Here is a 56,542-nt window from a genome sequence, read left to right as displayed (position 1 = left end):
GGATCGCGACGTCCCATCCGCGCGCGGCGAGCTCTCGGACGGTGGCCCGGCCGAGTCCCGCGGACCCTCCGGTGACGACGGCGGTTCTCGTGCTGGTCATGGTGCTCCCTCGGGCCTCTCGGCGGATCGTGGACGGACCCCCGACGCTAGTCCGCGACCGGAGGTCCGTCCCGGGGGTGATGCCCAGGTGTCAGATGTCGAAGCCTCCGCCGAAGTCCCCTCCGCCGAAGTCGCCTCCCCCGAAGTCCCCGAAGCCCCCGCCGGAGTCGCCGGCCCCGTCGGCACCGAAGTCGCCGCCGCCGTCGCTCGCCGTTTCGGTGCCGGCGTCGGCACCGCCGTCCGCGCCGCCCTCGCCCTCGGAGCCCTGGTCGCCGCCGGCGTCGTCACCCGCGCCTCCGTCCGCCGTCGCCCCGGCGTCGGGCAGGAACGCGCTCATCAGGGTCGACCCGATGACGTAACCGGCCACCGTGCCCAGGATCGACCCGCCGATGATCGAGCCCATGCCAGGACCCTGACGGAGGGGCTGGCCGTTCGGCCCGACCTGCTGCCGTCCGTCCGGGCCGCCGCCGAGGGTGCGCTCGAGGGTCCCGGGTCGTCGCAGCTCGGACCGGGTGGCGGCCTGGGCGAGCGAGCCGGCGTCGTCGCCGCGCGGTGCCTCGCCGGGGCTCGACTCGGCCGTCAGCTGGTCGAAGACGAGACGGCGTTGTTCGGGGCTGAGCTTCGCGAACGCCTCGGCGTGCACCTGCTCGATGGTCTCGGGCGGGGCGGTCTTCAGCAGGTAGCGGTACCGCTCGACGGCGATCTCGTCGTCGCTGCGGGCCGGGCCGGTGCCGGCCGACGAGGCCGGTACCGGCGGCTGCTGGCCGTAGCCCTGCTGGCCGTACCCCTGCTGCCCGTACCCCTGCTGCGGGGCGGCGGGCTGCTCGTAGCTCTGCTGCCCGTACCGGTAGCCCTGCGGAGCGGAGGGCTGCTGCGGCTGGCCCTGCTGCGGCTCGCGGCCGAGGAGGCGGTCGAGGAATCCCATGGTGGTGTCCTGTCGGATCGTGTGCTCGGTGCCGCGCGCGGGGCGCGACGTCGGTCTGCCCACCACGGTACGGATCGTCCCGGCCCGCCGCCTGGACGGCGACGGAACGTCAGCCGCGAACGTCCTGATCGACGGCGTCACGCGACGCGTCGTCGACGCCGGCTCGACGGCGACGCACCGACCGGACGACGAGGAACACCACGACGCCCGCGATGGCGGCGTACACGACGTAGTCCAGGTACTTCGCGTACCGGTCGATGAGCTCGTACTGGGTGCCGAGGGCGGCGCCCAACCCGATCAACAGCCCGTTCCAGAGGCCGCTGCCCACGATCGTGAAGACCGAGAAGACCAGCAGGGGCATGCGCTCGGCACCGGCCGGAAGCGAGATGAGGCTGCGCACGCCCGGGATGAACCGGCCGAAGAACACCGCGGACCGCCCGTGGCGCTCGAACCAGCCGGCCGCCTTCTCGAAGTCGTGGCGGTCGACCAGCGGCAGCTTGGCCAGCCACCGGATGCTGCGGTCGAGACCGAGACCGGCGCCGAGCCCGTAGAGGACCAGGGCGCCCAGGTAGGCGCCGAGGGTGCTCAGCGCGATCAACAGCACGATGTTCATCGACCCGGCGCCGGCCAGGAACCCGGCCAGCGGCAGGATGACCTCGCTGGGGATCGGCGGGAACACGGTCTCGACGAAGGTCAGCAGGGCGACGCCCCACTCGCCGAGGGCGTCGATGACGCGGGCGGCGAACCCGACGAGGCCGTCGAGGTCGGCGACGACGTCCTGGCTCGAGGACGAGGAGGCGCGGAGGACGAGGGCTGTCGAGGTCATGGGTCCCAGGTGGTCGGTCGGGCGCTCGGGGGCGCAACGGATCGGCAGCCCCGAGTATGGCGGGGCAGCCTGCGCGTCCGCCCACAACGCCCGGGTGGGCTGCGCCTGACGGGGAACACCGGATCGCTTGCTACATTGACCTGTGTCGGCTTGGTTTCCGACGCCGGACACATTCACGAAACAGGACCCCAATGGGATCGCTCATCTACGGAACCTCGGGCATCGAGGTCGAGTTCGAGGACCGCGTGCTCGAACACCTCCAGATCGTCATCGCCACCAAGCTGCGTCGCCGCGAGTCGTTCTTCTTCTCGTGGCGCGACACGCAGAAGGTCGGTGACGGTCGCAGCAGCATCTGGCTGGACGCCGGCATCCCGCTCTACTTCAAGTACTCCGGCGGCCGGGTGCCGTCGATCAACCGTGACTGGCTCACCGAGCTGACGGCCTCGTCGAACAGCTCGTCCGGCCTCGTCCTCACCGACGAGCCCAGTCTCGACAACAGCGCCAAACGACGCGGCTGACCCGCGCCTCCCCCCTTTCGAGGCGTTGACCCGGTTCGGGTCCGTTCCGTACCGTGGGCCCGACGGCGACGGAGGGGGCGGTCATGCAGGGTGCCAGGCGCGCGAGCGCGGGCCGTCTGGCGATCGCCACGATGATGACGGTCGCCCTGGTCGCGACCCTCGTGACGGCCCAGGCCCCCGTCGCGGCGCGGGCCTCGGACGCCGTCCTCTCGCAGGGACGCAGTGCGGGGGCCTCGTCGGTCGCTTCGCGGTCCACCCCGGCAGCGGCCGCGGTGGACGGCGACGGGCGGACGGGCTGGAGGAGCGCGCGGGCGGGCTCGCAGTGGTTGCAGGTCAGCATCGGGCCGCAGGTCGACGTGTCGCAGGTCTCGCTGCAGTGGGGTGATGCCCCGGCGACGGCCTACGAGGTCCAGATCTCGTCGAACGGCAAGATCTGGCGCACGCTGGCGTCGACGACCCGGGGTGACGGCGGCACGGACACGTACGACGTGGCGGGGACGGGGAGGCACGTCCGGGTGCTCGCGACGGTCTCGGCCACGGGCACGGGGTACTCGCTGTCCGAGCTGACGGTGCGTGGGTCCCGGACCGGGTCGTCGTCCGCCACATCGGGCGTCCGGCTCGCCGGTGGTGCCGGCTCGTGGCACCTCGAGGTCGACGGGCGGCCCTTCATGGTCGAGGGGGTCACCTACGGCGCCCCGGTCGCCGAGGCGGCCACCCACTTCCCCGACATCGCCTCGATGGGCGCCAACACGGTCCGCACCTGGGGCACCGACACGGGCTCGGGGCGCCTCTTCGACGCCGCGTCGGCGACCGGTCTCCACGTCGTAGCCGGCCTGTGGCTCGACCACGGCGTCGACTACGTCGGCGACACCGCCTACAAGACGGCCACCCTGGCGAGCATCCGCTCGACCGTGGCCGCCTACCGGGATCGGCCGAGCCTCCTGGCCTGGGACGTGGGCAACGAGGTGATGCTGGGGCAGGACGAGAGCCAACGGGTCGCCTACGCCCGGTTCGTCGACGAGGTCGCCCGGACGATCCACTCGATCGACCCGGGCCACCCCGTCACCTCGACCGACGCCTGGATCGGCGCCCTCTCGTACTACGAGGAGCACGCTCCGTCGCTGGACTTCTACTCGGTCAACTCGTACGGCGGTGTCGGGTACCTCGAGGACGGGTGGATCTCCGGCGGGTACACCAAGCCCTACCTGGTGGCCGAGACCGGTCCGGCCGGCTCGTGGGAGGTCCCCGACGACGCGAACGGCATCCCGCTCGAACCCGGCGACGAGGCCAAGGCCCGGGCCTACACCGCCGCGTGGCAGGCCGTCCTGTCCCATCCCGGCGTCGCCCTCGGGGCCACCGTGTTCAACTACGGCCTCGAGAACGACGAGCCCGGCGTCTGGTTGAACCTCCGGACCGACGGCCTCCGTCGGCTGTCGTACTTCGCGGTGCAACGCGCCTACGGCGGGGAGGCGCCCACCAACACGTCGCCCGTCGTGCGCTCCGTGACGCTGTCCCCGGCGTCGGGAGTGCGCCCGGGCACACCGGTCACGCTGACGACCTCGGTGACCGACCCCGACGGCGACCCCGTGACCTACCGGGTCTACGCCACGAGCCGGTACGTCGACGGGGACGAGTCCCTCCGGCCGATGCCGGCGACCACCACGGGGCCGGGGACCATGACGGTGCAGGCCCCGTCCCGCCCCGGGGTGTGGAAGATCTACGTCTACGCGCTCGACGGCCGGGGCAACGTGGGCATCGAGGCGCGCTCGGTCCGCGTCGTCTGACGTCCCCGCGTCGTCCGACGTCCCCGCGCCGTCTGACGTGCCCGCGTCGTCGAACGTCGCCGCGTCGTCTGACGTCTCCGCGTCAGCGGCGGACGAGGGCGGCGACCGCTCGCCACCCCACGACGAACACGCCGAGCACGACGACCGTCACGACGACGAAGCTGACCTGCACACCCTGACCGCTCACCACACGGAGCAGCACGCCGATCACGGCGGTGGAGACCCAGACCACCGCGCCCGAGCGAACGGCCGACAGCGACCAGCGGACGCCGGTCACGCTCGCCCAGCCGACGACCGAGCCGACCACGAACGGCCACAGCGTACCGAGCAGGCCGGGCAGGTCGAGGCCTTCGGCGTGGCTGCGACGGCCGATGACGACGAAGGCCAGGACCGCGACGAGGTCGACGACGATCGGCCACCAGGCCGGGCCGACCTCCCGCCGCCGGGTCGTCGGGGACGAGGTCGGGCTGGGGAGGGTCATCTCGGTGTCCTCTCGTGACGTCGGCACGCGCCGCGGACCGGGTCGCTCGGGTTCAGCGCGACCGCGGCTGCTCGAGTGCGCGCGACAACTCTGCCAGCAGTTCGTCGACCTGGGGGGCCACGAGGCGGTCGAGGGCCTCGGCGATGCGCGGACGGTGCTGCACCAGGGCCAGGCACAAGCTCGTGCCGACGGACTCGGCGTGGTCGCCCGCCAGGGTGATCTCGTGTCGCAGTGCGGCCTTGGCCTCGTCCGAGTACTCGGGCTGGGGCTCGGGCTCGGGTCGCGGGGCCGGACCCGGTCGGTGTTCCGATCCTGCGGCCGGACGAGGCTCGTCGAGCAGGGGCGCGTCGGTCGGCGTCGCCGAGTCGGGCGGCAGCAGCCAGCCGTCGAGGTCGTCGGGGTCGAACGACGCGGCAGCGACGTCGGGCTCGGTCGTGGAGGTGGCTCCGGTGGACCCGCCCACGACGGTCGGGTCGGGCGGGACGATGCCGGCGTCGGCCGGCATCCCCGCGAGCCCGGCGAGCGTGAAGAGGAACGGCTGGCCCGGTTCGGGTTCGGGGTCGAGATCGAGACCCTGGAACTCGGGGTCGAGACCCTGCTCGGGTCGGTAGCCCCGCGCCTCCTGGGCCTCGGCGAGTCGCAGCTCGCGCGTGACGAGCGGCAGGTTGCGGGCCGTGTACTCGTCGACGTCGTCGTCGACGATCTGCCGCATCCGGTTCAACAGCGCGTGCTGCACGGCGTGCGGCACGTCGTGGTCGAATCCGGCGGCGGTGGCGACGGGCGAGCCGAGGCACACCCGACACGGTCGCGTGCGACCGCGGGCGGTGCCGATGTGCCACCGGGGCAGCCAGCGCAGCCAGGCGTCGACGGCAGAGCTCACGCGTCCCTCGATCTGCTCGGCCATGCCTCGAATCTAGGGCGAAAAGCGGCCGGGACGCCGACACGCCCGGGCGATTCCCGGGGATCGAGGTGTCCGAGCAGCCCGCGGAGCGGACGGCGGTGCACGACTCGGACCGCGTCACCCGCGTCGACGCCGGGACTCAGCCCGACGTGACGAAGTCGATGAGTTCCTCGACCCGGCCGAGCACCGACGGCTCGAGGTCGGCATAGCTCCGCACGCGCGACAGGATGTGCTGCCAGGCCCGCGCGATGTCCGCCTGGTCCTCGTGCGGCCAGCCCATGGCCTCGCACACGCCGTGCTTCCACTCGACGGATCGGGGCACGACCGGCCAGGCCTCGACACCGAGCCGCCCGGGCTTGACGGCCTGCCAGACGTCGACGAACGGGTGCCCGACCACCAACACGTGGCGGCCGAGCGGACTGCGGGCGATGCCCTCGGCGACACGGCTCTCTTTCGAACCCGGCACCAGGTGGTCGACGAGCACGCCGACGCGTCGCTCGGGCCCCGGCCGGAAGTCGCGGAGCACGTCGGCCAGGTGGTCGACGCCCTCGAGGTACTCGACGACGACGCCCTCGACCCGCAGGTCGGAGCCCCAGACCTTCTCGACCAGCTCGGCGTCGTGCCGCCCCTCGACGAAGATGCGGCTCTGACGGGCGACCCGGGCCTTGGCCCCCTCGACGGCGAACGAGCCGGACGCCGTGCGCGCGCGCCCCTGGGGTGCCGCCCGCGGCACCCGCAGCGCGACGGGGGCGCCGTCGATCGAGAACGAGCCCGACATCGGGAAGGCCCGCACCCGGCCCTTCCAGTCCTCGAGCTCGACGGTGCCGGCCTCGACGCGGACGATCGCGCCCGTGAAGCCCGACCGGACCTCTTCCACCACGAGGTCGCGGACCGCGTCGGTCGGCGTCGGCGCCGGCTTCGTCGAGCGCTTCCAGTCGCCGGCGAGCACGTCGGCACCGTACCGGTCGTCATCCACGGGGGCCTCCGGAGCGTGGTCGGGGTTGGTAGGGGCGGGGTGGGCCCTTTCGCGGGCCGTCGGCGGGTGCGGTCTCGGGACGCCCGGACGTGCGGCCCGGCCGGGGGGACGGAGCAGGAGGCGCGGTGCCGCTCCGTGGCGTCGCCTCCGTCGGACGCGCGCTCACCTTCGGCGGACGCGCCGCCGACGCGTCGGGCTTCGGGAGCGCGACGCGGGTGGAGGACGGTGACGACGCGACCCGCGCCTCGCGGTCGGATGCGGCCGTGCGGACCGCGACGCCCGCCGGGGTCGGCGTGAAGCCGGCCGTGAACACCCAGATCAGACCACCCAGGACGAAGAGCACGAACGCGGCCGACACGGCCGCGGGCAGCCACCAGGCCGCGAGGGGCCCGCCCTGCGAGACGAGGGCCAGGACGAACAGCGCCGCGACGAACCACAGGGAGGCGCTGGTCGCCACCGCGAGGTAGCGCTGGTACCGGCGCCTCATCTCGGCCCGGTTGGCCGGGTTCTTCCAGAAGGCGGCGTGCGGGACGAGCACGTGGCGGGCGGGCGTGACCGCGAGGAACAGAGCCGACACCGACCAGGTCACGACGATGCCGACCACGAGCACGGCGCCCAGGAGGACGAGGTCGTCGCGGCTCGCCGCGAACGCCGACCCACCCGTCTCGCTGAGGTGGACCATCACGACCCGGCCGGGCAGGACGCGCGAGGCCACCGCGAGCGTCACGAGCACGCCGACGAGGGCGACCGCCACGGGCACGGCGGGGCGCAGACGCGCGACGAGGTTCATCGTGCGCCGCTCCCTGCCGCGGCCGTGGTCACGTCGATCAGGCCTGCGCCCGCTCGAGCACCAACTCGCGGACGCGCGCGGCGTCCGCCTGCCCCTTCATGGCCTTCATGACGGCGCCGATGACGGCACCGGCGGCCTGGACCTTGCCGTCGCGGATCTTCGCCAGCACGTCGGGCTGACCGGCCAGGGCCTCGTCGATGGCGGCGATGAGCGCGCCGTCGTCCGAGACGACCTTCAGCCCGCGGGCCTCGACGACCTCGGACGGGCTGCCCTCGCCGGCGACGACGCCCTCGAGCACCTGACGGGCCAGTCGGTCGGTCAGCTCGCCGCTCTCGACGAGCGCGATGAGTTCGCTGACGTGCAGGGGCGACACGAGGCTCGAGGCCTCGACGCCCTGCGCGTTGGCGAGGCGGGCGATCTCGCCCGTCCACCACTTGCGTGCGGCCTGGGGTGAGGCACCCGCGGCGACGGTCTCGACGAGCTCGGTGAGCAGGCCGGAGTTCACGACGTCCTGGAACTCGAGGTCGGCGAACCCCCACTCGGACTTGAGCCGGCGACGCTGGGCGACCGGCGCCTCGGGAAGGGCCAGACGCAGTTCTTCGACGAGCTCGCGAGGAGGGACGACGGGCAGCAGGTCGGGCTCGGGGAAGTACCGGTAGTCGTCGGCGTCGCTCTTGGGGCGGCCCGCCGAGGTGCGACCGGTGTCCTCGTGCCAGTGGCGCGTCTCTTGCGTGATGGTGCCGCCCGCGGCGAGGATCGCGGCCTGACGCTGGATCTCGTAGCGGACCGCGCGCTCGACCGAACGGAACGAGTTGACGTTCTTGGTCTCGGTGCGGGTGCCGAGCTTCTCCTGCCCGTGCGGACGCAGGGAGACGTTGGCGTCGCAGCGCAGGTTGCCGCGCTCCATGCGGGCCTCGCTGACGCCGAGGGCCCGCACGATGTCACGGATGGTCGACACGTAGGCCGCGCCCAGCTCGGGACCCTTGGCGCCCGCGCCGATGATCGGCTTGGTGACGATCTCGACGAGCGGGATGCCGGCGCGGTTGTAGTCGACGAGGGAGTACTCGGCGCCCTGGATGCGACCGGTCGACCCGCCGACGTGCGTCAGCTTGCCGGCGTCCTCTTCCATGTGGGCGCGCTCGATCGGGATCGCGAAGACGGTCCCGTCCGGCAGCTCGACCTCGACCTCGCCCTCGAACGCGATGGGTTCGTCGAACTGGCTGACCTGGTAGTTCTTGGGGTTGTCGGGGTAGAAGTAGTTCTTGCGGGCGAAGCGCGAGCTCTCGGCGATCGAGCAGCCCAGGGCCAAGCCGAGGCTGATCGAGTAGCGCACGGCCTGCTCGTTGACCACCGGCAGCGACCCGGGCAGACCCAGGTCGACCGGGGTGACGTTGGTGTTGGGCTCGCCACCGAAGAAGTTCGGGGCGTCCGAGAACATCTTGGTCTTGGTCGCGAGCTCGACGTGGACCTCGAAGCCGAGGACGACCTCGAACTGCTCGAGGGCCTTCTCGTAGTCCATCAGGTCTGCCTTGGCCATCAGATGACTCCCTCGGTGGCGGCGGTCTGCTCGGTCGCGCTCAGGTCGGGCGCGCGCGAGATGAGCGTGTGGCCCCAGCCCTGCTCGAGCAGCTGCTCGAGGGCGGCACCGTAGGTGTAGAGGCGGGCGTCGCCGCGCGCGGGGGCCATGAACTGCAACCCCGTCGGCAGCCCGTCCTCGGCGGCCAGGCCCATCGGCACCGTGATGCCGGGGATGCCGGCCAGGTTGGCCGGGATCGTCGTGATGTCGTTGAGGTACATGGCCAGCGGATCGTCGATCTTCTCGCCGAGCCGGAACGCCGTGGTGGGCGCGGACGGCGAGACGAGGACGTCGACCTGGTCGAACGCCGCCGCGAAGTCGCGCTGCACGAGGGTGCGCACCTTCTGCGCGCTGCCGTAGTAGGCGTCGTAGTAGCCCGCGCTCAGCGCGTAGGTGCCGAGGATGATGCGGCGCTTGACCTCGGGGCCGAAGCCGGCCTCGCGGGTGGCGGCCATGACGTCCTCGACGGTGCCGCCTCCCTCGGGGACGACCCGCAGGCCGAAGCGCACCGAGTCGAACTTGGCGAGGTTGCTCGACGCCTCGGCCGGCAGGATCAGGTAGTAGGCGCTGATCGCGTGCTCGAAGCTGGGGGCCGAGATCTCGACGATCTCGGCACCGGCCGCGCTCATGAGGTCGAGGGCCTCGGCGAAGCGGGCCTTGACGCCGGCCTGGAAGCCCTCGCCGTTCAGCTCGCGGACGACTCCGATGCGGACGCCCTGCAGGGCCCCGCCGGCGAGACCGGTGCGGGCCGCCTCGGTGAACGAGGGCCAGGCGTCGCGCAGCGAGGTGGAGTCGCGGGGGTCGTGCCCGGTGATGACGTCGTGCAGCATGGCGCTGTCGAGCACCGTGCGACTGACCGGACCGACCTGGTCGAGCGAGCTGGCCAGGGCGATCGCGCCGTAGCGGCTGACCGACCCGTAGGTCGGCTTGACCCCGACGGTGCCGGTGACGGCACCGGGCTGGCGGATGGACCCGCCGGTGTCGCTGCCCAGGGCGAGGGGCGCCTCGAAGGCGGCGACGGCGGCCGCGGATCCGCCACCCGAGCCACCGGGGATGCGGTCGAGCGACCAGGGGTTGTGCGTGGGTCCGTAGGCCGAGAACTCGGTCGACGAGCCCATCGCGAACTCGTCCATGTTGGTCTTGCCGAGGGGGACGAGGTCGGCCGCGCGCAGCTTGGCGACGACGGTGGCGTCGTACGGCGGCACCCAACCCTCGAGGATCTTGCTGCCGGAGGTCGACGGCATGTCGATCGTGCAGAGGACGTCCTTGATGGCGATCGGGACGCCGGCGAGCGGGCCGAGGGCCTCGCCCGCGGCGCGGCGGCGGTCGACGTCGGCCGCCGTGTCGAGTGCGGCCGTGCTGACGTGCAGGAAGGCGCGGACGTCCCCGTCGACCGCCTCGATGCGGTCGAGGTGGGCGCGCGTGACGTCGACCGACGACACGTCGCCGGCGGCGAGGCGGGTCGACAGCTCGGCGGCGGACAGGTGGACGAGTGAGGTGGTGTCGGTCATGGCTACTGCTCTTCTCCCAGGATCGCGCTCACCCGGAAGCGCGAGCCGTCGTGGTCGGGGGCGCCGGACAGGGCCTGCTCGGCCGTGAGCGTCTCGCCCACGACGTCGGGCCGGAACACGTTCTCGAGCGGGATCGGGTGGCTGGTCGCCGGGACGTCGTCGGTCGCGACCTCTCGGACCTTGGCGACGCTGTCGACGATGTGGCCGAGTTCGGCGGTCATCGTGTCGATCTCGGCCTCGGTGAGGGCGATGCGGGCGAGACCGGCGAGGTGCTGCACCTGCTCGCGCGTGATTTCGGACATGCTTCTCTCTCACGTGGTCGTGCGGGGGTACCGCGGCGGCGGTACCGCACGATTCTACGGGGCGGCACCGACGCGCGGGGTCGTGGTGGGTCGCGGCGTCGGACCCTCAGTCGCGGAAGTAGACGTCCTGCGGCCGCACGAGCGTGAGGGCGGGCGCCTCCGGACCGCCCTCGCCCGGTTGGCCGGTGCGACCGTCGACGAGTGCGCCGTGCCCAAGCCCGATGAGGGCCAGACTGCGCATCGATTCGGTGCCGGCCCGGAAGTAGTCGTTGTGGCCGAGGGCGGAGGCCAGGGCGTGTCCCGTCACCGCGTCGGCTCCACCGCTCAGGTGCAGCACGACGGCGCCGAAGGCGCCCGTCGCCGGGTCGGCCCCGAAGAAGCCGCTCCCGGCCACGGGATCGAAGCTGCCGGCGGCGGCGTACACGTCGTGACCGCGGACCGCGAGCTCCCCGGCGTCGGAGACGACGCTGCCGGGAGATCCGAGCAGCACCAGCGAGTCGACCGACACGCGTCCGGACGACAGGGCGATCGTCGCCGTCGTCGAGCCGTACGAGTGCGCCATGACCGACACCCGCGGCTCGTCGTCCGCCCGGGCCGCGTCGAGCCCGTCGAGCGCGTCCACGAGGTGGGAGGCACCCTGCCGAGCGAGGCCGAGGTCGTAGAAGTTGGTCAGGTCGGGCGTCTGGTAGCCCATCCAGGCCACGACGGCGACGGTCGGCACGGGGCCGGGGCCGCCGCGGCCCAGCAACGTCGCCCACGTGGCCTGCTCGTCGTGGAGGGCGCCGGCGGTGTTGGTCCAGTCCACGAGCTGGTCCGACACCGTGAACAGCATGCCGGGGACGAGCACGCTGACGTCGTCGGCGGTGTCGAGGTCGCCGACGGTGACGGCCGCGCGTCCGGGCAGGACCGTGTCGAGCGCCACGAGGTGTCGGTCGGCCGCTCCGGCGAAGGGGACGTCGTTCGTCGCTCCGTCGAGCGTCGCCCGCACCTGCTGGAGCATGGCCAGGCGACGGGCGTCACCCCGCTCCTCGTCGTCCGAACCGATCCGCTGCGAGACGGCGCCCGTCGCGTACCGCAGGAGCTGCCGGTTGGCGGTGTCGCGCACCGAGTACGGGACGCCCTCGAGGTTGCCGACGACGCCCGGCACGCTGCGCGCGAGGATCGCCTGCCGACCGTCGCCCAGCCCGGACCACCAGGCGGCCGTGACCTCGGGTGCGACCTGCTCACCGAGCGCCGCCGTCAGCGCCGTCGCGTCGTCACCGTCGGCGTCGAGGGTGTCGGCGAAGCGCTCGACCCCGGCCGAGGAGGCGCGGGCCAGCTGGTCGAGGCAGGCCTCGGCCGAGACGGCGGTCGCCTCGACCCCCCGGCAGCCGTCGAGCTCGGGCACGGCACGACCGTCCCGTACCGGTGCGATCCCCGGGACGCTGTCCGGCGACGCCCCGACGAGTGATCCGGTCGCCGGGCGGTCGAGCGTCACGGCGGTCGCCGAGGACACGCTCGGAGCCTCGGCCACCCCGGCGAGGTGCACCGAGGCAGAGAGCATTGCTGCAGCGAGGAACAGCACGTCGGGTCTTCCCCCTAGTCACGTGCCTGTACCCCGGCTCCCTACTGCTGGAGAACGACACGTCCTCACATCCTAGGAAACGAAAGTGCCCCTGACCAGGGAAATCATGATTCCGGCGTCTCCTCGTCCCCCACCTGGGGGACAACGAGAGCTGCCGGGCCCTCCTTAAGGAGGACAGCGAATTGCTCCGCGTCGATGATCCGTACCCCGAGTTGCTCGGCCTTCGTCAACTTCGATCCGGCGCCGGGTCCGGCCGCGACGAAGTCCGTCTTCTTGCTGACGCTGCTCGCCGCCTTGCCGCCGGCCTCGACGATGGCCTCGAGTGCGCCCTCGCGCGTGAATCCCTCGAGGCTCCCGGTCGCCACGACCGTCACGCCCGAGAGCACGCCACCCGCCGCCTCGGCGGCACCCGGTCCGGGATGACCGGGTGTGGCGAACTGCACTCCCGCCGCCGTCCACCGATCGATGATCTCGACGTGCCAGTCGACGTCGAACCAGGCGAGCAGCGCATCGGCGATGATGCCGCCCACGCCGTCGACGGCCGCGAGCTCGTCCCGCGAGGCGGCTCGGATGGCGTCGAGCGAGCCGAAGTGGTTGGCCAGCGCCCGGGCCGCGACCGGCCCGACGTGTCGGATGCTCAGACCGACCAGGAACCGCCACAGCGGGCTGGTCTTCGCCTTCTCGAGGTTCGCGAGCATCTCGATCGCCGTCTTGGACGGCACCGAGGTCTCGTCACCCGAGAACTCGGTGGCCGAGGGGTCGAAGGCGCCGTCGCGCTTGGCGCGCTTCCGGCGGAACGGGGTGACGAGTTTCGGCTGCCCGTCGGCCTCGAGCTTCTGCATGCCTGTCTCGGTGTCGCGGACGACGACCCGTACGGGGAAGATGTCGGCCATCGTCAGGCTGAAGAGGCCGGCCTCGGTGCGCAGGGGCGGCGTGGCCGGCTCGACGGGCTGAGTCAGCGCGGCCGCCGCGACCTCGCCGAGACCTTCGACGTCGAGCGAGCCGCGGGACGCGATGTGCTCGACGCGTCCGCGGACCTGGGCAGGGCAGCTCTCGGCGTTGGGACAGCGCAGGTCGATGTCGCCCTCTTTGGCGGGCTTGAGCGGGGTGCCACACTCGGGGCAGTCGACGGGCATGACGAACTCGCGTTCGGTGCCGTCGCGCAGCTCGATGACCGGGCCGAGCACCTCGGGGATGACGTCGCCCGCCTTGCGCAGCACGACGGTGTCGCCGATCAGCACGCCCTTCGCCTTGACGACCTGCTGGTTGTGCAGGGTCGCCTGGCGCACCTCGCTGCCGGCGACCTCGACCTTCTCCATGACGGCGAACGGCGTCGCTCGGCCCGTGCGTCCGACGCTGACGACGATGTCGAGCAGCGTCGTGTTGACCTCTTCGGGCGGGTACTTGAACGCCGTCGCCCACCGGGGAGCCCGGCTCGTGGCCCCGAGCTCTTCGTGCAGGGCGAGGTCGTCGACCTTGACCACGATGCCGTCGATCTGGTGCTCGACCGACGAGCGCCGCACCCCGTAGTCGTGGATGAAGGCCTCGACCTCGTCGACGGTGTCGAAGACGCGGTAGTGGGTCGAGATGGGCAGGCCCCACCCACCCAGCAGGTCGTAGACCTCGGATTGCGACCGGACCTCGGTCGCACGCTCGAGTTCGCGGACCGGCCACGCGCCGATGCCGTGCACGAGCATCCGCAGGCGGCGCAGGCGTGCGTGCATCAACTCGCGCTTCTCGGGGCTCTTGCCCTCTTCTTTCTGACGCAGCGAGCCGGCGGCGGCGTTGCGGGGGTTCGCGAAGACGCGTTCTCCCGCCTCGCGCTGCTGGGCGTTCAGTTCGTCGAACTCGCTGACCGGGAAGAAGATCTCGCCTCGCACCTCGACCAGCGGCGGGTGGCCGGTGCCCTCGAGCCGTTCGGGGATCGTGCCCATGGCGAGCACGTTGCCGGTCACGTCCTCGCCGACGACGCCGTCGCCGCGGGTGGCGGCGGTGACGAGCACGCCGTCCTCGTACCGCAGGTTGATCGCCAGGCCGTCGATCTTCAGTTCGGTGAGGAACCGCACGCGTTCGGCCCCGGCGTCGCGCTGGACCTTGCCCGCCCACTCGGCGAGCTCGTCGTCACTGAACACGTTGTCGAGGCTGAGCATGCGCTCGGCGTGCTCGACCGGGGCGAACTGCGTGGTCTCGGCCCGGCCACCGACCGTCTGCGTGGGGCTGTCGGGCTTCTGCAGCTCGGGGTGAGCCCGCTCCAGGGAGTCGAGGCGTCGCACGAGGCCGTCGTAGTCGGCGTCGGAGACGGTCGAGCCGTTGCCCTCGTAGTACTGGTCACGCAGCTCGAGGATGCGGGTCGTCAGACGTTCGGCCTCGTCTCGCGCCTGGGACAGGTCGTCGGGGACGCCGTCGGTCTCGACCGCGGGCCCGGAGGCAGAGGCGTCGTCGCCGGTCTCGCTCATCCTGGTCGCCTCAGACGGTGACGACTGCGGGCACGGGCACGGCGCTGACCGTGCGGTCGATCGTGCACTGACCGAGGACGCGGGTGCCGACGTAGACGACGGCGGTCTGCCCGGGGGCGACGCCGTTGAGGGGTTCGCGAGGTGTGATCACGAGTTCTTTCTTACCCTCGACCTCCGACACCCGCGCGACCGCGGGTACGGGGTCGGCGTGGGCACGGATCTGCACGTCGCAGTCGAACGCGACCGTCGGGTCGACCGGGGCGAGCCCGGCCCAGGTGTACGAGCCGCCGGCGATCTCGGCGATGTCGAGGGCCTCCTTCGGTCCGACGACGACCGTGTTGTCGACCGGTCGCACCTCGAGCACGAAGCGCGGCTTCCCGTCGTCGGACGGGAAGCCGATGTTGAGGCCCTTCCGCTGGCCGACCGTGAAGGCGTGCGCCCCCTCGTGCGACCCGACCACGGCACCGCTGCGATCGAGGATCTCACCCGTCTCGGCACCGACCCGCTCGGCGAGCCACCCGCGGGTGTCGCCGTCGGGGATGAAGCAGATGTCGTGGCTGTCGGGCTTGGACGCCACGCTGAAGCCGCGCTCGGCGGCCTCGGCCCGCACCTCGGCCTTGGAGGGCGTCGCCCCTAGCGGGAACATCGAGTGCGCGAGCTGCTCGGCGGTGAGCACGCCCAGCACGTACGACTGGTCCTTCGCCCAGGCGGAGGCGCGGTGCAGCTCTCGGTTGCCCCGGTCGTCGGTGACGATGGTCGCGTAGTGACCCGTGCAGACCGCGTCGAAGCCGAGCGCGAGCGCCTTCTCGAGCAGGGCGGCGAACTTGATGCGCTCGTTGCAGCGCATGCAGGGGTTGGGTGTTCGGCCCGCGGTGTACTCGGCGACGAAGTCGTCGACGACGTCGAGCTTGAAGCGCTCGGAGAAGTCCCACACGTAATACGGGATGCCGATCTTGTTGGCGGCGCGCTGGGCGTCCATCGAGTCCTCGATGGTGCAGCAGCCACGGCTGCCCGTGCGGAGCGTTCCCGGCATCCGGCTGAGCGCCAGGTGCACGCCCACCACGTCGTGGCCCGCCTCGACCGCCCTCGCCGCGGCCACCGCCGAGTCGACTCCACCACTCATCGCTGCCAAGACCTTCATCCGACAAGTGTACGCAGCGGGCCTAGGGTGGCGAGCGACATGTCTTCCTCCTCCCCCGCCTTCAGCATGCGGTCGGTGGCCCTCGCGGCGTTCCTGCCCGCGGCGCTCTTCGCCATCGGCGAGGGGGCCATCATCCCGATCATCCCCGTCGTGGCGAGCGAGCTCGGTGCCTCGCTCCCCTTCGCCGGCTTCGTCGCCGCGCTCATCCTCGTCGGCGAGCTGATCGGCGACATCCCGAGCGGATGGCTCGTCAGCCGCATCGGCGAGCGCACCGCGATGATCGGTGCCTCGCTCGTGAGCATCGGCGGACTCGTCACCTGTCTGCTGGCGCCGAACGAGATCGTCCTCGCCGTCGGCGTGCTGGTGATCGGCCTCGCGACCGCGGTCTTCGCCCTCGCACGGCACGCCTTCATGACCAGCTTCGTGCCCGTCGAGATCCGCGCCAGGGCGCTGTCGAGCCTCGGCGGAGTCTTCCGACTCGGCTACTTCGTCGGCCCGTTCCTCTCGGCCGGGGTCATCGAGCTGACCGGGTCCGTGCAATCGGCGTTCGTCGTCCACATCGTCGGCTGCCTCGGCGCGGCGATCGCGCTGCTCGTCCTGCGCGACCCGTCGGCTGCCTTCGGCGTCCGGCCGGGCAGCGGCACGGAGGACGGCGCCGACCTGGTCGCCCGGGAGGCACACGGCCTCTTCGCGACCCTCTGGCGTCATCGAGGCGTGCTGCTGAAGCTCGGCAGCGGGGCGGCCCTGATCGGCGCCATGCGTTCCGGTCGCCAGGTCATGCTGCCCCTCTGGGCCGTCAGCATCGGCCTCGGGGCGTCCGAGACCGCGATCATCATCGGCATCGCCGGCGCCGTGGACTTCGCGCTCTTCTACACGAGCGGACAGATCATGGACCGCTTCGGACGCCTCTGGAGCGCCGTCCCCTGCATGGTGGGCCTCGGACTCTCGTACCTCGCCTTGTCGGTCACGCACGACCTCGACGCGAGGGTCGGATGGTTCGTCGCCGTCGCGATCCTGATGTCCCTGGCCAACGGCGTCGGCAGCGGCATCCTCATGACGCTCGGTGCCGACCTGGCCGACAAGGACGATCCCGCCCCCTTCCTCGGCGCCTGGCGCTTCACCGGCGACGCGGGCAGCGCTGCGGCGCCCCTGCTCATCTCCGGGGTGACCGCGGTCGTGTCGATCTCGCTCGCCAGCGGGGTGATGGGCGTCCTCGGCCTCGTGGGCGCGGCGATCCTCGTGCGCTACGTGCCCCGCTACTCACCGCACGTGCCCCGCTCTCAGCGCTAGCGCCTCCTCGTCCCCGTTCCCGCCGAGGGTCGCCGTCGGTACACTCGGTGCTGCCGCGGGAGTGGTGGAATTGGCAGACACGCAGGATTTAGGTTCCTGTGCTTTCGAGCGTGAGGGTTCAAGTCCCTTCTCCCGCACACAGAGCGCCGGTCACGTGCCCCCTCCCGCCAGGGTTCACGTCCCTCCACCCGCACGGGTACCCTGAGCGAGACCGGCAGGCCGGCCACCACGACCGGAGAACACCCGATGCTGCCCCTCGTCTCCATCCCCTGGTTGAACCCCGAGTACCTGCTCACGTCCTTCGGACCGTGGGCCGTGCTCGGCGTCTGCCTGCTCGTCTTCGCAGAGACGGGCCTGCTGATCGGCTTCCTGTTCCCGGGTGACACGCTGTTGATCATCACGGGCATCCTCGCCGCGACGAACCCCGGCGCCCTCGGCCTGCCGATCTGGCTGATCGCGATCTTCATCAGCATCGCCGCGTTCGCCGGCGGCGAGCTCGGCTACCTCATCGGCCACAAGGTCGGCCCCCGCATCTTCGAGCGGAAGGAGAGCGGGCTGTTCAGCGTCGCGAACGTCAACCGCACGAACGCCTTCTTCGAGCGGTTCGGCCCGATGGCCGTCATCATCGCCCGGTTCGTCCCGGTGATCCGCACCTTCGCGCCGATCATGGCCGGAGTCGGCCACATGAGATACCGGCGGTACTCGCTGTTCAACGCCGTCGGCGCCGTCGTCTGGGGCATGGGCATCACGTTGGCGGGCTTCGGCATCGGACACATCCCGCCCGTCGCGGACTTCGTCAGCTCGTACATCGACCTCATCCTGCTCGGGGCCGTGCTGGCGACGGTGATCCCCATCGCGATCCACTACTTCCACGGGGTGCACCAGGCCAAGAAGGCCGAGGCCTCGGGCGAGGTCGAGACGCCGCAGGTGTCGTCCGCGCCGCACGACGCCTGACCACCGCGGGCACCAGGCGCCCGTCGGCCGATGGCCGAGGGCCCCGAGGAGGCGCGCGCGGCTCAGTCCGCGAGCGCGGCCACCCGGGGCGCGATCGCCCGGAACGCCCGGGAGCGATGGCTGACGGCGTTCTTCTCGTCCGCGGTGAGCTCGGCCGCGCTGCGGCTCTCGCCCTCGGGGCGGAACACGGGGTCGTAACCGTGCCCGTTCGAGCCGACCCGCGCCTCCAGCACCTCGCCGTGCCATTCGCCGTACTCGACGTGCTCGACCCACGCGCTCGCCTCGGGCGGCCCGTCGGGGCCTTCGGCACCGACGGGCGGCGGCACGACGAGGGCGGCGGCGCACGAGAACCACGCCGAGCGGTCGTCGGCACCGTCGAGCTCGGCCAGCAGCTTGTCGATGTTGTCGTCCGCGTCGCGGGTGCCGGCGTAGCGCGCCGAGTGGATGCCGGGAGCCCCGCCCAGGGCCGCCGCCGAGATCCCGCTGTCGTCGGCGAGGGCGGGCAGCCCGGTGTGACGGGCTGCCGCGCGCGCCTTGATCAAGGCGTTGGCCGCGAACGAGTCACCGTCCTCGACCGGCTCGGGGCCGTCGTAGGCGACCAGCTCGACGCCCGGCGCCGTCTCGGCGAGCAGCAGCCGGAGCTCGGCCACCTTGCCCTGGTTGTGCGTGGCGATGACGACGCGGGTCATCGGCCGAGGGCCTCGCGCTGGAAGCGGCTCAGGTCGACGGCGCCGGCGACGGCGAGGTCGAGCAACGAGTCGAGCTCGCGACGGTTGAACGGCGCGCCCTCGGCCGTGCCCTGCACCTCGACGAACGATCCGCTGCCCGTGACGACGACGTTCATGTCGGTCTCGGCCCGGACGTCCTCGACGTAGGCGAGGTCGAGCATCGGCTCGCCGTCGATGATGCCCACCGAGACGGCGGAGACGCTGTCGGTCAGGGGCGTGGCCTTCTGCCCGACGAACTTCTTCTCGCGCCCCCACTCGATCGCCTGGGCGAGGGCGACGTAGGCACCCGTGATCGCGGCGGTGCGGGTGCCGCCGTCCGCCTGCAGGACGTCGCAGTCGAGGACGATCGTGTTCTCTCCGAGGGCCTTGGTGTCGACCACGGCGCGGAGGCTGCGGCCGATCAGGCGCGAGATCTCGTGCGTGCGACCGCCGATCTTGCCCTTGACGCTCTCGCGGTCGTTGCGCGAGTTGGTGGCCCGGGGCAGCATCGCGTACTCGGCCGTGACCCAGCCCTTGCCCTTGCCGGTCAGCCAGCGGGGCACGCCGTTCGTGAAGGACGCCGTGCAGAGCACCTTCGTGCCGCCGAAGGTGATGAGGGCGCTGCCCTCGGCGTGGGCGCTCCACCCGGTCTCGATCGTGACGGGGCGCAGGTCGGTCGTGCTGCGCCCGTCGGCGCGGACGGTCGTGCTCGTGGTGTCGGTCATGGTGCCTTCTCTCGGCTGGGGATGGACGGTGGCGGGCGGGGTCGTCGACCCCACGGGCGCAGGAGGCGCGGGTCAGGTCCGCTCGACGGTGCGGAGGCCCGGGGGCAACTCGATCGCCCCCGTCTCGAGGTGCCCGACGCGCGAGACCTCGGGACCCAGGAACCGGCGGGCCAGGCGCAGGAACGACTTCTCGTCGGGCCCGGTCGCCTCGAACTCGTGGTGCGGCTCGCCCCGGTCGGTGCGCTCGAGCCCGTGCTGGACGAGGGTGCGGTAGACGTCGGCTGCCGTCTCTTCCGCGCTGGACACGAGACGGACGTCGGGGCCCACGACGTACTGGACGGCCGCCGACATGAGGGGGTAGTGCGTGCAGCCCAGGACGAGGGTGTCGATGCCGGCGTCGCGCAGCGGGGCGAGGTACCCCTCGGCGACTGCCCGCAGCTCGGGGCTCGACGTGTCGCCCGCCTCGACGAACTCGACGAAGCGGGGACAGGCCTGCGTGATCAGCTCGAGACCCGCGGCCGCCGCGAACGCGTCCTCGTAGGCACGCGAGTTGATCGTGCCCTCGGTGCCGATGACGCCGATGCGGCCGTTGCGCGTCTGCTGCACCGCCGCGCGCACGGCGGGCTGGATCACCTCGACGACGGGGATGCCCGCGCCGATCGTGTACCGCTCCCGGGCGTCGCGCAGCACCGCGGACGAGGCGGTGTTGCAGGCGATGACCAGCAACTTGACGCCCTGGGCGACGAGGTCGTCCATCACGGCGAGGGCATAGCCGCGCACCTGGGCGATCGGCTTCGGCCCGTACGGCGAATGGGCCGTGTCGCCGACGTAGCGGATCGACTCGTGGGGCAGCTGGTCGATGATCGCCCTCGACACGGTCAGGCCGCCGACGCCGCTGTCGAAGACTCCGATGGGTGCGTCCGTCACGACCACGAAGCCTACCCGGCGCGAGCCGCGACCCCCTCGACGACCGGGCGAGCCTAGGCTGGCGGGGTGACCAGCGCACTGTTGACCGACCGGTACGAGCTCACCATGGTGGAGGCCGCCCTCAAGGCGGGCACGGCCCACCGCGACAGCGTGTTCGAGGTGTTCGCGCGACGTCTGCCCGAGGGGCGGCGCTACGGCATCGTCGCGGGCACCGGTCGGTTCCTCGAGCTGCTCGCCGACTTCCGGTTCGGCGACGACGAGGTGGCCTGGCTGCGCGAGGCGGGGGTCGTCGACGCGACGACCGCTGACTGGCTGGCCGACTACCGGTTCTCGGGCGACATCTGGGGTTACGCCGAGGGCGAGGTCTACCTGCCGGGGTCGCCGCTACTGGTCATCCAGTCGACGTTCGCCGAGGCCGTGCTGCTCGAGACCCTGGCGCTGAGCGTCTTCAACTACGACTCGGCCGTGGCCAGCGCGGCGGCGCGCATGGTCTCGGCCGCCGACGGTCGCCCGCTCGCCGAGATGGGCTCACGGCGGACGGGCGAACGCAGCGCCGTGGCCGCGGCCCGGGCCGCCTACATCGCGGGCTTCGGCGCCACGAGCAACCTCGAGGCCGGCCGGTCGTGGGGCGTCCCGACGATGGGCACCGCCGCCCACGCGTTCACCCTGTTGCACGACACCGAGGAGGACGCCTTCCGCGCCCAGGTCGACACCTTGGGGCCGGGCACCACCCTGCTCGTCGACACCTACGACATCCCCGAAGCCGTGGCCACGGCCGTCCGGGTCGCCGGACCGTCGCTCGGGGCGGTGCGCATCGACAGCGGCGACCTGCCGTCGCTGGTGGGGCAGGTCCGCGCTCAGCTCGACGAGCTCGGCGCGACGGCGGCGAAGATCACCGTCACGAACGACCTGGACGAGTACACGATCGCCGCCCTGCGCGCGGCCCCGGTCGACTCGTTCGGCGTCGGCACCTCGGTCGTCTCGGGATCGGGCCACCCGGCCGCCGGCATGGTCTTCAAACTGGTCGCCCGTCGCGGCGACGACGGCGACTGGGTCTCCGTGGCGAAGAAGTCGGCCGACAAGGCCTCCGTGGGCGGACGGAAGTCCCCCGTGCGCGTCATCGTGGACGGGGTCGCCACCCGCGAGCTCATCCGCATCGGGTCGTGGGAGACGGCGGCCGGGGAGCGATCGCTGCACGTCCCGCTCGTCACGGCCGGCGAGATCGACGCCCGGCACACCGGGCCGGAAGGTGTCGCCCGCGCGCGCCTCCACCGGGCCGCGGCCGTGGCCGAGCTACCCGACCAGGCGCTGCGGCTCGGTCGTGGCGAGCCGGTCGTGCCGACCGTCTACGCGTGATCAGGCGCCGAGCTCACTCGGACGTCATCTTCTCGTAGATCTCCCTGCAGGTCGGGCACACCGGGAACTTCTCGGGGTCGCGACCGGGCGTCCATTTCTTGCCGCAGAGCGCCTTGACGGGCTTGCCGCTCAACGCGGACTCCATGATCTTGTCCTTCTTCACGTAGTGCGAGAAGCGCTCGTGGTCGCCCGGGTCGATCGCCTCGTCGTTCAGGAGCTTCTCGAGCTCACGGTCCATGACGTCGAGGCCGCCGCCCGTCTGCGTGTCAGTCATGCAGACATCGTACGTCGACCTCGGCTCAGCTGCGGAGGGCGAACGCCAGCAGCTCGGGAGCCCGCCGCGAGAAGACCCGGGCACCCAGGGCGACACCCGCGACCAGCACGACGAGTCCGATGCCGACGCCGAGGACCAGCGCCCACGTGCCACCCGCGGGGTAGCCCGTGATGAGCCCGCGACCGGCGAACCAGAGGGCGGGTGCGGTGGCGAGGACGGCTCCCCCGATCATGACGGTCTGGGCCCAGGCCGCGGTCGCGCCGTTCGACTGCGGCTGCTGGAACGGGTCGTCGTGCGGTCGGACCGTGGCGTACGGCAGGAGGGCCGACACCAGGCTCGAGAGACCGAGGCCGCTGAGGAGGAAGCCGGCGCTGACCCCCAGCTCGGACGGCAGGGCCTGCCAGTCGCCGAACAACCAGGTGGCGACGACCGAGCCGAGCACCACGAGCGGGACGCCGATCAGCAGAGGAGGCGCGAGTCGCCCCACCCGGTCCGCCAGACCCCGCGTGTCGGACGCCACGTGCATCCAGAGCGCCGTGCTGTCGTAGGCGACGTCGTTGTGCGGCAGGAACCCCAGGATCAGGCACATGATCGGCACCGGGACGAGGGCCAGCCAGTTCCAGCTGACACCCGCGATGCCGAGGGGGACGACGAGCAACGGGAGGAACGGGATGATGACGAGCGACATGCGGTAGCGGGCGTCACGCATCCAGTAGGTGAGGCTGCGGCCCGCGACGGCTCCGGTCGGCGAGGCCCTGACGTACTCGAACCACCCGAGTCCGTCGCCGTCGTCGACCTCCTCGGGCTCGGGTCGGTCGACGAACGCACGCGCGACGAGTGCCCGCCAGGCGAGCCAGAGCGCCACGAGCGTGACGGCGGCGATGACGACGTCGGCCACGACGCGACCGGTCTGACCTGCGGCGACGTGACCGGGGAGCGCCAGCGCGGCTCCGAAGGGAGTCCAGGCGAGGGCGTCCGCGACGACGCCGGTGCCCGAACGGCCGGGCAGCGAGAGACGGACGAGGTCGACGACCACGGGCACGGCGAGCAGCACGACGAGCACGGCACCGACGAGTGCGAGTTCGCGACCGCGACGGGAGGTCAGGACGACGCTGTTCAGCGTCGAGGCCACGAGGGCCAGCAACAGCGCGGTGACGCCGGCGACGAGTGCCCCCACGACCGCGACGGCGGCGACGCCGGTGCCCTCGCCCCAGGCCCGGACGTACCCGGTCGAGAGGACCAGCAGGGCCAGCGTGGGGAGTCCGACCGCGGCACCGAGCGCGAGTCCGATCGCCGCCCGCCCCTCGGGCACACCGAGGACGGCGAGGCGGCGGGGGTCGCTCCAGGCAGGACGGACCGTCGCGAAGGGGACGACGGCGAATCCGACCAGCAGGAGGGCTCCCCCGCCGACCGCGAGGGCGCGCACGTCGTCGAGGGGCGCATCACGCAGGCCGCTCACGAGGCTCGCGACCGCGATGGTCACGATCAGCACGGCCAGCACGGACGCCACGGCGACGGTCAGTCGGCGGGGCCCGAAGCGGACCGTGTTGCCGATCGTCTGGAGCCTCAGTCGGAGAAGTTCTGCAACCATTCCATGCCCTCCGTGACCGCGCGCCCGCCGGCGAGCTCGACGAACCGCTGCTCGAGGGAGCGTCCGGCCCGGACCTCGTCGACCGTGCCGCTGGCGAGCACGTGGCCGTCGACGATCACCGCGACGCTGTCGCAGATGCGCTCGACCAGGTCCATGCTGTGGCTCGAGAGCAGCACCGTCCCGCCCCCGGCCACGTAGCGCTGCAGGACGTCCGTCACGGTCGCGGCCGAGACGGGGTCGACCGATTCGAAGGGCTCGTCGAGGACGAGGACCCGGGGCGAGTGGATGATCGCGGCGGCCAGGGCGATCTTCTTCGTCATGCCCACGGAGTAGTCGCTGACGAGACGGCCGAGCGCGTCGTGGAGCCCGAACGCGGTCGCGAGGTCGGAGGAGCGCTTGCGCGCCGTGACGCCGTCGAGCCCCCGCAGGGTCGCGGAATAGTAGAGGAGCTGGGCACCCGTCAGCCGGTCGAAGAGCCGCAGGCGGTCGGGGAGGACGCCGAGGCTTCGCTTCGCCGCGGCCGGGTCTCGCCAGACGTCGGCCCCGAGGACGGTCACGGTGCCGGCGTCGGGACGCAGGAGGCCGGTCACGATCGACAGGGTCGTCGTCTTGCCGGCCCCGTTCGGACCGACGATGCCGTAGAACGACCCGGCCCGCACCTCGAGGTCGACGTTCTCGACGGCGACCGTGCCGCCGTAGCGCTTCATGAGCCCTGAGATCGACAGCACGACGGGCGCCTCGACGTCGACCTGGCGGGTCGGTCGGACGTCGCCCTCGCTGTCGAGGGCCTCGGCGGCCTCGACGTCGTCGGCCTCGGTCTCGGCCTCGGCCTCGGGGACCTCGACGGTGGCCTCGTCGGCCGGGGCGGTCGCGCCGGCGGTCGTCGGTGCGTCGGCGGCGAGCGTGTCGTCCGGGGCGACCGCCGATTCCTCCTCGGCCGTCAGGGCGTCGCCGAAGTAGTCGTCGGCCGAGACGGGGACGACGACCGTACCATCCGTCGTGGCACCCGCGTCGGCGAGTTCGGCGACGACCTCTTCTTCCGCGGCCTTCGCCGCCGCCTCGGCCCGGGCGCGCGCGTTCGCGGCACGGGTCGCTGCTGCCTTCTTGGCCGCTGCCGACCGGTCGGCGGCGGTGCGCTGCGAGGGTTTGCGGGGCGACGAGGGCTTCCGGGGTGCCGAAGGCTTGCGGGCGGTCGACGACTTCGTCACCGGGACGCGGGGCGTCGCGGCCTCCGTCGACTCAGCCGTCCCCTCGGCCACGTCCCCCGCGGTCGTCGAGTCGTCGTCCACTGTGTTCTCCCCCTGGTCGGACGCGCCCACCGCTCCGACCGTGTCGTCACCCGGTGTTGAGTCGGGGGCGATGTCACCCACTTCGTCCTCGCGCCGTCCAGCCATCGCCCCACCGTACCAAGGCCGCGACGCCGACCGGTCGACGGGTGACTCATATCACGAAACGGACACGCTTCGGGCACGGTCCCTGGCCGCTCCTGGCCCCATCGGGTAGTCTGCAACAGCACGACGACGTGTCCAGATCGATGCTCCGCGGTGAACACCGCTCGAACACGAGGCGAATCGCACCCAGAGACGGGTCCGGTCCGCACCGCCGGGGCCACCGCAGAGCCCGTCCCGCATGGGCTCGCCCCTTGTGAGGAGACCAGCGTGAGCAAGAACGACACGAACCACCGCCAGCAGATCGTCATCCTGGCCGCCGGGCTCGGCAGCCGCCTCGGCCGCTCGTTGCCCAAGGCACTGACCGAGCTCAACGACGGCCGCACCATCATGCAGCAGCAGTTCGACAACATCCGGGCCGCCTTCGGGCCCGACGCCCGGGTGACCGTCGTCGTGGGCTACAAGTTCGAGCACATCGTCGAGGCGTTCCCGTCGGCCTCGTTCGTCTACAACGAGATGTACGACCAGACGAACACGTCGAAGAGCCTGCTCCGCGCCCTGCGGGCCAGCGCCTCCGGTGGCGTCCTGTGGATGAACGGCGACGTCGTCTTCGACCCCACGGCCCTGACTCGCGCGGCCCGCCTGGTCCGCGACGACCAGTCGTTCGTCACCGTCAACACCTCGAAGGTGTCCGACGAAGAGGTCAAGTACACGACCGATGCCGAGGGCTACATCGCCGAGTTGTCCAAGCAGGTCAAGGGTGGTCTGGGCGAGGCCGTCGGCATCAACTTCGTGTCGAAGGCCGACAAGGCGACGCTCATGCACCAGCTCTCGAAGGTCGACAACCAGGACTACTTCGAGCGTGGCATCGAACTGGCCATCGGCCAGGACGGGCTACGCTTTGAGCCCGTGGACATCTCCGACCTCTACGCCGTCGAGGTCGACTTCGCCGAAGACCTCGAGCGCGCGAACCTGTTCGTCTGAACCGAGCCGTCTCCCGACGGCTGAGCGCCGGGTGCCTGGTGTCCTGAACGAGAAGGACGTCCGTGAGCACTGACCTGGCCGAACGGCCCCGTCGTAGCGGCTTCGCGCGGTACCGTCAGACGCTGTGGCTGCTGACGAGCCGCGACCTCAAGGTCCGGTACTCGACGTCGAAACTCGGCTACTTCTGGTCGATCCTCGACCCGCTCGTCATGTCGGGCATCTACTTCTTCGTCTTCTCGGTCGTCTTCAAGCGGTCGGTCGGCGACGAGCCGTACATCGTCTTCCTGCTCTCGGGCCTCCTGCCCTGGATGTGGTTCAACGGTGCGGTGTCCGACAGCACCCGGGCGTTCATCCGTGAGGCGAAGCTCGTCCGGTCGACCAAGATCCCCCGGACGATCTGGGTGTTCCGGCTCGTCGGCTCGAAGGGCATCGAGTTCGCCCTCAGCCTTCCCGTCCTGGCCTTGTTCGCCGTCGTGGGCGGCGCGCACCTGCAGTGGCAGGTGGTGTTCTTCCCCTTAGCCATGGTCATGCAGACCGTGCTCGTCGCCGGGGTGGGGCTGATCGTCGCGCCGCTCGTCGTGTTCTTCCGCGACCTGGAGCGCGCCACGAAGCTCGCCCTCCGGTTCGCCTTCTACGCCTCGCCCATCATCTACGGCACCCAGGACCTTCCCGAGAGCCTCCACCTGCTGGCGGCGTTCAACCCGCTGAGCGGCATCTTCGGCCTCTACCGGTCGGCGTTCTTCCCGGAGCAGTTCGACCTCACCGAGGTGCTCGTCGGCGGAGGCGTGTGCTTCGTGGTCCTGGCGGTCGGGCTGCTCGTCTTCCGAGCCAGCGAACGTGCCGTCCTGAAGGAGATCTGATGACCGTCGCCGGACCTCGCCCCGTGATCCGCGTCGACGGGGTCGGCATCCGCTTCCGCCGCAACCGACGTGGCCGACGGTCGTTCAAGGACCTCTTCGCCGACAGCGGCAGACGGTCCCGGCCGGGCGAGTTCTGGGCCCTGCGCGACATCAGCTTCGAGGTGCAGCCGGGCGAGGCCATCGGCGTCGTGGGACGCAACGGCCAGGGCAAATCGACGTTGCTGAAGCTGGTGGCCGAGGTGATCCTGCCCGACACCGGCACCGTCGAGGTGACGGGCGGCGTCGCGCCGCTCATCGAGATCACCGGTGGCTTCGTCGCCGACCTCACCGTCCGGGAGAACGTGTACCTGACCGCCGGCCTCCACGGCATGTCCCGCCCCGAGATCGACCGGCGCTTCGACGAGATCATCGAGTTCGCCGAGATCGGCGACTTCGTCGACACGCCCTACAAACACCTCTCGAGCGGAATGAAGGTCCGCATCGCGTTCGCCGTCATCTCGCGGCTCGAGGAGCCCGTCGTGCTGGTCGACGAGGTGCTCGCCGTGGGCGACAAGGCGTTCCGTGAGAAGTGCTACGCCCGGATCGGCGAGATGCTCGCCGACGGTCGCACGCTCTTCCTCGTGTCGCACAACGAACGCGACCTCAAACGGTTCTGCCGACGGGGCCTCTACCTCGACAAGGGCGCCCTGGTGTTCGACGGCCCACTCGACGACGCCCTGGCCCGGTACGCCACCGATCACCCTCCCCGCCCCTCGGCGTAGGGTCGAGGAGTGCCCGAACGCAGTCAGCCCCACAGCCCCGACCACGACGCCTCGACGGCGGACGGACGACTCGTCGCCCGTGATGCCGGGAACTCGACCGAGTACCACTATCAGACGTCCGCGCCCGACAGGTCCGAGGACACCGCCTGGGTGCGCCGTCTCGACAAGCTGCTGGCCGTCCAACGTCCGGTGGTCGTCAAGCACGTCGCCACGCTGCGCCGTCGGCACAAGAAGGCGACGCCACAGAAGCTGATCACCATCCTCGAACGCGAGTACCTCGCCGCGGTGACGACCGGCGGGGCCGCCGTCGGGGCCAGCGCCGTGATCCCCGGTGTCGGCTGGGGCGTGTCGTTGGCCCTCTCGGGTGTCGAGACCGCGGGCTTCCTCGAGGCGAGCGCCCTCTTCGCGCAGTCCGTGACCGAGGTCCACGGCATCGCCGTCTCGGACCCCGACCGGGCCCGGGCCCTCGTCATGGCGATGCTTCTCGGCGGCCCGGGTGCCAGCCTCGTCCGTCAGTTCGCGGGCGAGGCCATGGGGACGGCCCCGGCCAGGACCGCGTTCTGGGGCGAGCTCGTGACCTCCAAGCTGCCCAAGGCGGCGATGAGTGGCCTGACCGACACGATCCGCAAGCAGTTCATCCGACGGTTCGCCGCGTCGCAGGGGGCTTCCGTCCTCGGCAGGGCCCTCCCGTTCGGCATCGGTGCCGTCGTCGGAGGGACGGGCAACCACCTCCTCGGACGGAAGGTCGTCACGACGGCCCGCACGGCGTTCGGTGCGGCCCCTGCCGACTTCCCCCTCGACCTGTCGCTCTGACCTTTCCCCTCGCCAGGGCGACCCGGCGTCCGCGAGGCGGCCACGCGGGCCTCGCGCGAGGCGGCGATCCGGCCCCTGACGGGTCCTCCCCAGTCAGCCGTCGTCCACAAGAACGCGCGTCGACCCGCGTCGGTCGCTCCTAGGGTCGACGACATGACGACGTCGACCCTTGCCTACACCGTCCCCTTCAGCCTCGACCGCTCCCGCGCACCCCGCGTCTACCGGCTGGTCAACGACTCCCCCGAGACCGTGACGGGCGTCAGGGTCACCCTCGTGGGCACCGGGCTCCTCGTCCCCGTCGCGACCACCCGACTCGACCCCGCCCAGTCCGTCGACCTCTGCGTGCTGGGCGTCGAACTGAGCCGGAGTGCGATCGCCGTCGTGCGATGGTTCCGGCCCGGCGGCGACGAGTACCTCTGGCGGTTCAGTTTCTGAGCCTGGTCGTCGGAACCCTGGCCGACGAGCCCTCCCGGCGAGGTGGCGGGTCAGCTGCTGAGCCGAGCGCGTCTCTCGGCGACGTAGTCCGCGGCCGTGAAGGCCTCCAGGACGGGCGGCAGGTGATCGGCCCCGAGGTCGGTGACCAGCACGCCCGGGTCGACACCGAGCACGACGGCGAGACGGACGATCGTGTGCAGCACGGGGTTGCCGATGCCGCGCTCGATCTTTCCGTAGTTGGACACGTTCATGCCCGCGAGGTGCGCCACCTCGTCCTGGCTCAGCCCGAGCCGCAGACGCTCGTCACGGATGCGTTCTCCGAAGAGGCGGGCGGCGGCGGACGTCGGTTCAGGCATGCCTCATGGATACGCTGCTCAGCGTCTGACATCCAGAGTCCACGGCACCGAGACATGAAAGCCCTGGTGCCTCAGACCCCTCAAGTGTGGTGCCGGGGGTCAGAGGTCGGACGCCTCCGCGTCGCCGGCCTCCTGGTCGGCGTCGCCCGCCGAACCGGTCGAACGTGGGTCGTCGGTCGACGGTCGGCGCGCCGCGTAGTCGTCACGCAGCTGCACGAGGCGCGCCACCGCGTTCTCGAATCGATGCGTGGCCGCTCCGGGCGACGTGTCACCGAAGTGACGCCGGACCCAGTGCTCGAGGCGACCCCGCGCCTCCGGATCGTCGACGACCCGATCGACGAGGGCGACGATGTCGCCCGCACCATCGGCCGTCAACCACTCGGCGTCACCGAGGTAGCCGGACTCGTCGACGTCGGCCTCGACGGCGACCGGACGGGTCACGACGAGGGGACGGCCCGTGGCGAGGCGGTCGTAGACCATCGCCGAGATGTCGGTCACGGCGACGTCGGCTGCCGCCAGTTGCCAGCCGAGCTCGGGCCCCACGTCGTGGACGTGGTGGGCGTCCGGATCACGCGCGTTCGCCTCGCCGAGGGCCCGGATGATCGCCTCGTGCGCTCGCCGATACTCGGGATCGAGCACGCCGCTTCGTGGATGCGCCCGGTAGACGACCCGGTGACGCCCCGAGGCCAGCAGGGCCCTGACGAGGGCGAGGCCGTGCGTCGCGATCGACCCGTACGCGGCCGCGGGACGGTCACCCTCCCAGGTCGGGGCGTAGAGCACGACGAGGCGGTCGTCGTCGGGGTAGGGCACCTCGCCCGAGAAGTGGTCGGCCTGCGGGCGTCCGATGGGCACGGCGCGCTTCTCGAGGTCGTAGTCCCAGAGCTTGGCGGCGAGGCGGTCCTTGGCGGCGTCGCCCGCGACGAAGGCGTAGTCGTAGGCCTTGAACTGGTTCGTCGTCATGTACATCTTGTCGCTCTCGCCGTGGTTGACGAAGACGTGCCACATGCGGCCGTACCGCATCATCTGGAAGTTCTTGGCGTTCTGGTTGACGTACAGGGTCAGGGCCAGCGGCTGAGCAGCGACGAAGTCCTCGAGGTCGGCCACCTTGCGGGCGTAGACCAGCGGCACCGGACTCTCGTCGAGCATGGTCACCATGGTGCCCGGCGAACGGACGACGATGGCGACGGGGAAGGTCTCGGCCAGGTGGGCGAGAGGCGCGTACCACTGGCGGATCTGGTACATGTTGACGGCCGTGTCGGCGAAGTAGACGGCGACGCGCACGGTGCCCGGAGCCGGCGTCACCGCGACCCGCGGGTCGCGCTCGAGCCGACGTCGACTGCTGCGTGAACGGACGGCCCGGCGGGCGAGGCTCCAGGCGAGCCCCAGGTCTCGGGTCAGCGGCACATGCCCTCCTCGGGTCGGTCCGTCACCCGATCGGCGCCGGACCCCGGAAAGCCTAGAGGACCGGAGGTCGACCGGCCCTGGACATGCGGAGGACCGTTACCCAACCGATGGACCGTCGACCGCCCGGCGCCTCTCGCCACCCCTCCACCCAGCCCGCGAACCAGGGCCGCAGGCGTTGCGGGGTGCGTGCCCAGCGCAGCAGCTGGACCCCCGTCCAGGACGCGACGTAGACGGGGACCAACGGCCAGGGCAGGTTGCGCTTGGCGAGCCAGACCCGGTTCCGGGCGTTCAGACGGTAGTAGTCCGCGTGCCGCGCCGGGTCGATGGCCGGGTGGTTCGCCACGAGCGAGCCCTCGTACCAGGTGCGCCTGCCCTGGGCCCAGACCCGCCACGCCAGCTCGATGCCCTCGTGCGCGTAGAAGTACGGCTCCCCCCAGCCGGCGCAGGCGTCGAAGACGTCGCGCGGCAGCAGGGTGGCCCCCTCCCAGACGGAGAACACATCGCTCGAGCGGCGAGGGTCGCCCTTGCGCAGTCGAGGCGTCCAGCGGCGGGGGTTCGCGGCGCCGTCGGGGTCCACGACCCGCGGCTGCAGGAGCCCGATCTCGGGTCGGGCCCGCATCAACGCGACGGCGTCGGCGAGGAACCGCTCGGAGGGCAGGCTCGCGTCGTCGTCGAGGAAGAAGATCCACTCGCCCGAGACCGCTTCGGCTCCCCGGTTGCGGCCGGCCGGGATGCCCACGTTCTCGGCGAGTTCGAGCAGGCGGACCCCGGTCGGGACCTCGACCTCGGCGGTCGCGGCATCTCGTCCGTTCACCACGCAGACGACGTCGAGCTCGACGTCGCGCTGGGCCAGCATCGTGGCCAACCCCCGAGCCAGGTCGCGCGGACGTCGCCCCTGGGTCAGGCTCACGACTCCGACCCGGGGCCGGACCTCGCTCAGGAGCGCACCCGCTTCGACGCCATGATGGCGACGAAGTGGCCGACCAACGCCAGCACCGACAGCGGGAGCAGGGCGACGAGCAGGACGCGGTCGGCGGTGACACCGCCCACGACGAGGCCGACGATCGCGGCCAGGAAGACGAGCACGGTCAGCTCGACCGAGTGGTACAGCCGATGGAACGGCACGAAGCGCGCGGCGCTGCGCAGTCGGGACAGGAGGCGCCCGCTCGGTTGGGTCGCGCCTCCTCGTTTGTCTTCGAGCCGCGCGAGGCCCGCGTTCGCCCGGGCGACGTGGACCATGTCGTTGAGGGCCTTGTTGAGCACGATCACGAGGGCCAGGGCGAAGCCGGCGGTCGTCCAGAGGAAGTCCTCCGGGGTCTCGAAGGGGAACCCGGCGGCACGGACGCCCAGCACGATCGGGATGAGCGCCTCGGTCGAGTAGTGGCCGACCTTGTCGAGGAAGACCCCGGCCGGCGAACTCGTTCCGCGCCAGCGGGCCACTTCGCCGTCGCAGCAGTCGACGAGCATCTGCAGCTGGCCCAGCACGAGGGCGAGCAGGGCACCGGTGATGCCCGGCACGAGCAGCGACAGGGCGGTGCACCAGCCGACGAGGATCATCAACCCGGTCACGCCGTTCGCCGAGACGCTGGTCTTGAGCAACCACCAGGTCAGGTAGGGCGAGACGTCGCGCAGGTACAGGGAGGCCGTCCAGTGCTCGGCGTTCGCGCGGCTGCGCACCTCGGGCGGCTGGGCGACGCGTCGCAGCTCGGCGATCGAGCTCGGTCTGGTGGGCAGCGCGGTCATCGGCGGCTACCTTCCGGTCTGGGCGGTGATGTTCTTCGTGAGGTCGAGGAAGCCGAGCACGAAGCCGACGCCCCACCCGAAGTGGATGGAAGGCAAGACTACGAGAAACCAGAGCCGGGTGCGGAGGTCGTCGCCGCGGGCGGCGAGCAGAGCGGCCGCGAGCACGAAGACGACGTAGACACCGGGTACGACGAGGGCGAGCGTGGCCCACCCGAGGGCGGTGCCGAGGGCGAGGCCGACCAGGCCGGTCAGGCCGACCACCAAGCCGAGCGCCACGCCGAGCACCATGGCGGGAGGGACCAGGTACCGCACGGTGTTCGCCTTGGGGAAGCGTCGGGCCAGTTCGCCCCGCCAGAGCCCGGTGGCGACGAACTGGCGCGCCAGCTTGCGCAGGCTCGGTCGCGGACGGTAGGTCACCACGAGCCGAGGGGTGAACCAGACCGTGCCGCCCGTGGCCCGGAGCCGGCGGTTGAGCTCCCAGTCCTGACCGCGCTTGACGCCCTCGTCGAAGAGGCCGACCTCGATCAGACGGTGCCGCAGGAACACCCCCAGGTAAGCCGTGTCGGTCGGCCCCTCGGCCCCACCGACGTGGTGCGGCGTCCCACCGAGGCCGACCCGACTGCCGTAGGCGCGGGCGACGGCCTTCTCGAAGGGGGTGCGCCCGACGGCGGCCATGATGCCGCCCACGTTGTCGGCCCCGCTGCGTTCGAGGGTCTCGACCGCGATGCGCGTGTAGTCGCGAGGCAGCACCGAGTGGGCGTCGACGCGGACCGTGACGGGGTGGACCGAAGCCCGGATGGCCACGTTGAGCCCGGCAGGCGTCGAACCGACGGGGTTGGGGATGCTGCGGACACGCGGGTCGGCCGCCGACATCTCGGCCACGACCTCGTTCGTGCGGTCGACGCTCGGACCGAGGGCCAGGATCACCTCGAACGGGCCTTCGTAGTCCTGGTCGAGCAGGCTCTCCACCGCCGCCCGGATCTCGTGCTCTTCGTTGAGGACGGGCATGACGTACGAGACACCGGGTCGGGTGGCGTCGCCTGCTTGCATGGATCGCGTTCCTCGGGCTCGTGAGCGCCGGGGAGGCGCGGGTCGGGACTGCGGACGGCCGCAGGGATCGTGGCGAGCTTAGCAACACCCCAACGGGGGCCGGGACGCCGTCGCGTCCCGACCCCCGCCGCACCGACCGGGGCGGAGCCTCAGGAGGTCAAGGTGTCGAGGGTCACCTTCGTGGTGGCGGTCTTCCCGTCCCGGACGTAGGTGAGGTCGGCCGTCGCGCCACCGGCGAGGAACCGGACCTGCGCCGTGAGGTCCGTCCGGTCGCTGATCGGCACGCCGTTGAACTCGGTCACGACGTCGCCCTGCCGCAGGCCGGCGTTCTGCGCCGCACCACCGGGGCTGAGCTGGACGATGAGCGCCCCGACCCGGGTGGCGGCCGCGTCGCTCGTGGCGTCGTTCACGCTGGCGCCGAGGAGGCCGTGGCTGGCCTTCCCGTTCGCCATGATCTCTTTGGCGACGCGCTGCACGAGGTTCGACGGCACCGAGAACCCGACGCCGATGCTGCCGGACGATTCTCCGGAACTGGCGATGGCGACGTTGAGGCCGATCAGCTCTCCTTGCGAATCGAGCAGCGCACCGCCCGAGTTGCCCGGGTTGATCGACGCGTCGGTCTGGATGACCGGCAGCGAGATGACCGAGCTGGCCTGGTTCTGCGTGCCGCCGTCGCCGTTGTTGAAGGAGAAGGGCCCCTGGCCGTTGTTGTCGTTCTGCTGGCCCTGGTCGCTGCCGTCCGTCGGGGCGGCCGAGGACTGCACGGTGATGCTGCGGTTGAGGGTCGAGACGATGCCGTCGGTCACCGTGTTCGACAGACCGAGCGGTGCACCGATGGCCACGGCGGTGTCGCCGACGTTCAGCTCCGACGAGTCGGCGAAGTCGATGGGGGTGAGCCCGGTCGCGTCGACCTTCAGCACGGCGAGGTCGACGGTGGGGTCGAGGCCCACGACCTCGGCCGGCAGGATGCTGCCGTCGCTGAGCGTGACGGTGACGGAACCCGACGCACTGGCCCCGTCGAGGGTGACGACGTGCGTGTTCGTGACGATGTAGCCGTCGTCGCTCAGGATGACGCCCGAACCGGTGCCGCCGGACTCGCCCGCCGTCACGTTGATCGTGACGACCGATTTCGTGGCCTTCGCTGCCACGGCCGTGACGACCGTCGCGTCGTCGTAGTCGTTGACCGTCAGGTCTCGCGACTGACCCGTGGCCGAGACGCCGGCCCCGGAGTCGCGGGACAGCACCGCGGCGACGCCGCCGCCCGCCGCGCCTCCGACGAGGACGCCGACCAGCAGGGCCGCCGCGACGGACCCCGCACCACGCCGGCTCTTCTTCGGTTTCTCCGCAGGCGCCTGCCAACCAGCCGCCGCATACGAGTTCGTGGTGTCGTACGCGAACGCCGACGGGTCGGAGTCCGGCTGTCGATAGGGGTCGGTCCCGGCCTGCTGGTATGAACCGGGCTGCTGGTAGGAGGACGGCTGCTGGTACGACCCGGGTTGCTGATACGAACCGGGCTGCTGGTAGGGACCGGGCTGCTGAGGGTCCCCGGACTGCTGGTACGAACCCGGCTGCTGGTAGGGACCCGCCTGCTGGTAGGACGACGGATGCGGGAACGAGCCGGGTCGAGGCTGCGTGTCGTCGTTCCGGCGCCCGTCGGGGCCGGACTCGAACTCGCCCGCTCGCGGCGTGCTGCCGGGGAGAGGCGGGGCACCGTAGGTGACGCCCTGGTCCGCCGGGTACGGCGTCGTGGGCTGGGCACCGTCGTTCGTGGCCCGGTCGTCGCCCGGGACGCCCTGCGAACCGTCGGCGGTGCCCTCGGGCGTGCGCGGTGCGCCGTCGTCGGCGTCGTCGTGGCGGGGGGTGTCGGTCATGGTGCTCCTTCCAAGCCCTGACAGCCTGGTCGCCCAAGCTGGGCGGATCATACGGCGAGCCTGTGAGCGGACTGCGCCCAGCTTATGCGGGGGCTGGACGGGACCTCCCCCGAGCCCCTCCACCGCGGCTACGGTGACGGGATCATGACTCCTCAAGCACCCTGGCAACGCGCGGCGAGCGGCGCCATGCTCCTCGACGCCGCCGGTCGACTCGCCCCGACCATCTTCGCCGAGATGTCGGCGCTCGCCACGGCGACGGACAGCATCAACCTCGGGCAGGGATACCCCGACGAGGACGGTCCGGTCGAGGTCCTCGAGGCGGCGCACGAGGCACTGCGCTCGGGCCTCAACCAGTACCCGCCGGGCCGGGGCATGCCCGTCCTCCTCGACGCCGTCGTCGCCCACCAGAGGCGGTTCTACGGCATCGACCTCGATCCGCGACGCGAGGTGCTCGTGACCGCGGGGGCGACCGAGGCGCTGGCGGCCACGATCCTGGCCTTCGTCGACCGCGGTGACGAGGTGGTGACGCTCGAGCCCTTCTACGATGCGTACGGAGCCGTCATCGGGCTCGCGGGCGGCGTCCACGTCACCGTCCCGCTCCGGGGTCCGGACTCGGTCGTCGACCCGGACGAACTGCGGCGGGCCTTCGGTCCGCGCACCCGCCTCGTCGTGCTGAACGACCCGCACAACCCCACGGGCAGCGTCCTCGACGACGCGACCAGGCGCCTCCTGCTCGAACTCGCCGTCGAGCACGACGCGCTCGTCGTCACCGACGAGGTCTACGAGCACCTGCTCTTCGACGGAGCGGCACACGTGCCGTTCGCCACCCTGCCCGGGGCGGCGGCCCGGACGATCAGCATCTCGTCGGGAGGCAAGACCTTCAACACGACGGGGTGGAAGATCGGCTGGCTGACCGGTCCGGCCGAACTCGTCGACCGCATCGTCGCCGTCAAGCAGTACCTGACCTTCGTGAACGGCTCGGTCTTCCAGCCCGCGATCGCCGTCGGACTCGGACTTCCCGACGCCTATTTCGACGGGATCGCTCGCACGCTGGCCCACAAGCGAGACGTGCTGTCGGACGGGCTGCGTCGGGCCGGCTTCGCGGTGCGCGCGAGCCGCGGCTCGTACTTCGTGGTCGCCGACGCCGCTCCGCTGGGATTCGACGACGCGGCCGAGCTCTGCCGGCGCCTCCCGGAATCGGTCGGAGTCGTCGGGTTGCCGATCAGCGCCTTCTGCCACCCGGCGCTCGCCGCCGAGCAGTCGTCCCTCGTCCGCTTCGCCTTCTGCAAGCGCGTCGAGGTGCTCGAGCAGGCCGCGGCCCGACTCGCGTCACTCTCGGTCTGAGCGCTCCGTGGAGGTCTCGCCGGCCCCCACGCGGCGCGGGACCACGTCGTACCGACGCAGGGCCAGGGACGGGTTCAGGCGCCGCACGGCGGCGATCCGGTCGGCCGAGACCCTGGCCACTGCCATGACGTCGACCTCGTCCCCGACCGAGGCGACGGCCACGCCCGTCGGGTCGACGATCGTGCTGCAGCCCACGCCGATCGGCGGTGCGTGGTCCGCGGCGGCGACGTACACGGTGTTCTCGAGCGCACGAGCGGTCAGGAGGGTCGTCCAGTGGTGCTGCTTGAGCGGCCCGCGCACCCATTCGGCCGGCATCAGGACGACGTCGGCCCCGGCGTCGACGAGCGTCCGCGTGACCTCGGGGAACCGCAGGTCGTAGCAGGTCTGCAAACCGAAGACGAGCCCGCCGACCTCGAAGGTCGCGGCGACGGCCAACGGGCCCGGCACGATCCACCGGGACTCCTGCCCACCGAACGCGTCGTAGAGGTGCTGCTTCGAGTAGCGGGCGACGACGCCCCGACCGGGCGCCACGGCCACGAGCAGGTTCTCGAACCGGGCCGGGTCGGGCGAGACGGCGACGAGGCCGGCGACGACCACGACGCCGAGCCGGTCGGCCAGCGCGGTCAGGTGGCGCACGAAGGGCCCGTCCGTGGGTTCCGCGGCCTCGAGGTACGTCGGGCCCAGGTCGGGAGAAAAATACGACGAGTACTCGGGGAAGACCACCACCTGTGCTCCGCGGCGGAGCGCCTCCTCGGTGAGGTCCGTGATGGTCCGCCGGTTGCGCGCCGGGTCGTCGCCGGGCGCGGTCTGCACGACCGCGACGACGACCTCGGGCGTCCTGCCGGCGCTCATCGCGCCCACCGCCCCGCCACCTGGGCGGCGGCCTCGCCCACCCAGTAGGAGGCGCGGGTCGTGGACTCGGCGACGCCCCCGGCCACCTGCGTGGTCGAGACGACGTCGACGAAGCCGTCCGCAGGCGCGTCGACCTCACCGGCGACGAGGACGACCGGTACTCCGACGGCGTCGGCCATCCGACGCACGAGCGACACGGTCTTCCCGGCGGCGGTCTGACCGTCGAACGATCCTTCTCCCGTGACGACGACGTCACCGTGGGCCAGGGCCTCGGCGAGACGGACCGTCTCGGCGACGGCGACCGCTCCGGGTTGCAGACGGGCACCCCAGGCGAGCAGACCGAAACCCGTTCCTCCTGCGGCCCCGGCCCCGGGCGTCGTGGGATCGACGTCGACGAGGCTCGCGAATCGCTCGAGCCCCTGCTCGAGTGCGAGGACGTCGTCGACGGAGGCACCCTTCTGCGGCCCGAACACGACCGCGGCACCGTCGGGACCGAGCAGGGGGCTGTCGACGTCGACCAACAGCGTGACGCCGTCGGGCGGGAGGGCGATGAGACCCGACAGATCGACCCGGGCGGCTGTCGTGAGGCCGTGGTTGCCCGAGGCGACGGGCTCCCCCAGGGAATCCACGATGCGGGCACCGAGGATCGTCAGAGCGCCCGCTCCCCCGTCCGTCGACGCGCTGCCTCCGAGGCCGACGACGAGTCGGGTGGCTCCGGCGTCGACGGCCGCACGGATGACGCCACCCAGGCCGCGGGTGTTCGCGTCGTGCGGCGCGGGCGAGCTCAGCAGGCCTAGCCCGCAGGACGAGGCGAGCTCGACGACGGCCGTGCCGTCGGGCAGCGTGAGCCAGGGGGCGTCGACCCGGCGGCCGTCAGGGCCCTCCACGACGCTCTCGTGGCGAACGCTCCCGGGGCACGCCCGCTCGAACGCGTCGAGGGTGCCCTCGCCACCGTCCGCCAACGGCAGGGTGACGACGACGTCGTCCGGCCGTGATCGTGACCAGCCGGCGGCGAGTGCTGCCGCCACCTCTGGTGCGCCGAGGGTTCCCTTGAACGAATCGGGCGCGATGACCACCCGGAGTCTCGACATGCCTCAACCTTGGCATGATCGGCGGCCGGGGCACAGACCCGATCACGCGCACGAGGACACGAAGAAGGCCCCGGTCATTCGACCGGGGCCTTCTTCGTTCTTGTTGCGGGGGCAGGATTTGAACCTACGACCTCTGGGTTATGAGCCCAGCGAGCTACCGAACTGCTCCACCCCGCGGCACAAGAAATGACTCTAGCACGTCGTTCGGCCCCCGTCCAATCGGGCCATCGGAAGAGGCACCCACGACGCCTGATCGACGACGAACCCCCCTCCCGGCATGCCGGAAGGGGGGTCGACGATCACCGGTCGGGCCTACTGACCGCTGGCGGCGACCGCGTCCTCGAGGGCGGTCTGGAGGCGCGTGTCGGCTTCCGCCGCCGCGACCAGGTCGTTGTCGGCGTAGGCCGCGGCACGGTCGGTCAGGGCCTGCTGAGCGTCGGCCAGGGCCTGGTCGAGCGCTGCGTTGTCGGTACCCGATCCGGTGCCGCCGGTGTCGGGGGTCGCCGTGCCACCGTCGGTCGCTCCGTCGTCGGTGCCGGTGCCCGTGCCGTCCGTCCCGTCACCCGTGGTCGGCACGCCGTTGTCTCCGGCGGTCGCACCCGAGTTGCCTCCGAACAGCGAGTCGAGGGCGCCGTCGAGCGTGTCCTCGAAGGCGATCTTGTCTCCGAACGAGACCAGGATGCGCTGCAGGACCGGGTACGACGTCTCGGAGTTCGACTTCACGTAGATCGGCTGGACGTAGAGCAGACCACCGCCGACCGGCAGGGTCAGCAGGTTGCCTCGGACGACGCTCGTGTCACCCCGGGTGAGGAGAGCGAGCTGGTTGGCCACGGCCGTGTCGGTGTTGAAGTTGTTCTGCACCTGTCCGGGACCGGGCAGTGTGTCGGTGCGCGGCAGGGCCAGCAGCGTCAGCTTGCCGTAGTCCGACGAGATCTCGCCCGGCGTCGAACCGGCATCGGCATTCGCCGCGAGATAGCCCGTCAGCACGTTCCGGGCGTTCTCACCCGACTGTTGCGGGATGTACGTCGAGTAGATCGAGAACGCAGGGTCTTGATCGGGCAGCTGCAGCGTCAGGTAGTACGGAGGCTGCAACGGCGGGTTCTGGGCGTTGCTCGTCGGCTCGTTGGGCGTGACCCACGCGTCGTCGCTCGAGTAGAACGAGTCGGCGTCCGTCACGTGGTACGTGCCGAGGATCGCCCGCTGCACCTTGAACATGTCCTGCGGATAGCGGACGTGCTGGAGCAGTTCGGCCGACATGTCGCTCAGCGGCGACAGCGTGGAGGGGAAGATCTTGTCGTAGGTCTGCAGGATCGGGTCGCTGGTGTCCCACGCGTAGAGCTTGACCGAGCCGTCGTACGCGTCGACCGTGGCCTTCACCGAGTTGCGGATGTAGTTGATGTTGTTCGAGGCGTACACCGGGCGGTCGTTGTACGTGTCGGCGATCGCGTCGGACAACGCCTGCGGCTTCGAGTACGGGTACTCGTTGGTGGTGGTGTAGCCGTCGACGATCCAGACGACCTTGCCGTCGACGACGGAGGGGTACGGCGCGCTGTCGATGGTGAGGTAGGGAGCGACCTTCTGGACGCGCTCGGTGGGGTCACGGTCGTAGAGGATCTGCGACTGGTCGTTCACCGCGTCGGACAGGAAGATCTGCTCGGACTGGAACTTGATGGCGTAGATGAGCTTCTTGAAGACGTTGTCGAGCTTGGGCCCACCGTCGCCCTCGAAGGTCGTCGTCTCGTTGGTGCCGTTGTCGTTGCTGCCCGACGGGTAGTCGAGCTCGATGTCGTTGCCGCCGTCGCCACCCACGATCGAGTAGGTGGGCGACTCCTGGCCGAAGTAGATTCGCGGTTCGTAGTCGCCGGCGTCGCCGAGGGCACCCGTCACCGGGATGCCGGACTCGAGGAAGACCGGCTGGCCGTCCGCCGACCGCTGGTTGCCGTAGGCCGCCACCACGCCGTAGCCGTGCGTGTAGACGAAGGTCGTGTTGTAGGGGGTCGCCGAGTTGCCGAGCTGGGAGGTGTTCAGCTCGCGCACGGCGATGACGGTGTCCTGCACGTTGCCGTCGATCGTGTACCGGTCGACCGCGAGCTGCTCGGGGAAGCTGTAGTACTGGCGGTACTGCTGCAGCTGGGCGAAGGCGTCGGTCACGAGTGCGGGGTCGATGATGCGGATGTTCGCGGTGGTGACGGCGTCACCGGCCAGGGCGCCGGCCTCGGCGTCGGACTTCGCATCGTAGGTCTGCTCTTCGACGTCGGCCACGCCGTACGCCTCACGCGTCGCCTGGATGTTGCGCTCGATGTACGGCGACTCGACCGTCCGCTCGCTGGGCTCGACCGTGAAGCGCTGGACGATCCAGGGGTAGATGCCTCCGACGATGATGCTGATGATGATGAGCGCGGCCGTACCGATGACCGGGAGGCGCCAGCGGCCGACGATCGCGGTCACGATGAACAGGACGGCCACGACCACCGCGATGCCGGCCAGGATCTGCTTGCCGGGGATGCCCGCGTTGACGTCGGTGTACGTGGCACCCGTGAGGAGCTTGTTCGTTCCGTCGGACAGGGTCGCGTACTGGTCGAGCCAGAGGCTCACGCCCTGGAGGAGCAGGTAGACGGCGGCCGTGACGGCCAACTGGATGCGCGCGACCTTCGAGATGCGCACCTCGCGACCGGTGAAGCGCAGGGCACCGTAGAGGTAGCTGGTCGCGACGGCGGCGATGCCGGCGATGAGCACGACGGCCGAGGCGAAGCCGACCACGGCCTGGTAGAGCGGCAGCTCGAAGACGTAGAACCCGATGTCGAGCCCGAACTGCGCGTCGGTCTGACCGAAGGGGGTGCGGTTGATCCACTCGAGGACGGTCTGCCACTGCGTCGACGTGGCGATGCCGGCGAAGAGGCCGAGGACGGCGGGGACGCCGATGACGACGGCCCGACGCAGCGGCTCGATGACCTGCTGGTAGCGGTCGAGCTGGGAGTTCAACTTGGCGTACACCGGCCGGAACCGGAAGGCCACCTCGATGCTGACGTACACCGGCACCGCCATGGCCACGAAGCCCACCGCGAACATCACGAGGCGAGAGATCCACTGTGTCGTGAGCACTCCCGTGAACCCGAGCTGCTGGTACCAGAGGTAGTCGGTGAGCAGCGACGAGAAGATGAAGAAGGCGATGACCAGGGCGGCGAGGACGGCCACCGTGACCAGGACGGGCAATCGGGGCGAGCGTCGTGCGGTTCGCGACGATGCGGGTGACGTCAAGGGTGGACTCCTGGCTGACGGGGACGTGGACGGCCATCCTACGTGTCGAGCCTGGCCGACTCAGCGTCCCCTTCTCAGCTTTGCGCGGGCTGCACGAACGCTATCGACCGGCCGTGCAGGTGGCCAGGGACGACGTGTCGCCGCCGTCCGCGACCGTCTCGAGCGCCGTGACCGCATCGTCCAACGTGGCGACCGAGTAGACGTCCAGCCCGGAGGGCACGTTCCCGACGACCTCGGAGCAGTTCGTGGACGGCGCCAGGAAGACGGTCGCCCCGGCGTCGCGAGCACCGTAGAGCTTCTGTCGGATGCCGCCGATGGCACCCACCTCGCCCGAGGCCGTGATCGTGCCCGTGCCCGCGACCTTCGCGCCGCCGGTGAGCTCGCCGGGTGTCGTCTTGTCGATGATGCCGAGCGCGAACATCATGCCGGCACTCGGTCCACCGACCTGGTCGAGCTTGAGCGTGACGTCGAAGGGATACGTGTAGTCCACGCTGACCCCGACGCCGAGGAGCGGCGTGCCGTCGACTTCTTGCGGGGTGACCTGCTCGGTCATGCTCGTCCCCGCGCGTTCGAGGACCACCTCCGCCGGCGTCGACGCCCCGTTCGCCGCCACCAGGCCGCGGAGGACGTCCACGTCCGCATCGGTGGCGAGACTGGTGCCGTTGACGCTGACCAGGACGTCTCCCTCGCGCAGGACGCCCTCGGCAGGGCTCCCCTCGGAGACCTGGCTGACGGTCACGGCGCTGGGGACGGCGTACCCCTCGTGGATCAGCGCCGCGGCGATCGCGGACTTCTGGGAGTTCTGCATGTCGACGGCGTTCTGTTCGTCGACCTGGTCGTTCGACACCCCCGACGGGTACACGGCCTCGACCGGGATGACCGAACGGCTACGGTCCGCCCACGCGCGGACGACGTCGACCCAGCCCGGCCGGACGTCCTGGTTGCCCTGCACGCTCACGGTCAGCAGGTCGAGGGTGCCCGCGGTGGGGTAGGTCTCGTGGCCCGACACGGTGATCAGGGGTTGGGACGAACCCTCGTACTCGGCACTGCCCAGGGTGTCGAACACGGGGCCGGGCTGTTCGATCAGGTAGGGCCCCGGGAGGAGGCTCAGGACCACGGCCGAGACGACGGCGACACCCAGGAGGGGCCAGCCGAACCTGCTCGCTCGGCGTGCTGACGAGGGGGCGGTGCGCGGGGGCGTGAAGAAGGCCACGGAGGGTCCTTTCGGGATCGGCCGGGGAGGCGCGGGTCGCGTTCGCCACGAGCGGAGCGACGCCCCCGGAGCGGTGGCCGAATCCCAGGATCTTCGTGCGGCCAGCAGCTAGCGTAGTCAGCATGACCGATGATTCGCCGCGCGGGCCTGAGGACGAGTTCCGTGACATGTTGCGGCAGTTCCTGTCCGGCGGTTCCGAGATCGATCCGTCGCAGCTCGCCGGGGCCGCCGGGCTGCCCGACGACCCTGCCTTCGTGGCGCGGCTCATGAGTCAGCTGCAGAACGCCGTCAACAGCAGCGGTGACGGCATCGACTGGTCGATCGCCACCGAACAGGCGACCGCCGTGGGCGCCCAGAGCGCCGTCGTGCCGACCGCGGCCGAGACCGCCGCCCTCGAGCAGGCGTTCCACGTCGCCGCGCTGTGGCTCGACGACGTCACGTTCGTGGCCGAGCTCACCGCCACGCCGCGCCTCGTGACCCGCGCCGAGTGGGCACGTCTCACCATGCCCGTGTGGAGCCAGCTCGCCGAGCCCGTGGCCACGTCGATCGCGGACTCCCTGACCGGCGTGCTCAGCGAGCAGGCTCCCGAAGAGATGCGCTCGATGCTCGCCGGGGCCAGCCAGGTCATGCGCAGCGTCGGCGGCACGCTCTTCGCCATGCAGCTCGGACAGGTCGTCGGTCAGCTCTCGACCGAGGTCGTGTCCGGCGGCGACGTCGGCATCCCGCTCCTCGACGAGCAGCAGGCGGCGCTGCTCCCCCAGAACGTCGCCGCCTTCGGTGAGGGCCTCGACATCGAGGCCGATCAGGTCCAGCTCTACCTGGCGGTCCGCGAACTCGCGCACGCCCGCCTGTTCCGGCACGCCCGATGGCTGCGCCTGCACCTCATCTCGTCCATCCGTGAGTTCGCCCAGGGCATCCGCATCGACACCTCCCGGCTCGAAGAACTCGCGGTGGACTTCGATCCCTCGAACCCCGGCGAACTCCAGGAAGCCATGAAGAGCGGGGCCCTCATCCCCCCGAAGACCGACGAGCAGCTCGCCGCCCTCGCCCGGCTCGAGACCACCCTGGCCCTGATCGAGGGCTGGGTCGACGTGGTGACCGCCCAGGCCACGGCGCGCCTCCCGAAGTCCGCGGCGATCGCCGAGACGGTCCGCCGCCGCCGGGCCGCCGGCGGGCCTGCCGAGTCGGCCTTCTCCACCCTGGTCGGCCTCGAACTGCGGCCGCGGCGCCTCCGCGAGGCGGCCGTCCTCTGGCAGACCGTGACCGACGCCGTCGGTGCCGAGAGCCGAGACGACCTCTGGTCGCACCCGGACATCGTGCCCACCAGCGCCGACGTCGACGACCCGCAGGCCCTCGTGGCCCGCCTGACGTCGGACGAGCCCACCTTCGACGACGTCGACCAGGCGATCCAGGACCTGCTCGACGACACGACCGACGACCGCCCCCGCGAGGGGGACGACGGCTCGGCGACCGAGCCCGGCGAGTCCGGGCCCGACCAGGACGCCCCCCGATCCTGACAGACACCGTCACCGGGGCCCGGGCGGGCCTGTGGACAACTCCTCATCCGCCCCGGCCCCACGACATGATCGGACGATGCCCCTCGTCCTCGATCCCCGCATCCCCGTCGTCTGGCGCGATCCGTCGACCCTCCAGGTCGGCGTCGACCGCCCCACGCTCGTCCTGAGTCCGGTCAGCAGGCTCGACGAGCGGGTGGTCGCGGCCCTCGCCGCGGGGCACGGCGCGGGGGGCCTGCCCACCCTCGTCGCCCACCTCGGCCTGGATCGCGCCGCGGTCGAAGCCTCCGTCGAGCGCCTGCGACCCGCGCTGGGCGGCGACACGCGGTCGGTCGTCCCGCCGACCGTCGTCGTCGGCGGGCCGGGCCCCGTCGCCGATGCCGTCGCGCGCCTCCTCGGCTCCTGCGGTGCCGACGTCCGACGGGCCGACGCCGACCTGGCTCCGCCGCGGCACGCCACGGGCGTCCTGGTCGGCGGGCACGTGCTCGACCCCGGGGTCGTCCGAGAGTGGGTGAGGTCCGATCTGACGCACCTCGTCGTACGCGTGGGCGATCGTCACGCGCGGATCGGCCCCGTGACGGTGCCCGGTTCGACGGCCTGCGCCCGGTGTCTCGACCTCCACGTCGGCGAGGCCGACCGTGCCTGGCCCGCGATCGCCGGTCAGCTGAGCGCCCGTCCCCTCACCGCGCCTCCGCTGCTGTCCGTCCACGAGGTCGCCACGAGAGCCGCCCGCCGGCTGTGGTCCCGTCTGACCGGCGCGGACGGCACACCCGAGGACTCCGAGGTCGAGTCGATCTCGATCGCCGACGGGCTGGTCACTCGCGCGGACGTGCCGCCGCACCCGGAGTGCGGGTGCGCAGCTCTTCCACGAACCGGCTCACCCGCCGTTCGCCGCCGCGCCCCTGCCCCGAGCGACTCCACGACAACCGGAGCCGCTCACGCGCCCTCGTGACGCCGACGTACAAGAGGCGGCGCTCCTCGTCGATCGCCGCGTCGTCCTTCGCGTAGCTGATCGGGACGAGGCCCTCGCTGAGGCCGATCAGGTAGACGCTGCGCCATTCGAGGCCCTTCGCGGAGTGCAACGTCGCCAGGGTGACCGCGGCCATGGTCGGCTCGTGCTGACCGGCCTGGCGGGCGAAGAGCTCGTCGACGAACTGGCGGAGGGTCGTCCCGGGGGGTGATGCCTCGGCCAGGCCCATGATCGTGTTCAAGGACTCCCAGCGGTCGCGGATCGCGCCTCTCTGGTCGGGTGCGTCCTGGGTCCAGCCGAGCGACCGGAGGACGTCGCTGACGGTCTTGAAGAGCGGCTCGCCCACGATGCTCACCGCCGCGCCCTTCATCATCATCAGGGCCTCTTTCACCTCACGGAGCTCGAAGAAGCGCGTCGCGCCGTGGATGCGGGTCGACACGCCGACGTCGGCGAGTGCACGCTCGATCGCCGCCGCCTGGACGTTGACCCGGTACAGCACCGCGATCTCCTCCGGCGCGACGCCCGACCGGATCTCGTCGGCGATGGTCTCGGCGATGCCCCTGGCCTCGGCCGAATCGCTGGCGTACTCGGTCACGGGCGGCACCGGGCCCGTCGTCTCGACGGCCGGGTGGAGGTGCAGGGCACCCGGACGGCCCCGCATGAGTTGGTTCGCCGTGTCGACGATCTGCCGCGACGAGCGGTAGTTCTGCTCGAGACGGACGACCGTGGCGTCGTCGTACCGTGAACCGAACCCGAGCAGGTAGTCCGAGGACGCACCCGCGAACGAGTAGATGGTCTGACTGGCGTCGCCGACCACGCAGAGGTCGTTCCGGCCGCCGAGCCACAGGTCGAGCAGGTCCTGCTGGAGGGGCGAGACGTCCTGGTACTCGTCGACGACGAAGAAGCGGTACTGCTCGTGCACCTGTTGGGCCACCCGCGGCTCGAGCTCGAGCATGCCGACCGTCGCGAGCAGGACGTCCTCGAAGTCGAGCTGTCGCCGTTCGTCCTTGACGGCCTCGTAGGCACGGTGCAGGTCGACGGCTTTCTCGACGCTGATGGCCGGCGGCAACGACCTGCTCGGCAACGCCTCGGCGTAGTCCTCGAGGGTGAGCCGAGAGACCTTCCGCCACTCGATCTCGGCCGCGAGGTCGCGCAGCGCCGCCGTGTCGATCTTGAGCCTCAGGGACTCGGCGGCGTGGGCGAGCGCCTTGGCCTTGCTGTCGAGGAGGCGCGGCATCTGACCACCCATCGTCTGCGGCCAGAAGTACGACAGCTGGGACAGGGCCGAGGCGTGGAAGGTCCGTGCAGAGACTCCCCCGGCGCCCAGGTGACGCAGACGGCCGCGCAGTTCGGCGGCCGCGCGTGAGGTGAAGGTGAGCGCCATGACGCGGTTGGGGGCGTACACGCCGGTGGCGACCCCGTAGGCGATGCGATGGGTGATGGCACGGGTCTTGCCCGTCCCGGCACCCGCGAGGAGGCACACAGGGCCGAGCAGTTTCGACGCCGCACGGCGCTGCTGTTCGTCGAGCCCCGCGATCAGGTCGGCGGCCTCGGTCACTGGTCGATCTCGCCGCCGAACCAGTCCTCGATGATCGCCCGGGCGATGGACGTCCGTCCGGGCAGGACGATCTCGCCCAGGCCGGCGACCAGGTCGTCACGACTGAACCAGCGCAGGTCGAGGATCTCGGCCCCGTCAGGCGTGAGCGTCCCCGGGTCGTCGGCGTCGACCTCGGCCCGGAAGCCGAGCATGAGGCTCGCCGGGAACGGCCACGGTTGCGAGCCCACGTATCGAGGCGACACGACGTTGATGCCGGACTCCTCGAAGATCTCGCGCTGCACCGCGTGCTCGAGGGACTCGCCGGGCTCGACGAAGCCGGCGAGCAACGAGTACCGGTTCTGCTCCCACAGGGCGTTCGAGCCGAGCAGGAGTCGGTCGTCCGCGTCGGTGACGCCGACGATGATCGCAGGGTCGGTCCGGGGGAAGACCTCGTGGCCGTCGTCCGGGTCGCGACGGACCCAGCCCGCCTTGTCGGTGACCAGGCGGCGGCCGGTGCGCGGCGAGAACCGGTGCGAGTCGTGCCAGTTCGCCACGGCGACGGCCTCGACGGCGAGGCCCGCGTCGCGGGCACTCAACGCCGTTCCCGAGACGCGCGGGCTGCCCCAGGCGGAGTCGTCGGACGAGAGCGACCGCGCGCGCTCGTCGTCGAGCAGCGCCGCGAGGACGGGTGTGCCCACCGGCTCGACGGCGGAGGGGTCCTTCGAGACACCGAGGTAGACGTAGTCGTCGGCGGCCGGCACCGCGGCAGCCGGCAGGAGCGCGAGGGAATCCGGGGAGGCCATCAACGTCCGCCCCCGCCAGACCGGGAGCACACGGGTCGCCTCCGACGCGAGCAGTTCGTCGACGACTCCGTCACGCTCACGGGTGAGGTAGTCCCGGTCGACCTGGTGTCGGGACAGCGGGAGCCGGGACGTGAGAGGCGAGGACATCGGACGACCAATCATCGCGAGTTGACAGCGTGGCGCACGGCAGGGCATCGCGTGCGGCGGCCTACCCTGAGGGCATGGCCAGATCTCATCTCACTCTAGCCGCGCTGGCCACGGCCGCCGTCGCGGACCTGGACGTCACGCGTGCGTCACGCCACGGCAGCGAGACGGGTGGCGACTTCGACTCCGCACTCGTCGACGGCCGTGGCGGAGAGCACTGCATCGTCCGCGTCCCTCGCTCGCAACGGGCCGAGGCCGAGCAGTCGGCCGACCTCGTCGCCCTCCGTGCCCTGAGCGCAGGCGTCCGAGGGCGGCTCTCGTTCGACGTGCCGGCCTACCGGGGTCAGGCCCCGATCGGCCGCACACGCGGCATCGTCTACGACGTCGTCCCCGGCGAGCACCTGTCGATCTCGCGACTGACCGCCACCAGCGACCTCCCGACGGCACTCGGCCGTGCCGTGGCGGCGATCCACTCGCTGCCGACGAGCTTCGTGACCGACGCCGGCCTGATCAGTCACACCCCGTTCGAGGCCATGCGCTCGTCGGCGGCCTTGGTCGATCGTGCGGCCTCGACCCGCCTCCTGCCGGCCGCGCTGCTCGAGCGCTGGGAAGCCGCGATCCAGGACTCGGTGCTGTGGCAGTTCCAGCCCACGGTCGTCAACGGCTCCCTCGACGCCGGTTCGGTGCTCGTCCTCGGCGACACGGTCAGCGGTGTGCTCGGCTGGCACGACCTCCAGGTCGGTGACCCCGCCCGTGACCTCGCCTGGTTGCTGGGTGCCCCGAGCCCGGCGGCGGTCGACACGGCGTTCGACGCCTACAACACCGCACGCGGCACGAGCGACCACCAGCTGCGGCACCGGGCGACCCTCTACCGCGAACTCGACCTGGCGAAGTGGCTGCTGCACGGCACCGGCACCAAGAACACGTCGGTGGTCGACGACGCCGTCGAGATGATGACGAAGCTGGTCGACTCCTTGCCCGGTGACCGACGGGCCGGCATCGGCTCGGGCTCGACCGCGGCCTTGGACGTCGACGGGGTCGAGGACCTGCTCGAGGCCACCGAGCGCCGTCACGTCTGAGTCGACGCCTCGACCCGCTGCCAGAGTTCGACGAGCTCGTCGCGGTCGGCCACGTGCCGGGGCCGAAGCACCACGTCGTCGGCGACGAAGTAGAAGACCGCGTCGATCGTGTCCGCCGGGACACCCCTGAACCGGGCGTAGGCCTCGCGGTAGAGCGCCAGCTGGAGCTGCTTGAGCTCGAGGTCGGCGTCGTCGGTGGGTGCCTTGCCCGTCTTCCAGTCGACGACCTCGAACCGGCCGTCGCGTTCGAAGACGGCATCGATCTTGCAGATGACGGTACGACTGCCGAGGGGGAGGTGGATCTCGAGCTCGACGTCCGTCGGTTCGAGAGACGCCCAGGCCGAGCGCTCGAAGGTCGTCACCAACTGCTCGAACCGCCTCGCGTCGTCGGGATCGATCGGCCCCGACCCGGGTGAGCCGACCCGCTCGTCGTCGAGATCGCTCTCGTCACCCCAGGCGTCGAGGGTCTCGGCACGACCCGTCGGCCGGAACCGCTCTTCGACCCATTCGTGGAACAGCGTGCCGAGGCGGGTCGCCCGGTAGGGCCGTTCGGGCAGGGGACGACGGAGCGCGGCGGCGACCGCGGCGGGGTCGTCGACGTAGTCCTTGAACCTCGAGGCCGGGATGCGCTGGGGAAGGGGGACCGCCCCGGCGCCCGCTCGCGCGGCGTCGCGCTCGAGCAGCAGCAGGTCGATGTCGGACGACCATCTCGACGCGGGGCCTGGCTGCTGCGTGTCGGCGGGCTCGTCTCGTGAGCGCCGGTCGACGGCCGTGGTGACCCGTGCAGCGGCGTCCTCGACCACCGCGCGGCGTTGCCCCAGGGGGTCGAGTGGCCAGCTGAGCTCTCGGGACGCGGCGGCCAGGGGGTTCTCGTCGTCGTCGGGTCGTTCGGGGAGGTCACCGGTCGGCACGAGCCCACGCTCGACCAATTCGACGACGAACCGGCTGGCAGGGCGGGGGCGGACGGCACTCGTCCAGAAGGAGCCGCTCACGAGCAGGCCGTCACGGGCCCGGGTGAGTGCGACGTAGGCCAGACGCCGCTCCTCGGCCTGGTGCCGGACGATCAACTCGTCCTTGAACGCCTTCAGCGCTTGGTCGAACTCCTTCTGGTCGGCCACGCCCCGCCAGCCGAGCACGGGCAGCTCGGCGGCATCGCCGCGGAACTCGTACGGCAGTTCGCCGAAACCGAGCCACCCCACGCCTTCGCGGGAGGTGCCGGGCAACTCGCCCTCGACGAGTCGTGGCACCGCGACGACGTCCCACTCGAGCCCCTTGGAGCCGTGGATGGTCAGGAGTTGGACGGTGCCCCGCTCGGCCTGCTCGGACCGCGGACCCATGTCGTCACGCCGCTCGGCTGCTGCCAGCCACGACAGGAAGCCCCCGAGGCCCGCGTTCTCGTCGGTCGCGACGTACCCCGCCAGTTCGTCTTCGAAGGCTTGCAGCCACGCGCCCCCCGACGGCGCGCCGGTGGCCGCCGCCACCTCGACGTCGAGCAGCATCTCGTGCTCGACCAGCGTGACCAGGTCGACGAGATCGAGACCGGTGCGTGCCCGGAGGAAGGCGAGCTGCGAGCCCAGCCGCCTCAGGCGGACGAGCCCCTCGTCACTGAACTCGGAGAGCTGCCGATGCGTGACGGGCGCCGTGGCCACGAAGTCGAGGGCGTCGACGATCGACCCGTGCTCACCCGCGGCGACCGACGCCCGGAACCCGGCGGCGACCTCGTCATCGAGGCGCTGTTGGGCGTGGTCGTGCGAGAAGAGCCACGAGGCGACGTCGCGCAACCGGGCGATGTCTCGAACGCCGATCCGCCATCGGGCACCGGCCATCAGACGGATGGCCTCGGAACCGGCCGACGGGTCGTGCAGCACCCGGAGGCAGGACACGAGGTCGACGACCTCGGGCCGCTGCAGGAGACCACCGACGCCGAGCACGTGGTACCTGACGCCGCGAGCGGCGAGGGCCTCGACGAAGACGGGCATGGTCTTCTTCGAGCGGAAGAGCAACGCCGCCGTTCGGCGGGCGGGCTCGCCGTCGACGATCGTGGGCACGGCCAGCTCGCTCTGCAGCCAGGCCGCGACCTGGTCGGCCTCGCCCGGCAGCGTCTGGTCGAAGAGCAGTTCGACGCGCCCCTCGGGCGCACCCGGCCGGGCTCGCAGCTCGCCCACGACCGCCCCGGAGGACCGCGCGAGTTCGGCCACGACGGTGTTCGCGGCGTCGAGCACTCGTGACGCGTTGCGCCAGCTGGTCGAGAGGCTGAACACCGCATCGGGCCGGGCTCCGAAGTCCACCGGGAACCGTCCGAGGTTCGCGGCGCTGGCACCCCGGAACCCGTAGATGGACTGGTGGGGGTCCCCGACCGCCATCACCCCGGTGCCCTCGAAGAGGCGGGACAACAAGGTGGTCTGCACGACGCTGGTGTCCTGGTACTCGTCGAGCAACACGACGCGGTAGCGGTCGCGCAACTCGGCCACGACGTTCGGCGCCGTGTCGCACACCTCGAGGGCCAGGGCCACCTGGTCGGAGTACTCGACGAGGCCTCGACGGGCCTTCTCGTCGGCGAAGGCCACGGCGAGGTCGAGCAGCGGCGGGAGCGCCGACACCGCGCCGACGGCGTCGACGACCGACTTGTAGGCGCTGCCCTTGGTCGACGGAAGACTCGCGAGGTCGAGGAACCGGTCGGCCAGGTGTGCCACGGGCTCGGGCCCGGTGACGTTCTCGCTGAGGGCGTGGCTCAGGCGGAGGACGGCCTCGGTGATGCCGTCGACGCTTCGACCGAGCCCGGCGAGGCGCTCGTCGTGGCTGCCCACGACGAGTGAGCGTGCCAGCTGCCAGGCGGACGCATCGCCGAGCACCTGCGACTCGCTCTCTCGACCGACCCGCAGGGCGTTGTCGCGGAAGATCGCGTTGGCGAACGCGTTGTAGGTCGAGACGGTGGGCACGTCGAAGGGATCGGCCTCGTCGCCGAGCAGTCCGACGGCGGCGAGCTGGCCGATGCGCCGCTCGATCCGCTCACCGAGTTCGCCGGCGGCCTTGCGGGTGAAGGTCAGGCCGAGCACCTGCGAGACGCCGACGAGACGGTTGGCCAGCAGCCACACCACGCGGTTGGCCATGGTCTCGGTCTTGCCGCTGCCGGCGCCCGCGACGACCAGGGCGGGTTCGAGAGGGGCCTCGATGACGGCTTGCTGCTCGGGGGTCGGCGTGGGAAGCCCGAGCGCCTCGGAGATCTCGGCTGCTCCGAGCCGGGACGAGGAGGCGCGCGTCGTGCCGTCGACGCGGCGTCCGTCGACCCCGTCACGCGTGCCCGCGGCGCCACCCCCGTCGGCGGCGCGGCCTCCGGCCGTCACGAGCCGCTCACCTCGCCCACCACGTGGATGCGGCACGATCCGCCGTGCCGCCCTTCGCAGTGGTCGTCGAGACGGGCCACGAACACCCGCCCCGCCATGTGCTCGGCGGCGTCGACGACCCGGGCACGGAAGGCCGCGAGTCGGTCGTCGTCGAACGCCCCCTGGGCGGGCTCCCGGTAGAGCTTGCCCCGGACGCCCGACGACACGATCACGAGCTTCGCCCCGCCGGGAGGTGTGCCCTCGGGCACGGCCTCGACGGCACCGTCGGCGAGGGCGACCTGGTAGCTGCCCAGCTGGGGGTGTTCGGCGACGGCCTGGGGCGACGTCGGGGCCGACCGACCCGTCTTGAGGTCGACGATCACGGCGGCGCCCTCGCGCGTGCGCTCCACCCTGTCGATGGACCCGCGCAGACGCGCCGGCCCGATGTCGAGGCTGAAGGTGGACTCGGCGCCGAGCAGGCTCCCGCCCGACGCCTCGAAGTCCCGCAGGTAGGAGGAGAGGCTCTCGGTCATGTCGCGCGCCCGGCGTTTCTCGGCCTCTGCGATCCAGGCCGACTCGAACTCGAGCTCGGGCCAGCGCCCCTCGACGGACTGCCACAGCGAGTCGACGTCGGTGCCCTCGGCGTGCTCCATCACGTCGTGCAGCACCGTGCCGAGACCCATCGCCGCGTTGGGAGGGGACCCGCCGAACCGGTCGACGAACCAGTGCAGGGGGCACTCCTCGAACGACCCGAGTTGCGACGGCGAGACCGGCACGTGGGCCTCGGGAGCCTCCAGGTCGATGAGCGGCTCGACGGTGCTCGGGTCGAGCAACCCGTACCAGTCGTCCGGCGACGCCCCCGCCACGCCTTCGCCGGCGAGTCGGGCCAACGCCTCGACCGCGTCGTCGGCCCGTGGTCCGTGAGGCGACGAGACGAGCACGTGACGGAGGTGCCCCACGAGTCCTCGAAGCGACAGGGGATGCCCGGCGGGTGCCTCGGGGCAGCCGTCGGGCAGCAGCCGGAAGAACGGCGAGGGCCCCTCGTCGTCGTTCGAGGTGCAGGAGAGCACGACCTGTCGGGTGGCCCGCGACACGGTGAGGGCGAACATGCGTAGTTCGTCGGACAGAACCGTGGCCCGCGCGTCTGAGGGGGCTGCCGGCTCGTCGTCGTGGTCGTGGTCGTGGTCGTCCATCGGACCGCCGCGGAGCAGACCGCGCTCGGCGAGGTCAACCAGCTCGTCGGGGGCGAGCAGCCCGCCCCGGACCCGGAGGTTCGGCCACACGCCGTCCTGCAGCCGAGCGGCGACGACCACGTCGACCTCGATGCCCACGGCGTTCGACGGCGAGCACACCAGCACGGTCTCGGCCGTCGCCTGCGGCGAGAGGGTGTCCTCGGGCACCTCGGCCCCGAGCAGCGAGTCGAGGAAGGCACCGGCGGGTGCCTCGGGGGTGCGTTCGACGAAGCGCTTGGCGGCCGTGAACAGGGCGACGACACCGTCGAGGTGACGGTCGGCCTCGGCGGCGACGATGCCGCGACCGTCGCTCTGGGCCGACCACTCGGCCGCGAGTCCGCTGCGCTCCCAGAGGCCCCAGAGCACCTCTTCGATGCTCGCGCCGGTCGCGGCTGCACGGCGGGCCGCGTCGAGACTGGTCGAGAAACGCCCGGCTCGGGCCGCGAACCTCGAGTCGATCGTGACGAAGCGACCGGCCCCCTCGAGCGCCTCGACGAGCAGTTCGTCGGCCGAGCGGACGCCGCCCGTGCCGAGCTCGTCGGCTCGCAGGGCGAGCCTCAGGCGTCGGAGCGACAACGCGTCGAAGCCGGCGAGCGGCCCCAGCAGCAGCTCGGTCGCGAGCTCGACGGTGAGCTCGTCGCGCCCGACGGCGACGGCGGCGGCGAGCAGCAGGTGGCGGGCCGCGTGTTCGTCGCGCACCGCGCGTCCGGCGACGGAGGTGCGGGTCGGGACCTCGGCGAGCTGCAGCCCCCGGGCGACTCCGGCCACCTGTCCACCGCTGCGGACGACCACCATCATGCGCGACCACGGCACCCTGCGGACCAGGTGGTGCTCGCGAAGCAGGCGGGCCACCGACGCCACTTCGTGGCTCGGACTGTCGGCCCGGACGGTCACGATCGGGACCGCCACGGACTCCGCCGCTCCCCCGGCCTCGGAGGTCTCGAGCGCCGGAGCCGCCACCGCGGCGTGCTGGCGCCCGGCACCGGCCGTCCCGATGCGCGACGTGACCCGCTGCACGAGATCACGCAACGGAGGCTGGTGCCGGTGGGCCGTGGAGAGGTACAGGGTCTCGACGTCGGACAGGCCGAGCCGAGGGCCGAGACGACCGAGCACGTCGGGCGTGCCCCCGCGGAACGCGCTGGTGGACAGGTCGGGGTCGCCGAACGCGACCACGGCGACACCCCGCCGCGTCAGGGCGCGGAGCAGCGCCAGGGTCGACTCGGTCGCTTCTTGCGCGTCGTCGACGAGGACGACCCGCAGCCCCTCGACGACCGGGGAGGTCTCGCCGCGGTCGAGGGCGGCGACGGCGTAGTCGACCAGGTCCGCCGAGTCGAGGTGCTGCCCCCGCGCCGCGTCGAGGACGCTCAGGTACTCGTCGCGGAAGTCGGCCACCGCCGCCCATTCGGGCCGGTCGGCCCTCTCGGCGGCTCGTCGGAGCCCCTCGGACCCGATGCGGTGCTCGGTCGACCGCATGAGGACTTCGCGCAGTTCGGTGCGGAAGCCGCGGAGTCGACGAACGGTCGGGCCGAGCCCCTCGGGCCAGGACGGGCCCGTGCCGTCGACCTCGTGCCCCTCGAGGAGGGAACGGACGATGCTGTCCTGGTCGCCGCCCGTCAGCAGGGTCGGCGTGGGCAGGCCGACGAGCCGCGCCGCATGGCCGACCACGTCGAACGCCAGGGACGAGACGGTGCGGGCCAGGGGCCCCGGGGTCGGCACGGTGAGCCTCGACGCGATGACGTCACGGAGCGTCGTCGCCGTCGAGCGCGTCGGTGCGAGCACCATGACGGCGTCCGGACCCCAACCGCGCCGTTCGACGCGGTCGACCACGAACTCGACGAGCGTGCGGGTCTTGCCCGAGCCCGGGGCACCCAGGACCGCGGCCGACCGCCCGTCGGCCAGGTCGAGCACGGCCCGCTGCGAGTCGTCGAGCACCGGCGGCACCGAGGCTCGGGCCGGACTCGAGAGGGGCGGTGAGACGGTCGAGGCCATGTCCCGACGCTACCGGCTGGCACCGACATCGAGGTCGGTCGCGTGGACCGTCGACGGCCCGACGGGCCACCCCGTGTGCGCCGACAGAGAACGTGCAGAGCCGGGACGGCGAGGTCGGATATCGTGACCTCGTGGACATTCGCATCGGCATCACCAACAGCCCCCGTGAGATCAGCTTCGAGACGGCCCAGACCGCCGACGAGGTCGAGAAGGTCGTCGGCGACGCGCTCGACGGCGGCAAGTCGTACGTCACCCTCGCCGACTCCAAGGGCAAGACCTACCTGGTCCCCACCGCATCGCTCGCCTACGTCGAGGTCGGCAGCGAAGAGAGCCGCAAGGTCGGGTTCGTCAGCTAGTCGTGGAACTCCTCTTCGTCGTCCTGGGTGGCGCCATCCTCGGGTTCGTCCTCCACTACGCGCTGCCCGACGGCGACACCCGCGGCGTCCTGCTCGCGCCCGCGTCCGGCGCCGTCGTGGCGGCGATCGTGTGGGAGGTCCTGACCTGGGCCGGATGGCCCGCCGACAGCGGATGGATCTGGGTGGCAGCACTCGTCCTCCCCGCCGTCGTCGCGTTCGTGGTCTGCCGTGTCGCGGCTGCCCGCCGCCGGGCTCACGACAGCGAGCACTTCGCCCGCCTGGTGCGCTCCGCCTCCTGACGCCGCGCCTTCGCCATGCCCTCGATGCACGGCCGGTCGCCCAGGGCGGCCACGCCAGGTCGCCGAGAACGGTCCCGCCAGCCGGAGGACTACCAGCGGTCAGCGCTCAGGCGGTGAGTCCGAGGGCGTCCATGCGGCGCGTGTGGGCGGCGATGAGTTCCGTGAAGACGGGTTCGAGACGCTCGTCGTCGGCGGACAC

General features: G+C 71.6%; 50 protein-coding genes and 2 tRNA genes (2 of these 52 cut by a window edge). 16 read left to right on the top strand and 36 right to left on the bottom strand.

Annotation, left to right across the window (positions count from 1 at the left end; translation table 11 throughout):
- The 3 genes from ACVJ1F_RS05850 to ACVJ1F_RS05840 all read right to left on the bottom strand — a co-directional run.
- A protein-coding gene (locus ACVJ1F_RS05850; RefSeq protein ID WP_043594173.1) for an SDR family oxidoreductase crosses the window boundary here: on the bottom strand, nt 1-100 show its start. The gene continues 911 nt to the left of window position 1, outside the view; only the first 100 of its 1,011 coding nucleotides appear in the window; the start codon lies at nt 98-100; its stop codon lies beyond the left edge, outside the window.
- A 90-nt stretch (nt 101-190) separates the two neighbouring features.
- The gene (locus tag ACVJ1F_RS05845) at nt 191-1,024 is read right to left on the bottom strand and encodes a hypothetical protein (RefSeq protein ID WP_456885189.1); all 834 of its coding nucleotides are present in this window, start codon (nt 1,022-1,024) and stop codon (nt 191-193) included.
- Nucleotides 1,025-1,133: 109 nt separating this feature from the next.
- Complete coding sequence (locus ACVJ1F_RS05840; protein ID WP_123571520.1) at nt 1,134-1,850, bottom strand: DedA family protein; 717 nt, start codon at nt 1,848-1,850, stop codon at nt 1,134-1,136.
- Between the two features lie 191 nt (nt 1,851-2,041).
- On the opposite strand from ACVJ1F_RS05840, the gene ACVJ1F_RS05835 reads away from it, so the two are divergent.
- The gene (locus ACVJ1F_RS05835; protein WP_056048554.1) at nt 2,042-2,368 is read left to right on the top strand and encodes a DUF7882 family protein; all 327 of its coding nucleotides are present in this window, start codon (nt 2,042-2,044) and stop codon (nt 2,366-2,368) included.
- Between the two features lie 83 nt (nt 2,369-2,451).
- The gene (locus ACVJ1F_RS05830; RefSeq protein ID WP_456885187.1) at nt 2,452-4,152 is read left to right on the top strand and encodes a discoidin domain-containing protein; all 1,701 of its coding nucleotides are present in this window, start codon (nt 2,452-2,454) and stop codon (nt 4,150-4,152) included.
- A gap of 82 nt (nt 4,153-4,234) precedes the next feature.
- On the opposite strand, the gene ACVJ1F_RS05825 is transcribed toward ACVJ1F_RS05830, so the two are convergent.
- The 10 genes from ACVJ1F_RS05825 to mnmA all read right to left on the bottom strand — a co-directional run bounded on the left by ACVJ1F_RS05825 (nt 4,235) and on the right by mnmA (nt 15,850).
- On the bottom strand, nt 4,235-4,633 hold the full coding sequence (locus ACVJ1F_RS05825; RefSeq protein WP_456885185.1) for a DUF3054 domain-containing protein: 399 nt from the start codon (nt 4,631-4,633) through the stop codon (nt 4,235-4,237).
- A gap of 52 nt (nt 4,634-4,685) precedes the next feature.
- Complete coding sequence (locus ACVJ1F_RS05820) at nt 4,686-5,537, bottom strand: spermidine/putrescine ABC transporter substrate-binding protein (RefSeq protein WP_456885184.1); 852 nt, start codon at nt 5,535-5,537, stop codon at nt 4,686-4,688.
- 136 nt (nt 5,538-5,673) lie between these two features.
- Entirely contained in the window at nt 5,674-6,510 is an 837-nt protein-coding gene (locus tag ACVJ1F_RS05815; protein WP_192122713.1) for a DUF3097 domain-containing protein, read from the bottom strand.
- A complete protein-coding gene (locus ACVJ1F_RS05810) occupies nt 6,503-7,300 on the bottom strand; it encodes a hypothetical protein (protein WP_192122714.1) in 798 nt (265 codons plus the stop codon). Before ACVJ1F_RS05810 ends, ACVJ1F_RS05815 begins: the two co-directional genes overlap by 8 nt.
- A 37-nt stretch (nt 7,301-7,337) precedes the next feature.
- A complete protein-coding gene (gene gatB / locus ACVJ1F_RS05805; protein WP_056048565.1) occupies nt 7,338-8,837 on the bottom strand; it encodes an Asp-tRNA(Asn)/Glu-tRNA(Gln) amidotransferase subunit GatB in 1,500 nt (499 codons plus the stop codon).
- Complete coding sequence (gatA, locus tag ACVJ1F_RS05800) at nt 8,837-10,387, bottom strand: Asp-tRNA(Asn)/Glu-tRNA(Gln) amidotransferase subunit GatA (RefSeq protein ID WP_456885181.1); 1,551 nt, start codon at nt 10,385-10,387, stop codon at nt 8,837-8,839. The genes gatB and gatA overlap by 1 nt, the downstream gene beginning before the upstream one ends.
- 2 nt (nt 10,388-10,389) lie before the next feature.
- A complete protein-coding gene (gatC, locus tag ACVJ1F_RS05795) occupies nt 10,390-10,689 on the bottom strand; it encodes an Asp-tRNA(Asn)/Glu-tRNA(Gln) amidotransferase subunit GatC (RefSeq protein WP_043594160.1) in 300 nt (99 codons plus the stop codon).
- Between the two features lie 106 nt (nt 10,690-10,795).
- Nucleotides 10,796-12,184, bottom strand: coding sequence for an alpha/beta hydrolase (locus ACVJ1F_RS05790; RefSeq protein WP_456885178.1), 1,389 nt, complete (start codon nt 12,182-12,184; stop codon nt 10,796-10,798).
- A gap of 173 nt (nt 12,185-12,357) precedes the next feature.
- On the bottom strand, nt 12,358-14,709 hold the full coding sequence (gene ligA, locus ACVJ1F_RS05785) for an NAD-dependent DNA ligase LigA (RefSeq protein WP_456885176.1): 2,352 nt from the start codon (nt 14,707-14,709) through the stop codon (nt 12,358-12,360).
- 10 nt (nt 14,710-14,719) lie between these two features.
- On the bottom strand, nt 14,720-15,850 hold the full coding sequence (gene mnmA, locus ACVJ1F_RS05780) for a tRNA 2-thiouridine(34) synthase MnmA (protein WP_123571527.1): 1,131 nt from the start codon (nt 15,848-15,850) through the stop codon (nt 14,720-14,722).
- Nucleotides 15,851-15,889: 39 nt separating this feature from the next.
- Between mnmA and ACVJ1F_RS05775 the strand changes: the two genes are divergently transcribed.
- The 3 genes from ACVJ1F_RS05775 to ACVJ1F_RS05765 all read left to right on the top strand — a co-directional run bounded on the left by ACVJ1F_RS05775 (nt 15,890) and on the right by ACVJ1F_RS05765 (nt 18,094).
- Nucleotides 15,890-17,140, top strand: coding sequence for an MFS transporter (locus ACVJ1F_RS05775; RefSeq protein ID WP_456885174.1), 1,251 nt, complete (start codon nt 15,890-15,892; stop codon nt 17,138-17,140).
- A 55-nt stretch (nt 17,141-17,195) separates the two neighbouring features.
- Nucleotides 17,196-17,277: transfer RNA gene (locus tag ACVJ1F_RS05770), tRNA-Leu, on the top strand.
- Between the two features lie 109 nt (nt 17,278-17,386).
- The gene (locus ACVJ1F_RS05765) at nt 17,387-18,094 is read left to right on the top strand and encodes a DedA family protein (protein ID WP_456885172.1); all 708 of its coding nucleotides are present in this window, start codon (nt 17,387-17,389) and stop codon (nt 18,092-18,094) included.
- A gap of 62 nt (nt 18,095-18,156) precedes the next feature.
- Here ACVJ1F_RS05765 and ACVJ1F_RS05760 read toward each other — a convergent pair whose 3' ends face one another.
- The 3 genes from ACVJ1F_RS05760 to murI form a co-directional block, all read right to left on the bottom strand.
- Nucleotides 18,157-18,783 (bottom strand): non-canonical purine NTP pyrophosphatase, encoded by a 627-nt coding sequence (locus ACVJ1F_RS05760; protein ID WP_456885170.1) that lies wholly within the window; start codon nt 18,781-18,783, stop codon nt 18,157-18,159.
- The gene (rph, locus tag ACVJ1F_RS05755; protein WP_456885168.1) at nt 18,780-19,526 is read right to left on the bottom strand and encodes a ribonuclease PH; all 747 of its coding nucleotides are present in this window, start codon (nt 19,524-19,526) and stop codon (nt 18,780-18,782) included. Before rph ends, ACVJ1F_RS05760 begins: the two co-directional genes overlap by 4 nt.
- Before the next feature lie 72 nt (nt 19,527-19,598).
- The gene (murI, locus tag ACVJ1F_RS05750; protein ID WP_173152677.1) at nt 19,599-20,453 is read right to left on the bottom strand and encodes a glutamate racemase; all 855 of its coding nucleotides are present in this window, start codon (nt 20,451-20,453) and stop codon (nt 19,599-19,601) included.
- A 105-nt stretch (nt 20,454-20,558) separates the two neighbouring features.
- Here murI and ACVJ1F_RS05745 point away from each other — a divergent pair, with 105 nt between their 5' ends.
- A complete protein-coding gene (locus tag ACVJ1F_RS05745) occupies nt 20,559-21,809 on the top strand; it encodes a nicotinate phosphoribosyltransferase (protein ID WP_456885256.1) in 1,251 nt (416 codons plus the stop codon).
- Between the two features lie 13 nt (nt 21,810-21,822).
- Here ACVJ1F_RS05745 and ACVJ1F_RS05740 read toward each other — a convergent pair whose 3' ends face one another.
- From ACVJ1F_RS05740 to ACVJ1F_RS05730, 3 genes are read right to left on the bottom strand one after another with little or no spacing between them, the layout of a single operon-like run.
- Nucleotides 21,823-22,083: a DUF3039 domain-containing protein gene (locus ACVJ1F_RS05740; RefSeq protein ID WP_056048588.1), complete on the bottom strand. Its 261-nt coding sequence runs from the start codon at nt 22,081-22,083 to the stop codon at nt 21,823-21,825.
- A gap of 25 nt (nt 22,084-22,108) precedes the next feature.
- On the bottom strand, nt 22,109-23,674 hold the full coding sequence (locus ACVJ1F_RS05735) for an ABC transporter permease (RefSeq protein WP_456885166.1): 1,566 nt from the start codon (nt 23,672-23,674) through the stop codon (nt 22,109-22,111).
- Entirely contained in the window at nt 23,650-25,068 is a 1,419-nt protein-coding gene (locus tag ACVJ1F_RS05730) for an ABC transporter ATP-binding protein (protein ID WP_456885165.1), read from the bottom strand. Before ACVJ1F_RS05730 ends, ACVJ1F_RS05735 begins: the two co-directional genes overlap by 25 nt.
- A 264-nt stretch (nt 25,069-25,332) precedes the next feature.
- Here ACVJ1F_RS05730 and ACVJ1F_RS05725 point away from each other — a divergent pair, with 264 nt between their 5' ends.
- From ACVJ1F_RS05725 to ACVJ1F_RS05705, 5 genes are all read left to right on the top strand, one after another.
- The gene (locus ACVJ1F_RS05725) at nt 25,333-26,046 is read left to right on the top strand and encodes a phosphocholine cytidylyltransferase family protein (RefSeq protein ID WP_159827048.1); all 714 of its coding nucleotides are present in this window, start codon (nt 25,333-25,335) and stop codon (nt 26,044-26,046) included.
- A 62-nt stretch (nt 26,047-26,108) separates the two neighbouring features.
- Nucleotides 26,109-26,906, top strand: a complete 798-nt coding sequence (locus ACVJ1F_RS05720) for an ABC transporter permease (protein ID WP_456885164.1) — start codon at nt 26,109-26,111, stop codon at nt 26,904-26,906.
- On the top strand, nt 26,906-27,667 hold the full coding sequence (locus ACVJ1F_RS05715) for an ABC transporter ATP-binding protein (protein WP_123571534.1): 762 nt from the start codon (nt 26,906-26,908) through the stop codon (nt 27,665-27,667). The genes ACVJ1F_RS05720 and ACVJ1F_RS05715 overlap by 1 nt, the downstream gene beginning before the upstream one ends.
- A 9-nt stretch (nt 27,668-27,676) precedes the next feature.
- On the top strand, nt 27,677-28,480 hold the full coding sequence (locus ACVJ1F_RS05710) for a hypothetical protein (protein ID WP_456885162.1): 804 nt from the start codon (nt 27,677-27,679) through the stop codon (nt 28,478-28,480).
- 153 nt (nt 28,481-28,633) lie between these two features.
- Nucleotides 28,634-28,915 carry a hypothetical protein gene (locus tag ACVJ1F_RS05705; protein ID WP_200412305.1) on the top strand — a complete coding sequence of 94 codons (282 nt, stop codon included), beginning with the start codon at nt 28,634-28,636 and terminating at the stop codon, nt 28,913-28,915.
- 50 nt (nt 28,916-28,965) lie between these two features.
- Here the strand turns inward: ACVJ1F_RS05705 and ACVJ1F_RS05700 are convergent, their stop codons facing one another.
- From ACVJ1F_RS05700 to ACVJ1F_RS05675, 6 genes are all read right to left on the bottom strand, one after another.
- Nucleotides 28,966-29,271: a helix-turn-helix domain-containing protein gene (locus ACVJ1F_RS05700; protein ID WP_056048603.1), complete on the bottom strand. Its 306-nt coding sequence runs from the start codon at nt 29,269-29,271 to the stop codon at nt 28,966-28,968.
- 99 nt (nt 29,272-29,370) lie between these two features.
- Nucleotides 29,371-30,675, bottom strand: coding sequence for a CDP-glycerol glycerophosphotransferase family protein (locus ACVJ1F_RS05695; protein WP_456885159.1), 1,305 nt, complete (start codon nt 30,673-30,675; stop codon nt 29,371-29,373).
- A gap of 52 nt (nt 30,676-30,727) precedes the next feature.
- Nucleotides 30,728-31,615, bottom strand: coding sequence for a glycosyltransferase family 2 protein (locus ACVJ1F_RS05690; RefSeq protein ID WP_159828665.1), 888 nt, complete (start codon nt 31,613-31,615; stop codon nt 30,728-30,730).
- Nucleotides 31,612-32,418 carry a CDP-alcohol phosphatidyltransferase family protein gene (locus ACVJ1F_RS05685; RefSeq protein ID WP_456885157.1) on the bottom strand — a complete coding sequence of 269 codons (807 nt, stop codon included), beginning with the start codon at nt 32,416-32,418 and terminating at the stop codon, nt 31,612-31,614. Before ACVJ1F_RS05685 ends, ACVJ1F_RS05690 begins: the two co-directional genes overlap by 4 nt.
- Before the next feature lie 6 nt (nt 32,419-32,424).
- Nucleotides 32,425-33,468, bottom strand: coding sequence for a glycosyltransferase family 2 protein (locus tag ACVJ1F_RS05680; RefSeq protein WP_173152696.1), 1,044 nt, complete (start codon nt 33,466-33,468; stop codon nt 32,425-32,427).
- A 149-nt stretch (nt 33,469-33,617) separates the two neighbouring features.
- Nucleotides 33,618-35,339, bottom strand: a complete 1,722-nt coding sequence (locus ACVJ1F_RS05675; RefSeq protein WP_456885156.1) for a trypsin-like peptidase domain-containing protein — start codon at nt 35,337-35,339, stop codon at nt 33,618-33,620.
- Nucleotides 35,340-35,483: 144 nt separating this feature from the next.
- Here ACVJ1F_RS05675 and ACVJ1F_RS05670 point away from each other — a divergent pair, with 144 nt between their 5' ends.
- The gene (locus ACVJ1F_RS05670) at nt 35,484-36,683 is read left to right on the top strand and encodes an aminotransferase class I/II-fold pyridoxal phosphate-dependent enzyme (RefSeq protein ID WP_456885154.1); all 1,200 of its coding nucleotides are present in this window, start codon (nt 35,484-35,486) and stop codon (nt 36,681-36,683) included.
- Here ACVJ1F_RS05670 and ACVJ1F_RS05665 read toward each other — a convergent pair.
- From ACVJ1F_RS05665 to ACVJ1F_RS05645, 5 genes are all read right to left on the bottom strand, one after another.
- Nucleotides 36,669-37,535 carry a carbon-nitrogen hydrolase family protein gene (locus ACVJ1F_RS05665; protein ID WP_456885152.1) on the bottom strand — a complete coding sequence of 289 codons (867 nt, stop codon included), beginning with the start codon at nt 37,533-37,535 and terminating at the stop codon, nt 36,669-36,671. The genes ACVJ1F_RS05670 and ACVJ1F_RS05665 overlap by 15 nt on opposite strands.
- Complete coding sequence (locus ACVJ1F_RS05660; RefSeq protein WP_456885150.1) at nt 37,532-38,626, bottom strand: glycerate kinase; 1,095 nt, start codon at nt 38,624-38,626, stop codon at nt 37,532-37,534. The genes ACVJ1F_RS05665 and ACVJ1F_RS05660 overlap by 4 nt, the downstream gene beginning before the upstream one ends.
- Before the next feature lie 103 nt (nt 38,627-38,729).
- Nucleotides 38,730-38,803: transfer RNA gene (locus tag ACVJ1F_RS05655), tRNA-Met, on the bottom strand.
- Between the two features lie 135 nt (nt 38,804-38,938).
- Nucleotides 38,939-41,839: a UPF0182 family membrane protein gene (locus tag ACVJ1F_RS05650; protein WP_456885148.1), complete on the bottom strand. Its 2,901-nt coding sequence runs from the start codon at nt 41,837-41,839 to the stop codon at nt 38,939-38,941.
- Nucleotides 41,840-41,984: 145 nt separating this feature from the next.
- Nucleotides 41,985-43,097, bottom strand: coding sequence for a YlbL family protein (locus tag ACVJ1F_RS05645; protein WP_123571541.1), 1,113 nt, complete (start codon nt 43,095-43,097; stop codon nt 41,985-41,987).
- Between the two features lie 122 nt (nt 43,098-43,219).
- Here ACVJ1F_RS05645 and ACVJ1F_RS05640 point away from each other — a divergent pair, with 122 nt between their 5' ends.
- Complete coding sequence (locus tag ACVJ1F_RS05640; RefSeq protein WP_456885146.1) at nt 43,220-44,614, top strand: zinc-dependent metalloprotease; 1,395 nt, start codon at nt 43,220-43,222, stop codon at nt 44,612-44,614.
- A gap of 43 nt (nt 44,615-44,657) precedes the next feature.
- On the opposite strand, the gene ACVJ1F_RS05635 is transcribed toward ACVJ1F_RS05640, so the two are convergent.
- The 3 genes from ACVJ1F_RS05635 to nudC form a co-directional block, all read right to left on the bottom strand.
- A complete protein-coding gene (locus ACVJ1F_RS05635; protein WP_456885144.1) occupies nt 44,658-45,170 on the bottom strand; it encodes a hypothetical protein in 513 nt (170 codons plus the stop codon).
- 256 nt (nt 45,171-45,426) lie between these two features.
- Nucleotides 45,427-47,139 (bottom strand): ATP-dependent helicase, encoded by a 1,713-nt coding sequence (locus tag ACVJ1F_RS05630; RefSeq protein ID WP_200412313.1) that lies wholly within the window; start codon nt 47,137-47,139, stop codon nt 45,427-45,429.
- Nucleotides 47,136-48,068, bottom strand: coding sequence for an NAD(+) diphosphatase (gene nudC / locus ACVJ1F_RS05625; RefSeq protein ID WP_456885142.1), 933 nt, complete (start codon nt 48,066-48,068; stop codon nt 47,136-47,138). Before nudC ends, ACVJ1F_RS05630 begins: the two co-directional genes overlap by 4 nt.
- Before the next feature lie 74 nt (nt 48,069-48,142).
- Between nudC and ACVJ1F_RS05620 the strand changes: the two genes are divergently transcribed.
- The gene (locus ACVJ1F_RS05620; RefSeq protein WP_173152725.1) at nt 48,143-49,144 is read left to right on the top strand and encodes a phosphotransferase; all 1,002 of its coding nucleotides are present in this window, start codon (nt 48,143-48,145) and stop codon (nt 49,142-49,144) included.
- Here ACVJ1F_RS05620 and ACVJ1F_RS05615 read toward each other — a convergent pair.
- Nucleotides 49,135-52,488, bottom strand: a complete 3,354-nt coding sequence (locus tag ACVJ1F_RS05615; protein ID WP_456885139.1) for a UvrD-helicase domain-containing protein — start codon at nt 52,486-52,488, stop codon at nt 49,135-49,137. The two genes, ACVJ1F_RS05620 and ACVJ1F_RS05615, sit on opposite strands and share 10 nt — an antisense overlap.
- A complete protein-coding gene (locus ACVJ1F_RS05610) occupies nt 52,485-55,688 on the bottom strand; it encodes a PD-(D/E)XK nuclease family protein (RefSeq protein ID WP_456885137.1) in 3,204 nt (1,067 codons plus the stop codon). The genes ACVJ1F_RS05615 and ACVJ1F_RS05610 overlap by 4 nt, the downstream gene beginning before the upstream one ends.
- A 131-nt stretch (nt 55,689-55,819) precedes the next feature.
- Between ACVJ1F_RS05610 and ACVJ1F_RS05605 the strand changes: the two genes are divergently transcribed.
- A complete protein-coding gene (locus tag ACVJ1F_RS05605) occupies nt 55,820-56,044 on the top strand; it encodes a DUF3107 domain-containing protein (RefSeq protein ID WP_043595511.1) in 225 nt (74 codons plus the stop codon).
- Between the two features lie 2 nt (nt 56,045-56,046).
- Complete coding sequence (locus ACVJ1F_RS05600; protein ID WP_456885135.1) at nt 56,047-56,343, top strand: hypothetical protein; 297 nt, start codon at nt 56,047-56,049, stop codon at nt 56,341-56,343.
- Nucleotides 56,344-56,449: 106 nt separating this feature from the next.
- Here ACVJ1F_RS05600 and ACVJ1F_RS05595 read toward each other — a convergent pair whose 3' ends face one another.
- Nucleotides 56,450-56,542: the 3' end of a ferritin-like fold-containing protein gene (locus ACVJ1F_RS05595; protein WP_456885134.1), read on the bottom strand. Its footprint extends 627 nt past the window's final position; the window shows 93 of its 720 coding nt (coding positions 628-720); the start codon falls outside the window, past its right edge — the gene reads right to left on this strand; it ends in the stop codon at nt 56,450-56,452.

It is taken from the genome of Frigoribacterium sp. 2355, from assembly GCF_054060695.1.
This window is presented reverse-complemented; position numbering and strand designations above follow the sequence as displayed.

What these genes read in the sequence shown, in the direction of transcription:
- ACVJ1F_RS05845 (WP_456885189.1), bottom strand. Translation starts at nt 1,024, where the DNA reads ATGGGATTCCTCGACCGCCTCCTCGGCCGCGAGCCGCAGCAGGGCCAG.
- ACVJ1F_RS05840 (WP_123571520.1), bottom strand. Translation starts at nt 1,850, where the DNA reads ATGACCTCGACAGCCCTCGTCCTCCGCGCCTCCTCGTCCTCGAGCCAG.
- ACVJ1F_RS05835 (WP_056048554.1), top strand. Translation starts at nt 2,042, where the DNA reads ATGGGATCGCTCATCTACGGAACCTCGGGCATCGAGGTCGAGTTCGAG.
- ACVJ1F_RS05830 (WP_456885187.1), top strand. Translation starts at nt 2,452, where the DNA reads ATGCAGGGTGCCAGGCGCGCGAGCGCGGGCCGTCTGGCGATCGCCACG.
- ACVJ1F_RS05825 (WP_456885185.1), bottom strand. Translation starts at nt 4,633, where the DNA reads ATGACCCTCCCCAGCCCGACCTCGTCCCCGACGACCCGGCGGCGGGAG.
- ACVJ1F_RS05820 (WP_456885184.1), bottom strand. Translation starts at nt 5,537, where the DNA reads ATGGCCGAGCAGATCGAGGGACGCGTGAGCTCTGCCGTCGACGCCTGG.
- ACVJ1F_RS05810 (WP_192122714.1), bottom strand. Translation starts at nt 7,300, where the DNA reads ATGAACCTCGTCGCGCGTCTGCGCCCCGCCGTGCCCGTGGCGGTCGCC.
- gatB (WP_056048565.1), bottom strand. Translation starts at nt 8,837, where the DNA reads ATGGCCAAGGCAGACCTGATGGACTACGAGAAGGCCCTCGAGCAGTTC.
- gatA (WP_456885181.1), bottom strand. Translation starts at nt 10,387, where the DNA reads ATGACCGACACCACCTCACTCGTCCACCTGTCCGCCGCCGAGCTGTCG.
- gatC (WP_043594160.1), bottom strand. Translation starts at nt 10,689, where the DNA reads ATGTCCGAAATCACGCGCGAGCAGGTGCAGCACCTCGCCGGTCTCGCC.
- ligA (WP_456885176.1), bottom strand. Translation starts at nt 14,709, where the DNA reads ATGAGCGAGACCGGCGACGACGCCTCTGCCTCCGGGCCCGCGGTCGAG.
- mnmA (WP_123571527.1), bottom strand. Translation starts at nt 15,850, where the DNA reads ATGAAGGTCTTGGCAGCGATGAGTGGTGGAGTCGACTCGGCGGTGGCC.
- ACVJ1F_RS05775 (WP_456885174.1), top strand. Translation starts at nt 15,890, where the DNA reads ATGTCTTCCTCCTCCCCCGCCTTCAGCATGCGGTCGGTGGCCCTCGCG.
- ACVJ1F_RS05765 (WP_456885172.1), top strand. Translation starts at nt 17,387, where the DNA reads ATGCTGCCCCTCGTCTCCATCCCCTGGTTGAACCCCGAGTACCTGCTC.
- ACVJ1F_RS05760 (WP_456885170.1), bottom strand. Translation starts at nt 18,783, where the DNA reads ATGACCCGCGTCGTCATCGCCACGCACAACCAGGGCAAGGTGGCCGAG.
- rph (WP_456885168.1), bottom strand. Translation starts at nt 19,526, where the DNA reads ATGACCGACACCACGAGCACGACCGTCCGCGCCGACGGGCGCAGCACG.
- ACVJ1F_RS05745 (WP_456885256.1), top strand. Translation starts at nt 20,559, where the DNA reads ATGGTGGAGGCCGCCCTCAAGGCGGGCACGGCCCACCGCGACAGCGTG.
- ACVJ1F_RS05740 (WP_056048588.1), bottom strand. Translation starts at nt 22,083, where the DNA reads ATGACTGACACGCAGACGGGCGGCGGCCTCGACGTCATGGACCGTGAG.
- ACVJ1F_RS05735 (WP_456885166.1), bottom strand. Translation starts at nt 23,674, where the DNA reads ATGGTTGCAGAACTTCTCCGACTGAGGCTCCAGACGATCGGCAACACG.
- ACVJ1F_RS05730 (WP_456885165.1), bottom strand. Translation starts at nt 25,068, where the DNA reads ATGGCTGGACGGCGCGAGGACGAAGTGGGTGACATCGCCCCCGACTCA.
- ACVJ1F_RS05715 (WP_123571534.1), top strand. Translation starts at nt 26,906, where the DNA reads ATGACCGTCGCCGGACCTCGCCCCGTGATCCGCGTCGACGGGGTCGGC.
- ACVJ1F_RS05705 (WP_200412305.1), top strand. Translation starts at nt 28,634, where the DNA reads ATGACGACGTCGACCCTTGCCTACACCGTCCCCTTCAGCCTCGACCGC.
- ACVJ1F_RS05700 (WP_056048603.1), bottom strand. Translation starts at nt 29,271, where the DNA reads ATGCCTGAACCGACGTCCGCCGCCGCCCGCCTCTTCGGAGAACGCATC.
- ACVJ1F_RS05685 (WP_456885157.1), bottom strand. Translation starts at nt 32,418, where the DNA reads ATGACCGCGCTGCCCACCAGACCGAGCTCGATCGCCGAGCTGCGACGC.
- ACVJ1F_RS05680 (WP_173152696.1), bottom strand. Translation starts at nt 33,468, where the DNA reads ATGCAAGCAGGCGACGCCACCCGACCCGGTGTCTCGTACGTCATGCCC.
- ACVJ1F_RS05675 (WP_456885156.1), bottom strand. Translation starts at nt 35,339, where the DNA reads ATGACCGACACCCCCCGCCACGACGACGCCGACGACGGCGCACCGCGC.
- ACVJ1F_RS05670 (WP_456885154.1), top strand. Translation starts at nt 35,484, where the DNA reads ATGACTCCTCAAGCACCCTGGCAACGCGCGGCGAGCGGCGCCATGCTC.
- ACVJ1F_RS05665 (WP_456885152.1), bottom strand. Translation starts at nt 37,535, where the DNA reads ATGAGCGCCGGCAGGACGCCCGAGGTCGTCGTCGCGGTCGTGCAGACC.
- ACVJ1F_RS05660 (WP_456885150.1), bottom strand. Translation starts at nt 38,626, where the DNA reads ATGTCGAGACTCCGGGTGGTCATCGCGCCCGATTCGTTCAAGGGAACC.
- ACVJ1F_RS05640 (WP_456885146.1), top strand. Translation starts at nt 43,220, where the DNA reads ATGACCGATGATTCGCCGCGCGGGCCTGAGGACGAGTTCCGTGACATG.
- nudC (WP_456885142.1), bottom strand. Translation starts at nt 48,068, where the DNA reads ATGTCCTCGCCTCTCACGTCCCGGCTCCCGCTGTCCCGACACCAGGTC.
- ACVJ1F_RS05620 (WP_173152725.1), top strand. Translation starts at nt 48,143, where the DNA reads ATGGCCAGATCTCATCTCACTCTAGCCGCGCTGGCCACGGCCGCCGTC.
- ACVJ1F_RS05610 (WP_456885137.1), bottom strand. Translation starts at nt 55,688, where the DNA reads ATGGCCTCGACCGTCTCACCGCCCCTCTCGAGTCCGGCCCGAGCCTCG.